Origin of the sequence: Paenibacillus sp. AN1007 (assembly GCF_040702995.1) — a bacterium.
Taxonomy (GTDB): domain Bacteria; phylum Bacillota; class Bacilli; order Paenibacillales; family Paenibacillaceae; genus Paenibacillus.
On record NZ_CP159992.1, the window covers coordinates 187,843 to 245,513 of the forward strand.

Genomic DNA, 57,671 nt, shown 5'->3' on the forward strand with positions numbered 1-57,671 from the left:
TTTGATTATTCCTTTTTCAAGTTATCACCGAAGGAAGCGAGTTTGACCGACCCTAACCAGCGCCTTTTTCTGGAGACGGTCTGGAGGGCTATTGAGGATGCGGGATATGGCGGTGGGCAGCTTGCGGGGTCGGATACCGGTGTTTTCTTGGGATATTCAACGAACACGGTGGATATGTATTCACGATTTATCTATGAAACAGATCTGGGTGCGCTGCCTGATGCTGTGGTGGGCAATACACCTTCCATCATCCCTGCCCGCATTTCCTATCTATTAAACCTGAAAGGACCGAGCATGCTTGTCGATACGGCCTGTTCGTCCTCTCTTACAGCGGTCCATATTGCCTCACGAGCTTTGCTGAGCGGCGAGTGCCGTATGGCTGCAGTCGGAGGAATTAAGATTTCGACGATGCCGATCACCAAAAAGAATGAAAATATGCTCCAGGGTCTGGAGTCGGGTGACGGTAAGACACGTGCATTTGATGATGAGTCTGACGGTGCAGGTCTTGGTGAGGGGATCGGGGTTGTGATGCTCAAGAGACTGGAAGATGCACTGGCGGATGGTGATCAAGTCTATGCCGTTCTCAAAGGAAGCGCCATGAATCAGGACGGCAGTTCAGCCGGTATTACGGCTCCGAATCCGGCAGCGCAGCAGGAAGTAATAACGAAAGCTTGGCAGCAGGCAGGTATTCAACCCGAGACTATCACATACATGGAAACGCATGGTACAGGAACAGCCTTGGGTGACCCGATTGAGATTAAAGGGATTCAGAATGCCTTTCGGCAATTTACGGACAAGCGTCAATTCTGCGCGATCGGATCGATCAAAACGAATCTGGGACATACTTCGGAAGCTGCCGGTATGATCAGTCTGATTAAGGCAGCACTGGCGGTGAGGGATGGCATTATTCCGCCCAATCTCCATTTTAACCGTCCGAACCGGAATATCGATTTTCATGCTTCACCCGTATATGTAAATACACGCTTGCGGCAGTGGAAGGTGGAAAGCGGCCCGCGCCGGTGCGGAGTCAGTGCCTTTGGCATCAGCGGTACCAACTGCCATGTCATTTTGGAAGAACCGCCAAAAACGGCACCTGTGATGCCCGAAGCAACTGGTCCTCATCTCCTGGTATTATCTGCCCGTTCGGAGGATGGATTGCGCCGATTGGTGGATGATTATATAAAGCTGTTTGAACGCAGCCATTCAAGTTCTCTTGCAGACATTTGCAGTACGGCAAGCACAGGCCGCGGCCACTATTCATTCCGGCTAGCCTTTACTGCTGCAGATGGCGAGAGCATGCTGAGCATGCTTGTCCAGGCATCAAGAACGCGTTTTGGGTCCGACACGGCACCTGGACTTGAATTTGGAGAGCATCGGATCGTTCCCAAGAGTAAGAAGGAACGATCCGCAGGTGATATGACGGAGTCAGAAAAAACGGGCCTAAGTCAATTATTACGTTCTGCTATTGAGAACTTTGTCCAAAACGGACGGGAATCCGTGTATTTGCTGAAACAGATCGCTCATCTCTATGTTCAGGGAGCAGATGCAAATTGGGCAGACCTGTATGCAGGTGAGCTGATCCGCAAAGTAAGCCTGCCATCGTATCCGCTGGAGCGGAAACGATGCTGGATCGACATTCCCGAGCGCAAGCGTTCGGCGGACATGTCCAGTCACGACAAGGCGGTTCCCCTGCACTATGCCGCACTTTGGAAAGAAATGAGCAGGCCGGTTTCCGGTACAAAAGCAAGCGGAACGGAGCCGGTCGTCATATTCATGGATGAAAAGGGCACGGCTTCGTCCGCTGCCGCCAGACTGGAGGCGGAGGGCAGACTCGTTATCAGGGTATACCGGGGTGACTCCTATACCAATCAGTCCAACGCAAAATTTACAATCCGGCCATGCGAAGAGGACTATGAGCGGCTTGTACGAGCGATAGAGCCGTATAAAATCTCACAGCTGCTTCATTTTTTTGCCATGGATATTTCAGAAACAGGCACAGTGGATGGACTGGAGGACTCCCTTGAGCGAAGTGTGTACAGTCTATTTTACCTGTCCAAAGAGATGTCCAAGGTTCACTTCAAACGTCCGGTTGATCTGGTGCTGATGACAACCTGCAGCCAGCGTGTTACGGGCAGTGAACCGTGTATCCATCCAGAATACGCTCCAATGGTGGGGCTTGGCAAAACCATCTGTCATGAAATGAATCAGTTCCGCTGCAGGGCGGTTGATATTGATTCCGAAACACCGATCGAGCAGTGGCTTCAGGAGATCCGTGAGCCGGACACCTTGTATCTGGCTGCATATCGAAACGGACGCCGATATGTTCAGGAATTGGGAGAAATGCCGATGTCGCTGCTGCCAGAGCAGCCGGTCCAGATGCGCGAAGGTGGTGTGTACCTGATCACAGGGGGAACCGGAGGCATCGGTCTGGAAACGGCTGATGCACTCTCCATGTCTTCAGCGAAAATCAAACTGGTGCTGATCAACCGATCTCAGTTCCCTGAACGTCATATGTGGAAAGAACTGATGTCTTCGGAACAGAACGAGAAGCTGTCCCTTCAGATTGGACGAATTCAGGAGATGGAGGCACGTGGTACAGAGGTTCATCTCTACAGTGCCGATATTGCAGATCCGATTCAGCTTGCTTCGGTGCTCAGCAGTGTCAGACAACAGCATGGCCCGGTTTCAGGTATTATTCACGGCGCAGGTGTAGCCGGTGAAGGGTTTCTCATGAACAAGGAACGGACAGCCTTTGAACGCGTGATGCGTCCTAAAGTGCTGGGAACATGGAGTCTGGATCAGCTGACACGTTCAGATCGACCAGACTTCTTTGTGATGTTCTCTACGGCGACCACGTTTTTTAGTGAACCCGGGCAGGGAGATTATACAGCTGCGAATGCCTATCTGGATTCGTTTGCTGCCCAGCGCAGACAAGAAGGACTTCCCACTCTCACGGTGAACTGGACCGCCTGGAAAGAAACAGGCATGGCTAAGGATTTCCATGTCAATGCAGACGGCGGCTTCAAGGCTATCAGCACAGCGAGAGGTATTCAGGGACTGCAGGAGGCAATGCGTAAGGATATTACACAGGTCCTGATCGGAGAATTGAACCGGGAGGCAATCTATCAGCATGTATCGGATGATATGCCGCTGATGCTGTTTTCGGATAATATTCGTGAAGCCATTGAGCAGGGGCGCAGAGCAGATTCAGATTACGGGAAGGAAGAGCAGGGGGAACTGCATCTGCAGGGAAGAACGGACGGCACGTACTCGGCGATGGAAATGAAACTGGGAAGCGTCTGGAGCCGCGCTCTCGGCGTCACTGAATTAGGCATATACGATGACTTTTATGAACTGGGAGGAGACTCGATCATTGGGCTCAAGATTGCGAACAGTCTCACCAAAGCTTTATCAGTGCTTGTCAATACAGCCGAAATTCTAATGTATCCAACCATTGCAGAATCGGCTGCTTATCTGGAAGAGACGTACGGTCCTGCAGTGGATACCGGTGCTGCAGGCGTGACAATCCCTGTCCTGACCCCGGTAGAGCAGCGAGCCTATTATCCGGTGTCTTCGGCTCAGAAGAGATTCCTTGTTTTGGACCGGCTGGAGGGCCCCAACACCAGCGCGAACATTCCGAGGGCATCCATTATGGAGGGGGACTTCGAGCACGGCATTTTTGAAGGGATCATTCGACAGTTAATCAAGCGCCACGAGGCATTCCGAACGTCGTTCGAAATCCAGGATGGTATCCCTTACCAGAAGATATGGGATCATGTGGACTTCAGCGTTGGATATTCCGAGTGTACCCGGGAAGAACTCACGGACAGACTTCTTGGTTTTGTGAAGCCATTTGAACTGGATCAGGCACCGCTTTTCCGATTTGAGGTGGTCAAGCTTGCGGAACGAACACATGCCGTATTCTTTGACATGCATCACATCATCACAGACGGCATGTCCATGGACATCATTATGCAGGAAATTATTGATTTGTATGAAGGGCGCGAGTTGAAACCTCTCTCTATACAGTACAAAGATTTCTCCGAGTGGCATAATACGCTTTTATCCTCCGGGGCTTTGCAGAAGCAGGAAGAATACTGGCTGAGCCTGTACAGGGATTCCATACCGCAGCTTCATCTGCCTACTGATTATGTTCGCCCTGCTGCCAATGAGTTTGAAGGGGATCAGGTGGTCGTGATGGGCAGTGAATCGTTAACTCTGGAACTGGAACGTATGGCTTCGAGGACAGGAACGACCCTGTTTATGCTGCTGCTCGCTGCATATAACGTGCTGCTGGCGAAATACGCGGCCCAGGATGACATCGTTGTTGGCTCTCCGATCGCCGGTCGATCACACGCCGATCTGGAAGATGTAGTGGGTGTTTTCATTAACATCATAACCATCCGTACGAAGCCGCAGGCGGATAAAACATTTCTTGAGCTGCTTGCCGAAGTACGGGAAGGTGCATTGAAATCATATGAAAACCAGCAGTTTCAGTTTGAGGATCTGGTACGAAAACTGAATCTGAACAGGGATATTCATCGGAACCCGTTATTTGACGCCATGTTCGCGCTGCAAAATGTGGGTACGGTCGATGTGACCGTAGGGAAGTTTACAACAACACCGTACGAGTTCGGGGCTTCTGAAAGCCGATATGACGTTTATCTTGAAGTGATTCAGAAGCATGACAAACTGAAGTTTAACCTGGAATACCGTACCAAGCTGTTCAAGCGGGAAACTGCCGAGAAGATGCTTCGTGATTACATGCAGCTGCTTCATCAGGTACTGCAGCATCCGGAACAGAAGCTGGGAGAGGTCGAACTGGAGAGCAGCAAACATGTGCAGATCACCCCGAATACAGACACAGATACCCTTGATTTTGATTTTAATTTCTAACTCCGAAGAGGCATTCTCTTCAGACATATAAGGAGGCAAGACATGAAAACCATTGGAGTTATCGGAGCGGGTGTAATGGGCCGCGGCGTAGCACAGAGTTTTGCGCAAGCAGGGCATAAGGTGATCTTGGTGGACATCAGCGAAGAAGTGCTGGATACAGCCGCAGAGGAAATCTACAACCAGATTCGTATGCTGATGCTGTTCAAAAAAGTGGAGGGGCTTGAAGCCCCCGAAATTATTCTGGAGCGAATTCATCGAACTACTTCTCTGGAGGAGCTTCGTGAAGCAGATATCATTGTGGAAAATGTAAATGAACAATGGGAAGTGAAAAAGGAGGTGTATGTCCAGATTGATCCGATTTGCCAGGAGGATTGCATTTACCTGGTAAACACATCCTGTATCTCCATTACGAAAATTGCAGCACTTACGAAACGGCCTGATCGGGTCATCGGCACTCATTTTATGAATCCGGTACCTCTTAAATCTGCTGTTGAAGTGATCAAGGGAATGGATACATCCGAGCAGACGATCGAAGTGGTGACAGAACTCCTCTCATCCATTGGCAAAGAGACTATTTTGGTCAACGATTATCCGGGCTTTGTTTCGAACCGTATTTCACATCTATTTATGAATGAGGCCGCTTTTGTGCTTCAGGATCAGGTAGCATCTGCCCGTGAAGTGGATGATATTTTTGTGAAATGTTATGGACATACGATGGGACCGCTGGAGACGGCTGACTTGATTGGTCTGGATACCGTTATGGATTCGCTTGATGTACTGTATGAAAGCTATCAGGACCCCAAGTTCCGCTGCTGTCCGCTGCTCAGAAAGATGGTGCATGCGGGCCGAACAGGCAGAAAGTCAGGAGAAGGCTTCTACAGTTACTAATACACTGATGAATTCACATTGTGAACTATTAATGGCATAACCCATTACGAATGGACTCCATTAAATCGTCGTTTTCTTTGCTTCAAAAATAAATGGAATGAGAGAAAGGGAGTTATCCGAATGAAAGAAGTTAAAAATGAAGTTCGCGAAATGGAAGAAGTTAAAAGTGAAGTTCTTAAGATGGAAGAAGTTAAAGGTAAAGTTCGCAAATTTTTAGGGCGTTTTTTCAAAAAGCATGAGCTTCAAGATCATGAAGATATTTTTGCCCTGGGTTTTGTAAATTCCCTGTTTGCCATGCAGCTCGTGATGTTTTTGGAAAAAGAATTCTCCATCCGTGTCGACAATCAGGATTTGGACCTGCAGAACTTCAAATCGATTAATGCCATTACGGAACTGATCGAGAGCAAAATGGTGAGTTCCTGATTCCGATATGCTGTCTAACGATATTTCACCAATAGGAGGTTAGCGCGTTGAAAATGGAATTGAACGAGCAGCAGCTTCGCTGTAAGCAGGAGGCTGCCTCATATACGAACCAGTATGTTATCCCCTACGCGGCTTTTCATGATCGGGAAGAAAGGCTTCATCCTGAAGTGATTGAATCGTTGAAATCTTCAGGTTATCTAGGCTCCATGATTCCGAAGGAATATGGCGGGCTGGGTCTTGATCCGATATCAGTTGGTGTGCTGAATGAGGAGATTGGACGAGGCTGTTCGTCTGTACGAAGCCTGCTCACCGTGCATGGTATGGTTGCCATTGCCATTTTGAAATTTGGATCTGAACAGATGCGTTCCCACTGGCTTCCGCGGCTGGCATCAGGTGAGGTTCTCGGCGCTTTTGGACTTAGTGAACCGGGTATCGGGAGTGATGCGAAAAGCATTGAAACGCAGGCCGAACCGGAGGAGGATAACTACCGCCTGAACGGCAGGAAGAAATGGATTACGATGGGGCTCATAGCGGATGTGTTCCTGATCTTTGCCCAAGTGAATGATAAACCTACGGCATTTCTGATTGAACGGAAGAGCCCGGGATTTGGCGTACAGCCTATACAGGGCATGCTGGGGGTTAAAGGTTCGATGCTGGCTGAGCTGCATCTGGAGGACTGCCGGGTCGCCAAAGACAGCATGTTAGGCCGGCCGGGAATGGGCGTATCCATGGTTGCGCTGCACTGTTTGGATTATGGACGTTATACCGTAGCATGGGGCTGTGTTGGGCTTGGTCAGGCATGTCTGGAGGCTTCCTTAAGCCATGCTGGCAGCCGCCAACAGTTCGGGGTGCTTTTACAGGATAATCAGCTGATTCAGAAGATGCTTACCGAGATGATCGTCGAAGTCAAGGCAGCACGGCTTCTGTGTTATCAGGCCGGATATTTAAAAGAGGTGATGGACCCCGATTCCATCATGGAGACATGGACAGCGAAATATCATGCAGCAGACATGGTCAACAAGGCGGCGCACCGGGCGGTGCAGATTCTTGGGGCCAAAGGCCGGAGCACCGAGTCTCCGGTTGAACGCTTCTACCGCGATGCCCGGGTGAACGAAATCATAGAAGGCACGACACAGATGCATGAGATGGTTATTGCTTCATATGCTGCAAGCACCCACCAATCCGTACAAGAGGAGGCTGTACATTCATGAAAAAAATCAAATGTGTCATTTGGGACCTGGACCATACGATCTGGAACGGAATTTTGCTGGAAGATGAAGAGGTTACGCTGAAGGACAATATTGCCGAAGTGATCCGCACACTTGATGCGCGTGGAATTCTGCAATCGATCGCCAGCCGTAACGAGCACGATCTCGCTATGGCTAAACTCGAGCAGTTTGGGCTGCGCGAATATTTCATCTATCCGCAGATTAACTGGAATGCCAAATCCCGGTCCGTCAAAACAATTGTCGAGGCTATCAATATCGGTATGGACACGATTGCCTTTATAGATGATCAGCCGTTTGAGCGGGAGGAGGTACTGTACTCCCATCCGGAGGTGCTGTGCATAGACGCACTTCATTACCTTGAGATCACCCAGATGGAGGAGATGAATCCACGTTTTATTACCGAGGATTCTGCACTGCGCCGTCAGATGTATATGAACGATATTGTTCGCAACGAGAAGGAAGAGTCCTTCGACGGTACGCAGGATGAGTTTCTTGCTTCCCTCGGGATGATCTTTACCATCTCGGAAGTGAAGGAGGGAGATCTGCAGCGTGCGGAGGAACTGACGGTACGAACTCACCAGTTGAACGCTACCGGATACACCTATTCATATGAGGAACTGGACGAGTTCCGTTATTCGCCGCGCCACAAACTGCTCATTGCCGGGCTTGAAGATAAATATGGTACGTACGGGAAGATTGGTCTGGCACTGCTCGAGCTGAACGAAGAGATTTGGACGCTCAAGCTGCTGCTGGTATCGTGCCGGGTCATGTCGAGAGGCGCGGGCACGCTGCTGCTCCACCATGTTATGCGCATGGCCAAGGATGCAGGGGTTCGACTGCAGGCCGAGTTTGTGTCTACAGACCGTAACCGGACCATGATGATTACGTATAAATTTGCCGGATTCCAGGAAATTGAGCAAAAGGATAATTTCTATCTGTTTGAGAGCGACCTGAGCGTGATTCAGGATCAGCCTTCATATGTATCCCTGGAAGTCACTGCATAAACCAATCCTATAAGCGAGGTGTTCCTTTTATGGAAAAAATAGCATTTCTATTCCCTGGCCAAGGCTCCCAATATGTAGGCATGATGAAAAACTTCTTTGATCAATTTGAGATTGCGAGACGAACTTATGAAGAGGCCAGCGATATCCTCGGCTTAGATCTGGCCAAGATGAGTTTCGAAGGCAGTTTGTTTGATCTGAATAAACCGTCAAACATGCAGCCCGCGCTGCTTACGGCAAGTGTGACTGCATATCGAGTATACATGGAGGAGATTGGCATTACCCCGCAATTTTGTGCAGGTCACAGTTTGGGTGAATATGCAGCACTGACCTGCTCTGGGGCGATGGCATTTGGTGACGCGGTTCGGATTACGAAGCGGCGGGGGGAATTGACCGAACGGGTCGCTGAAGAGAGCGACGGGGCCATGACGATTATTGACGGGGCAAACGAAGAGATGATTCGTAAAGCTTGTGAGCAGGTTTCATCCGATACAGCCTGGTCTGCAATCTCTTGTTACAATGCCATGAGTCAGTATGCAATTTCGGGTCATCAAGACTCGATCGAACAGGTGGAAACGATCTTGCTGGAGCAGGATGCACAGACAACCCCGCTGATGATGAGTGCGCCATTTCACAGCCGCTTGATGGAGTCTGCAGGTGAGCAGCTTGGCGCTGCACTCGCTGATTACCGTTTCCATCCTTTTAAATGGCCGGTTGTGTCCAATGTCACAGCGAGTCCATATACCGAGGCTTCTCGCATTCCCGGATTACTGCAAAGACAGCTGTCCCAGCCGGTGAAATGGACCCAGACGATGCAGTATCTGAAGAAACACGGGGTGACATTAACCATTGAACTTGGCCCCAAAAATGTACTGAGCGGGCTGGTAGAGTTGGACAAACTCGGCATGAAATCGTTTGCTTATGGGCAGAAAGAGGACAGAAAAGCGCTCAAGACACTGCTGGAGCAGGCAGTTGTATCCAGGCCAAGACCGACCGTAGTGACCAAGTGTATGGCTGCTGCTGTAGCTACACCGAACCGCAATTGGAATCAGGACGAGTATCAGAAAGGTGTCGTGGAACCTTACAAACGGATCCAGCAGCTTCAGGAAGAACTTGAGGCTGCCGAAACCGCGCCAACGACAGAACAAATGAAGCAGTCTCTGGAATGGCTGGGGACAATCTTTGAAACGAAACAGGTGGATCAGGAGGAGCGTGAGGACTGGTTCCACCAGATCCTTGATGAAACAGGACAATATTATCTGTGGACCGATCATAAAGTGACTACAGCTTAAACGAATTCAAACTAGGGTGTGTCTGAAAACGCTCACGCCCTAATCACCGGCCGGTATGATGATGTGCTCGGGCATGTGACATACCGGTCTATTATGTATTCGAGGTGAGATCATGGATATCCATCTGCTCAACATTATGATGTCGAGCGACAAGTTCAAGGAAGAACGAACCTATTGGCAGGACAAACTTGCAGGCGATATTCAGATCGCAAAAGCTTTGGAACGAATGGGCCCGCTGGCTGATCATGCCGATAGTTCAACAGCAAACGTATACTCGCAATCTATCCCTCACGAATTATCCGTCAGACTAATCCATATGAGCGGCGGTTCAAACCTGGCGTTATATATACTGCTTCTAACCGGATTTCAGCATCTGCTGTACCGCTATTCCGGAATCCCTGATCTGCTTATAGGTATGCCTCTAACCTTGGAACAGGCTGAAGAGCTTGATCAATCTCACCTGCTCGCGATCCGTGGTAAGGCCGATGGTAATGCTTCCTTCAGAGAACAGGTGCTGCATGTAAAATCCGAGGTCATGTCTGCACGGACCTACTGGCATTTTCCTTTTGACAAAATAGCCGAGAAGCTTGGACGCCTCCCAGAGGAAAGTAGGCTGCAGACTGCTGTATATATGAAAGGAATTCATGCAGAACCCGCAGCTGATTCCGAGCTGCGCACCGTTCTTGAAATAGAGCGAACCGATCAGCAGATTGAGATCCATCTTCACTACCAGGGAAGACCTGTGGAACCGAGCCAGTCTGAGCGTTTATGTTCCCATTACATACGGCTGCTCGAACAAGCAGTACAATCACCGGATGAGTCTATGTTTCCCCTCCAGCTGCTTTCAACAGAGGAAAAGCTTGAGATCATGGAGTGGAATCAAGGGGCATTTACTTTCGCGAGTGCAGAGCGTTCCATAATCTCCAGGTTTCAGGAGCAGGTCAACAGAACGCCTGAACAGATAGCGATAATAGATGGAGAACGGCAGATCACTTATCTTGCATTGGACCGGCAGTCCAACCAGTTGGCCCGTCTGCTGATGAGCACTGGGGTTACCTCAGGTACGATGGTACCCGTAATGATGGATAACTCCATCGAGCTGATCTTGACTATACTGGCTGTTTTCAAGTTAGGTGCAGTGTATATTGCGCTGCACCCGGAATATCCAGCTGCACGGATACGCCGCATTCTTGAAGAAACTGAAGCGGGTGTTCTCATTACAGGGCGGATGGAGGAGAGCGGGCTGCACACATGGGCAGATACCGCTCAGAGCTTATCTTCAACAGTGGACATTATCCATCTGCAGGATACATCCTGGACCGGACAAGATGAGAGTGCATTGGAATACGAGGGTGACCTTGGTGACCTGGCCTATGTTCTGTATACTTCCGGTTCGACGGGCCAGCCCAAAGGGGTTGTTGTAGAACATCGCAGCTTGAGTGCTTACGTAAATGCGTTCCAGGCCGAATTTCAATTGAGACCAGGGGACCGGATGCTGCAGCAGGCCGTCAGCACCTTCGATACGTATATGGAAGAGGTATTTCCTGCGCTGACTGCCGGTGCATCTTTGGTCGTTGTTGATCGGCAGCAGCTGCTGGATATACACGGGTTGGTCGATCTGCTGGACAGCTGTGAAATCACACATGTGTCGACCACCCCTCATATTTTGCGAGAACTGAACCGGATGCCTCGGCTGCGGACTGTGCGAACATTCATCAGCGGCGGAGATGTATTAAAGATGGCAGATATCGACCAGCTGCTCACGTATGGAGATGTATACAATACGTATGGACCAACCGAGACAACCGTATGTGCCCTTTACGAGAAACTTTCAGAATCATCTGTGGAACCAATCCCTGCAGGAAAGCCGATACAAGGTTATTTTGTCCATATCGCAGACCCACATGGCCGGATGCTGCCCGTCGGTGTACCCGGAGAAATTTGTATTTCAGGACCGGGGGTGGCACGGGGGTATTACAAGCTGCGTGAAATGACCAATCAGAAGTTTGGACGTTCTCCCTATGCTGAAGGAGAGCGAATGTTTCGCACAGGTGACATCGGAATGTGGAGTGCTGAAGGGCAGGTGCTGTTTCTGGGACGGCAGGATCATCAGGTGAAAATCAGAGGACATCGAATTGAACTAGTTGAAATTGAGCGCCATCTGGATCGCCATGCCTCTGTCAAGGAAAGTATTGTTATTCCGGTCGGAAGCAAAGGTGAAAAAACGCTGACAGCGTATCTGGTGTCGGAAAGTGAGCTGTATGTCTCGGAGATCCGGGGCTATCTGCGTTCATGCCTCCCGGAATATATGCTTCCGTCCAAGTATATTCGCATCACGCAAATCCCCCGAACGATTCACGGAAAGATTGATGTCCAGGAATTGATGAATCAGAAACAATCGTTGGAATCCGGTACGCTGTACTCCCCACCTGAGAGTGAACTGGAGCATCAGCTTGTACAGGTGTGGAGTGAACTGTTTCAGACAGAAAGTGTCGGCATAGACGATGACTTCTTTCAACTCGGAGGGCATTCCCTGTTGGTAATTCGCATGGAGATTGAATTAGAGAGGGTTGGACATCATGTGCAGCCTACCATGATATACGATCATCCTACCATCCGAGAGCTTGCTCGAGTACTGGAAGAGAGGAATGAGGCTGCACTGCAGCTTGGCGGGAATCACGATTCTTTGCAAGACTCCGGACCAGGTCAGTATTCCAAGACTCTTCTGACTAACGGGAATGGTTCAAAGACCGCAGGCACGTATGGGTACGTTCCATTTAACGACGTTTTTTTCAAAGTGTGCTTCTACAATTCATTGTTCCCAATCATTATGCAGCAGAAAAAAAGCATCTATCCATTTTTCATTCATCATGTGGATGAATATCTCTGGTCTGACCATCAGCAGTTTATCGTGAACGGATGGATCATGTGCAGGAACGACACGGACATTTTGGAGGAACTGGGTGTCGGATTCGAAACGAAAGTCATCAGTGAGGATATTATTCAGGATGTCGAACAATCTCTTCTGGACGCCAGACCGGTTATTATCTGGGTGGATGCTTATTATGCCTCCATTCGAACGGATGCCTATCTGAAAAAGCATATTCCGCATACCTGGCTGATTTATGCTGTAGATCCCCTGAACCAAACATTTACGATCATGGAACACAAGCATCACGACAACCTGTCCTATGAAGAGAAAACGATCAGTTATCAAGATCTGAAGGACAGTTATGCGGGATATATCCAACAATTCAACATGGAAGCTCATACATTTTATTCATTTCATAATCGGCACCAGCCTGCACTGCATCAGCTGCATGCTTCACCTGAACAACTGGACCACTATTGGCAGACGTATGCAGACCATCTGGAGAGAGAAGAGGCTCGGGTGAACAGCAGCCTGGAACGACTTGAGCAGAGTGCAGACGCGTTTGAGAATCTGGTCCATAATCCGGACAGTCTGTTCTCAGCTGCAGAGGAATGGGTAACGGCACTGCACAAACTGGTTAATGCCAAAAAAGCAGAGCTGTACCGCTGTGCCCAGCTGACTGGTTCAGGTTCTCCGCTGATGGTGATCCGCGAACAGATTACAGCCGAGTGGAGCAGTATTCGAGCAGTACTGGCCAAGTACGTATTAACTTCCACGTATAAACCGTCATCCTTTCATAAACTGCCTGAGATATACAGACGTATAGCTGTGCTTGAACGCGAATTTTACGACAAGGTGTCAAGCACACCTGCGATAGGGAGGTTCTGAATGAGCGGAATGATAACGGTGGAGCAGCGAATCCTCCAGGCTGTCGATAAAATTATGGCATGCGGTACCCCTATCCCGATGGATCAGACGTGGTTCGAACTGGGTGTGAATTCAATTGATTACATCAAAATTATGGTTGAGATCGAAAATGAATTGGACGTGGAAATAGATGATGAGCGTCTGGCTTATGGACCATCCGAGTTGATTGGAGACTTCAGGGATTATGTTGTAAGTCTGATTAAAGGAGAGTCTGGACATGAAACGGACTAAACGATGGACTCATCTTTGGTTCCGCCTCTCTGTACAGCTGCCCGTGGCTGCGCTTCTGGTTATCGGTCTGACCGCAGCGATTCTGGTGACACTTGCCATGCAGTTTCATACGACCTCTTATCTGCGCAGTGAGAAAGCAAGCGCATATGCAGATGTGAATGCCCTGCCTGATGAAGGTAAGACCGTTCGAATTGAGGCAGCATTTACAGAACTGCCTCATGCGGGTCTGCAGGAAGGAGATGTTCTCATCTGGTATACGGAGGAACAGGGAAAGCGGTATGCAGCCGAGATTGTGAGTGTGATCACAGATCTGGACACCAGCATCATCCAGGTTACTGCCGAAGGAGCCTGGAATGAAGAATTGCAGGAGCGTATACATGCTGCTAGCGCAGCAGAAATTCCGATTATTACGGAGGTACAATCCCAGAGCCGAACCGTATTTGAGAGCTGGATCTCCTAGAGGAGGAAGGTATGGGGAAGAATACTTTAAAGGAAGGTATGGGGAACATTTTAAAGGAAGGTACGCGGAATATTTCAAAAGAAAGTACGGGGAATATCTCATTAGGCAGGCGGGTGCGCCCATTTGTTAAACCCTACCGGATTAGTTTGATCACAATGCTGTTCTGCGAGTTGATTATGGTCCTTGTAGATCTGATTGGGCCGCTTATATTTGCAGTTATGATTGACGAAGTGTTCTATCATCGAAATCTTCATTTCTTTGGTTATGTGATTTTGACGTATATTGCATTGTACTTGGGTGTTCGGGCACTAAGCTGGATCATCAAATCCATCTGGATCTATTTAAATGTAAAGTTTCTGTTTGATATTCGGAGAAAACTGTTTGATCGTATCCTGCATTTTAAGGCATCCAACTATGAGAAAGCCAAAACAGGCGATCTGATTACACGTCTCACCAGCGATGCGGAATCGATCATGCAGTGGATCGAAGTCATGATTTTTGAAATGGCTGCACCGCTAACCAAATTGTTGATTTCGTATGTGTTTTTATTCTACCTCAATCCGTATATTGCGCTGGCTATGATGGTACTGGTGCCTGTTTCGGTATGGGTGTCCCAATATTTCAATCGTAAAATGACCAGGCAGCAAACCGTTTTACGCGGGAAGTACGGGCACTTTGTCAGTTGGATGCTGGAAATGCTCCAGGGCATGAGGGATATCCGTCTTTTAGGAAGTGGGAAAAGAGCTTCTCTGCTGTTCGCCGGGCAGAGTGCAGATGTCATTCGACTGGACAACCGGACAGAGGTCATGAAGTGGATGTCTACCCGTTCGAATGCATTTATATTTTTGCTGTCCGATCTGTGCATTTATGCTGTTGCAGGAGTGCTTATCGTGCAGGGGCAGCTGACTGCAGGCATCTTTGTTGCCATTATGTCCTATCTGAGCAAGAACAATCAGTCCATGATGATGATCTATGAGGCGGTTGTGAACCTTCCCAAACTAACAGTACAGTCGCACAAAGTATTTGATCTCCTGGAGGAAGAAGTAGAGCGGACAGATGGCCATCCCGAACTGGATCTGCAGCATGGAGAAATTTCCTTCGCGCAGGTGCGGTTCCGCTATGAAAATGGACCTCGTGTGCTGGATGGTCTTGATCTACATGTCGGTGCCCGGGAGTCGGTTGCCCTCGTAGGAAAAAGCGGCTCAGGAAAAACAACGCTTGTGAATATGCTGCTTGGTTTCTACACCCCCGAGGAAGGAGAAATCCGGATTGGCGGCAGGCCGATCGGACAATATACACTGACGTGTCTTCGCAAACGTGTAGGCATTGTGCAGCAGGAGTCCATTCTGTTTAATGAGAGCATTCGTTACAACCTGCTGCTGGGCAGTGCACATGCAGATGATGAGCAGCTGTGGGAGGCTTGTGACCAAGCCTATATCGGGGATTTTATTCGTTCGCTTCCGGAAGGGCTGGACACCCAGCTCGGAGCAGGGGGGATGGAGCTGTCAGGAGGACAAAAACAGCGCTTGTCCATAGCCCGCATCTTTTTGAAGCAGCCTTGTTTGATTATATTTGATGAGGCAACATCAGCACTGGATTATGAGGCCGAACAAGCTATTCAGCAGTCTTGGCAGCACTTGAGCAGAGACCGGGCTTCCATTATCATTGCTCACCGTCTGTCTTCTATATTGAATGCAGACCGGATCGCGGTACTGCATGAAGGACGTATTGTGGCCGAAGGTACACACGGATACTTGTTGGAGAACAGTGAGCACTACCGTGAACTGTTTGTAGAAGATTTCATTCGGAAGGAGGGGATGATGTCTTGATGAAGACACCTGCCTCTTCCCGCTACTCGCTTTTCAGGAAAATTCGACCCTTCATCCGTAATGCCAATCGTCAAATATGGATTCTTGGATCTTTGAAACTGGCTTTGACTGTCATTGCACTTATGATCCCTTATCTGTACAAGCTGCTGATTGACCATGTTATGATTGGGCGTGATCTGGGGGTACTGCCTTATATTTTAGGGGGTTATCTCGGCCTGTTTGCACTGGAGACAGCAGCCACCGGTCTTCAAACGATGTACAGAAACCGTCTGCTCGGGCGGACCAAACTTGATCTGCAGCTGGGCATGTGGAAACGCCTGCTTCGGATGAAGCCGGCCTCCTATGAGAGCTATCGCACGGGGGATTTGAAGAACAGATTAGACGGTGACGTTACACTGGTTAAAGATTTTATCTTCCTGCATCTGATTGATTATACGTTCAAATGGATCAGTGTAGGCGCCTATGCCGTTATTTTGCTGTCTTTAAATTGGAAGATGGCTCTTTTCGGTTTTATCATGCTCCCCGTGTCTTTTATCATTAGTACCCGGCTGGGCAAACGGGCGAAGATGCTGGTATCCGAATTTCGTCAGACTACCGGAGAGTACGAGACATGGATTTCGAACAGTTTCAGGCACTGGAAAGAAATTAAGGCCCTGAACATGCAGCGGAAAGAGTCTATCCGATTTGTAGGCTTTTGGAAGCGATTTAGCAGGATCAAGTTTCGTCACCTGGCCTATACGTACGCCAACGAACTGTATTATACGTTCCAGGATGATTTTATTAACAAGATGAATTTATATTTTATCGGGGGATTGTTAATTTTTCAGGGTGAGCTGACGATTGGCGGGCTGCTTGTCTTCCTCACCTATTACCAGCAGATGATTAACAATATTAACGAAATTAATACTTCGAATGTACAGCTTCATGACAGTACCCCGTCCATTGAACGTATCGTGGAACTGCTTGAACTTCCAATAACCTATGAGAGGAAAGTGGAGGTACTGCCGCCATTTCAGGGACATTTTGAATTTAAAAATGTCTCTTTTCGTTATCTGAATAACCCTGAAGTGGTCCTGAACGGGCTTGATCTGAACATTAAACCTGGAGAATATACAGCTATTGCAGGTCGAAGCGGATCAGGGAAAAGTACGCTGATTAAACTGATCTTGGGACAATATGAAGTACAGCAGGGTGCAGTTCTTGTAGACGGAGTACCTGTGGAGGATGTGGGATCAGGGTATCTTCATCGTCATATTGGTGTTGTTATGCAGGAGAACACACTATTCAATATGTCTATTCTCGATAATCTCAGGCTGGTTCGGCCCCGGGCCTCAGAAGAAGAGATTCGTGAAGTCTGCCGAATGGCCTTGATTGACGAATTCATTGAAAGTCTGCCGGATCAGTATCATACGGTGCTGGGAGAATCAAGTATTAATCTGTCCGGTGGACAGAAACAGCGACTCGCGCTGGCAAGGGTGCTCTTGACCAAACCGCAAATGCTCATTCTGGATGAAGCGACATCGGCACTCGATAATGATGCTGAAAGGAAGATTAATGAGGCTGTTCGTGAGATTGCATACTCCATCACCGTGCTGGTTATCGCTCATCGTTATTCCGCCATTCAGGATGCAGAGCGCGTCATCGTGCTGGATCAGGGTGAGATTGCAGCTGACGGAACTCATATGGAGTTGGCCGGACGGCACGAAATATATGACTTATTGTTTCGAGATCAGCGTCAGGGAATTGGCTCTATGACTACATGATTCAGGTTTTTATATTTTCAGGAGGTGCAGCACATGACCATTTACTGTCCACTGCGTTTGGATGAACATTACAACAACAATGGCTTCAGTTATCCCGGTACCGGGAATATCGGAAATTTCACGACATTTGGATCATCGTATCCGGCGGATGAACTGGCTGATCAAGGAAATATGCAGTGGAAGGATGTCCCTTTCGTTTTCCCTGACAGCACGCAGCGGTTTAACAACATCGAACTGGAGAGCCAGCGCATTCAAGTGCCGGATGGTGAGTACGCTGCATTGTATATTTTGGGTGCGGCAGACAATGGATCATATCATGAATTTATTTACTTTGAGCGGAACGAAGAACGGGTAGGGAAGGCTTCTCTTGCACTGACGAATTGGACCGAAACGACCGCCAAGTTCAAGGAAGAGATGATGCATCGTTTTCGCGGCATGTATACCCAAAAAGGGGCACTGCTTACCTCGGTACATCCGATCATCTGGTTTCAGCAAATCCAGCTAGAGGAAGCACTATGTTTTGACACAATGATCATGTCGGACAATCCATGTATGCATATCTTCGCATTGACACTGGGAAAGGAGCGATCTGAATGAATATTCAACCGAGGGAAAGCAGTACAGAAGGCGAAGATTGTTTTACGCTCTGTGTGAGCAGTATTCTGAATTATAAAGAGTTCAGTCCTTTTTTGGCCGTGTGGAAGCAGTGCGGCTTATTGTATTCCGAGGACCCTGAGCGGGGGACTCCGAAGCTGGCACCAAGCTACATGACCGTGGAGCAGGAGTTACGACACATCCATCGGATCGATCTTCAAATTCGAAGAGAACATGATCAGACTGACGTGGTTAAGCAGATCATGACACATCTCCATCAAAATGAACCTGTCATTGTGTGGGTGGATGTATTTTATCTGCAGTACAACTCACTGTACCAGGTGATGCATTCGGCACACTGTATTGTGCTCTCGGAATATGCGGACGGGAAATTCGGTTTTATTGATGATTTCTATCATCTGAAGGGAAGTATGGATGAGCAGGACTTGATTCAGGCACTTGATCTGGGAATGACACCACTCATCCGTGAGGGGACACGGTTCCGTTATGCGACACTGGATATTACAGATGCTGTCCGGAAAGTTCCGGAACGAGATTTCTATGCAATGCTTCATCACAATCAGACGATTCTGGGTGGAGAGTCCGAAGAACTGCGCAGTCAGAGTGGTTGGCAGGAGTTGGTTCGTCCGCTTGCGGGCATTGCAGCGATTGAGCGGTACGTGCAGTCTACACGCAGCTATATGGAACACGTGACGGAACTGACGGAAGAATTCCTCGATAATATGTATAGTGATTTGGCAGGGATCAGCAACAATCGATATCTGTATGGACACTTCCTCAGGGAAGGGATCCCATATGACCCCGAACTGTCCAAACTGATCGACAACTATGATTATGCTGCCCAGCGGTGGAATCTGGCAGCGAATATGACGCTGAAAAGCCTCTATCAAAACGTTGATCGGCGCCATCAGATGTTAAATCGGGCCCTGGGCAAAGTGCAGGAGATCATCGCTATTGAACATCAAGCGTGTGAAATGGGGAAATCTCTGGTCGCTAATTCGGGTTTCAGTATGATGTCCTGATACCCAAAAAACCGTGAAAGCAGAAGCCTGCTCTCACGGTTTTTTTATGCCGTCGTATCCACTATCCTTTGTTCAGGATTTGTTTTCGTGACTGCATTCTCAGATAAATTTGCGAAAAGATAACGGATGCGAGTCCGACCACAGTCATGCCCCCGAAAATATAGCCGTATGCCGAAGACAAAGGCAGGTTCTGCATGGCAGTCAAAGCAACGCCAGTCATAGCAACGCTGAATGCACCGCTGAAAAATTGACTGAGCTGGAACAGTCCCATACCTGCGCCCACCTGATCCATGGACAGATTGCCCGACAATTCGTTGGATACGCTGGTCGTCAAGGAAGAGAACCCGACGCTGAGCAGCATATATATAACCATGATGGCGTAGATGCTTTGGTCTGCCAGCAAAGCGAACAGTCCGGCAGCAGCCAGCAGCAGCCAAGGTGCGAATTTCAGGAGCAGCGTATTGCCGTGACGGTCAATCATGCGGCCGATCCGGTTGGACAGCAGCATAGATATGAGTGCACCCGGGAAAATGACGAGTCCTGACTGTGCAGGGGTCAGTCCATAGAGATGCGCCAAAACTTGCGGCAGCAGGAACAGTGTAGCGAAGTTGTTAATGTACGATACGATGCCCAGCGAGCTGAGAATCATATATTTTTTGTCTTTGAACAGTGCCGGCTGCACAAACGGATCGGCCGCGCGGCGAATGCGTAACCAGAACAGCAGCAGTGCGCTTACCCCGACGATCAGTGTTACGGCCTGCCGGGAGGTCAGGAATAACAGAATACCGGTTGTACCGATCGCAAGCAGGATGGCGCCAAGCAGGTCGAAAGAACCCTTTTGCGGCATCTCCCGAGGCAGCAGTCTGTAGAAAACTGGAATTAAAAACAGCGTTAACCCTGTAACGATAAACAGATCATGCCATCCTAAAAACTGTGTGATGCTGCCGCCAAGTACCGGACCAAGTCCAAGACCCAGCGAACTGGCAGACATGATGACAGCCATTGATTTGCCCCGGCGTTCATTCGGAATGTAGCGGGTAATCAGTACAATGGCAAGACCCGGAACCGAAGCTGCGCCTGCTGCTTGAACGAGACGGGCAATGAGCAGAAGAATAAAGTGGTCACTGAAAAATCCCAATACCGAGGCAGTTCCAAGCAGTGTAAGTCCAGTGGTAAACAAGGTGCGGATCGGCACAAAATCGGATAAACGGGAGAACGTAATTGAGGAAATCGCAAATACAATGGAATACCCTGTAACAATCCAGGAAGAAGCGACGGAAGTCAGCTTGAATGCAGCGGCAATTTGCGGCAGGGCCAGATTGAACATCATCGTATTCATTACGACAAGTACAACGGTAAAGCCCAGCAGTCCAACGATCAATCCTTCCTGTATTCCTGTCCGTTCCATCGGTGATGCAGCTGCGGTGTTATTCATAAAAACCTCCTATCATGATGTGCATTTCGCAACATTTCAGAAACGGTTTGTAACATTTGCAAAATGGTGTATAATGTCAGTCCCTGTGCTGTACAGCAAGGGATACATTCGAAATGATGTAAGTTCGATTGATGTCGAACATTAGAAATATATCATGAACTTATGTTAGAATACAATGCATAGTCTGAAAAAGGGAGACTGCCGTATGAAAATTTTACATCATCCCCAGGCAGCCGATATCGAGCTTTCCTCCGTGCTGTATGCGCTCAGTGATCCGACCCGGCTGGGGATTGTAGAGGAAGCGGCGAGAAGCGGGGAACAGCCGTGCAGTCATTTTCATGCCCGTGTTGTGAAATCAACGATGTCGCACCATATCCGCACGTTACGGGAAGCGGGTGTGATTCGGGTCAGAATACAGGGTACACAGCATTTTATCACACTGCGATCGGAGGATCTGGAAGCACGTTTTCCAGGGCTTCTGCAGTCTATACTTCAAGCCGCGGCACAGATTAGCGCAGATTCATCAGAGTGAATGTCTTTTCTTCTATAGGAAGAAGAGGCATTTTTTTATTGTTGGATAGATGAGTGCGAATGACTCCATATTGACTTGATAAAAGGTTGCTCCTGATGCGACATTCTATGTCGTCCCAATGCCTCTATAATGATGGTGAACAAAAACACACAAACCCTATTGAAAAGAGGTTCACAATCATTGGCTAAAACAAAAAGAGGTCGCGTTCTGTGGAGTCTTCCGTCCAGAGGACGGGGAACATGTCCAATATGCAGGAGTACCCGGATTAAATTGTTGTATACACAAACGAAAACCGACGGTACAAGTCTGAAAGTCTGCAAAGGCTGCTCCAAAGCCGTGCAGTCCAGAGTCGATATGGCAGAAGCCAACGCTTAGCGGAGAAGCAGATAATTCTTATAAGTGAAAGATCATCGTTTTCCATCTGTCCAGCCTGTTCTTCGGAACAGGCTGTGGCTTTTTGATATAATACAAAAAAATAGGCGTTGGAATGATTCAGGGGGTGAAATCGCTTGAGCAGCATGCATCGGATTCATTGGTTTGATGAACAGATTCGAAGCGGGCGTTTTCCGAACAGCGGCAGCCTTGCACGACAATTCGAAATTTCTCGGCGTCAGGCCCAGCGTGATATTGAATATATGGTGAATACGCTGCGTGCTCCCTTGATGTATGCAGCCAAGTACCGCGGGTATTGTTACGAGGATCAGACGTTCCGGCTGCCGCACTTATACATGACGGAGGAGGAGCAGCGTGTCCTGAAGTATCTGGCCCATCGTTATCGGCACTATGACTATGATCAATCGGATGCGGTGAAGCGGGTAGCGCATTTGCTGGAACGTTTTACGATGGAGGAGCATCTTCCTGATCAACAGCAGTTCCCGGTATTTGCGGCACAGCCGAGGCAGCTGCAGTGGTTTGAATTGTTGACTCATGCCGCAGCCGATGCCCGAAAGACACATATTTATTACAAGGATCACGAGGGAGAGCATCAGATCACCTTTTGTCCTGTGAAGATAACCTCTCAGTTTAATGCAGATTACGTCGTTGGTTATGAGACAGACCCGCTGCTGCAGACAGCAATACGGCTTGAGAGCATAGTTCAGCTGAAAGCGCTGGATGAACACTTTGAATGCAGTCAGGATGCATGGATCAGCAGTTGGGAAGATGCACTGCCTGTACGGAAACCGTTTACAGCACAGATTCGTTTTCATGAAGCGCAGCAATCAGAGCAGTGGCAGGGATATCGCATTCGGGAGCAGCAGGGACAGATTTGCTGGATCGAATTTTATGATGCGGACGTGTTCCTGCAGCATCTGTATGCTTCGGAATGGGAGGAGCTGATCTCTCCAGGATGGCTCAGACGCAAGCTTATGAAACGGACGGAAGAGATTGCGCAGCGGCTGAGCATACAGCATCAAGCAGAGAAAGAATAAGGATCGCATCTTAGAGGTTTTTAGAAGAAGACTGTTCATTGTTCTGGATTGCCATGCATGAAACGGGGGAGAACATTTTGGCTGAAAAAATGCTGGCACATATGATGATGAAAAGGGAATCGAAGTCGTACGTGGACAGCCTGTATGCGATATTAACGGGGACAGGACAATTTCAGGGAGAGAAATATATGCTTGCAGGCTATACCGGCATGGCTTTTAAACTATCGGTTCATAAGCGATTACTTCCGATGTCCGTAACGGCTTACGGACAGTGGGGAGTGGCGCATCAGGGCGGGATCAACAATCTCGGCCTGTTTACGATATATGATGGGGGACGAAGTCGGCATCCGACATTTGCTTATTATCAGCAGGATGCCGTGAACTGGGTTAAACGCAGTCTGGATGAAGGAAAAGGTGTCATCTACTGGATTCCCGAGTTTGGTGTCATTTATGGATATGATGATGCAGATCAGGTCTTTTATGTGCAGGATGGCTGGAGCAAAGAGCCGCAAATTTTACTGTATGACAACTTTGGATTGAATTTCACCGGTTTCTGGTACTGCCAGATCTTTGGTGATCAGGTGCAGCTTACAGAGCAGGAGATGGTGATCGAGTCTTTGCGACTGGCGATTGAGGACTGGGATATTCCATACCGTTTGTTACCTGATCAAAATATAGTCTCCGGCCGGCAAGCATATGATGTTTGGATTGAAGCACTTCACTCTGGAGATTACGATGGTTCAGGAGCAGCTTATCTTCTGGATTCGTACTGCCAATCGCGTACCGAGATTCGAATGTATTTACATGATGTTCGTGGCTTATGGACTGAACTGGAGCATGCATGGATGTGTTATAACCGGATTGCTGAACTGATCCAGCAGATGAGAGCACTTCTGGTACGGGAAGAACATGGGCTTGCGCTGAAGGAGGATGCCAATGAGCAGCTTGTGCAGTGGCTTGGACAGGCGAAGCTGCTCGAAGAACAGGCGGTGGATTCTTTTCGTACCATATCAGCGCAGTATGCGGATCGTAAACGATCTACGGTACCCCGTTGGGGCACACACTCCGCACGGTAGAATTGGGGATGCAGTGGTACGATGAACAAAAGGAAGGCAGAATGGATGCAGGAATGGGGCTCAAAGCATGAAAAAAATGAGGTTATTGACTGATTTGGCTGATTTAATTCAGCGACCTCAGGCCAATTCGGAGATCACGAATACGGATACGTGGCGATACGGGGCAGGCACCTATGCAGATGCGTTATACCCTATTTTGTTACACAAAAAGTGGACACATCTTCCGCTTTATATGATTGCAGGCATGACAGCAAGTCTTTTTCGTTTCGTGGTGGACCGTCGTCTGACGAAGGAATCCGTATCGGCGTATAACTGGATGGCAGAAAATTTTGTTGCTGCTGATTTTATCGGAGTGACTGCGAGTCAGGCTGCCGGGTTTTCCTTTGAACCGACGTTTCCCCTTTATCAGAAGCAAGCTCTCCATGATATCAAAAATTCGATCGATCGGGGAACTGGGGCGGTGCTGTGGCACGATCAATTTGTGGTGGTTGTCGGATACGATGATGACGAGGAAGTATTGTTTTTTTGCACAGGAGATGATCCTGACGTGCTTCGTTTGCCCTATTCCTTAGTCGGCCAGAATAACTCACCGTATTGGTATTATCAAGTGTTGGAAGCTCACCAATCCATCGATATGTGGGAAGTGTGCAAGGAGTCGTTAATCCAGGCTGTATTCAAATGGGAAACGCACGACTATATGCTGCCAGCGCAGGATTACGCTTGCGGTTCTGCCGCATACACCGCGGTTGCGGATGTGCTGCAGTCGGGAAACTATGAGACGCATCAGGCGGCAACGGTGCTTCGCTATTATGCTTATACAAGAGGGGACATCTCCTCATATGTCAGAGCACTTGAACATTTATCGCCGCAGATGGATCAAGTTATTAAAAAATACACAAAACTTGCGATTATCTATGCATCGATTGTTGAATTGTTGGATGATTCCGCGGCGTGGGATGCAAGAGAGCCGGAAAGTGTACAGCGAGTTAGTGCACTTATTCGGAGCGCAGGTGATATGGAACAAGCTGCTATTGATGCGATTAAACATGCTTTTCCCGAAACGATCAACAATCGCTTCTCGGATATTGGGCTGAGATAACACCGCGACACTTTAACATCAAATGAGCTGTACATCAAATGATTTGTAAAAAGACACCAGAGAGGCGATGAGCCAGTCTGGTGTCTTTTTGCGTATGATCCGAGTTTCGAACACAACGTGGATGAACGTTACTTTTACAAAATAATATATAAAATTTGAAATAAAGGTAATCTGAATCCTGATTCATTCCGAATATTATAATATATGGTCTTATTTGGATGGTGAATTCAAGGAATGAATGGGGGCAGAACGATGGTACGGAACCCGGAAACCCTTCAGGAATGTATCGAAAACGCAAGGCAGAGACTTTACCAGATGGCAAACCAATATACGAGTCTGCAGCATCCGGAAGTCATTCGTCAGTCGATGGTGCTGGATGAATTAATTAATGAATATAACGATGCCAAACGCTTCATTTCACGAACGAACCATCATAGCTAGGGTCAAGTGTACGAACGGCTGACTGAACCTCCGAAATTAGTCGTCCGCGTTCTTCGTAGAGCGGCATCTCTTCTTCATCAAACTGAAAATGAATTGTTCGGACATCGCCTTCAGACAGTGTCATATTATGAGATTCTAATTGAATGAGAAATGAGTCATCAAACCTTATTCCATCTCGGTCCCGGTAGCAGTACATATAGTCAATATCCTTTTCTTCAAGCACTAACACACCTTCTTCCGTCAACTTCATCATGGTATCCTCCTTCATAAAGTAGGGTATGCAGTATCTATTTACATTATATAGCGCCTGTTAAAATTTAGGGATAGCTGCATCATACATGACCTGAATATTTTATAACATGAATGATTTCTGTTTCGCTTAGTTGTAGGAGTTTAGTCTTCAAGTAATCGTACGAAAGTCTGACAAGGAAACAACCCATTTCACAAATACACCGAAACGAGGCGGCTGATATCTCATTTCGGTGTTTTTTTTGTGCTTCCTCCGAAGTTTCACGTCAGAGAAGAGACTCTTGATCAGAAGCAAGTAGGGGACAACCGTGCGTAAGACTTATTGTTGCGAGTGCAGTTGAACGTGTAAAATATAGGTGATTTGCGAATGTTAATGCGTATTTTTAACGTTGAATAGACAGGCTGTTGAGCTGATTTGAGATAGAGGCCATCGTGGTTTTAGAACAGAAGTACATACAACATGTTTTACGAAAGGCAGGAGATAGAATGACAGCAGCATTGGAACAAGCTTTGGAAGAGATAGTTCAAGCCATTCATGAATGGTTTGACGAGCAGGCGGCACGTACGGATTTAGAGCAGACGATCCAGCGAACGAAACTGCAGATGGGCATATTCGATGATATCTTTGTTTTGTACAAGCCGGGAAGAACGATTGTAGATAGCCTGGACATGGGATGGGATGAAGGCTCATTATCGACGCAGACGATCCGGTTTACAGAAGAACTGGTACGCACCGAGATCCAGCCAAGGCTGGTCGAGGTGGTTCAGGAGAAATTAGCCGAATGGGCTGATACACCGCTGATTGATTACCGGTTTACGTTTAGAGGCAAATTTCCTACGAGGGACGGGATGCTGAAGCTGACGCTGCTGGAATACATCAACGAAGAGAAAAGACAGCAGCTGCTGGAACGAATTCGTACGTATACGGAGCAAAAACTGGAGAAGGGCGTATACCCGACAAAGCCGCTTGAAACGAACTTTCTGGCAAAACATCTGCTTGATCCTGTGTTGTTTCCCTCTCTGGATACGGCATGGATCATCAGACAATATGAACGGATTCAAACGTTAAATCGGGAGCGGAAGGACGCTCTCGCCGAGCACCGTCATACGATCATTTATGCTTTGACATTATGGGCAGAACGGCAGTTTTTACCTCAGTATTTTGACGTTCAGATTTCAGATTATCGGGAAAATGAATACACGTTGAAGCCAGGCCAGAAGCTTGGCGGACTTGTTAAAGATATAAGTAAGGATAAGGAAATGGATCAGGATTTCGATCTGGCTCAGGCTCAGGATGAGGCTTCACACCCCATCGATCTGCTGCTCTATGCAGCGGTGATGATTCTGCGTTTCGAACCCAGTTACAGCAAGCCAAGGGGGCTCAAATTTCTGGAACTGGCCAAGCAGCTCGGTAGTAAGCAGGCAGATCGGATGTTGACCGAGGGAAGCGGTACATATAAGCCGGAAGATACTTATGTTAAAACGGAGCTGGTGGAATGCCAGGCCAATGATGTTTTTGCACGGATAACGATTCAGATACATCAGGAAGGACCGGGAGCATATCAACAGGCATTAACCTTTATTATTCGTTTGCTGGAGCAGGGATTCCCCAAAAGTTATCATATCAAATTGAAATCCAAAGTGAAGCAGTACCTCCCAATCAAAGGATTAGCCAAATCAGATACACACCGGTTTTTTGCCAATGCGCTGGTATATTCTGAGCTGTATCCTCTACTGGAGCAGTACGCACGAACGGCCATCCAGGAATTTGAGTTTTATGCCGATACCGAAGGGGAGAAAAACGGGATGCCTGGCAGTTATGCCGTCTTTGGGCTTGGACTTGCAGATGAACAGTATTTTCCTCTGGTTCACGATTATATGGAACAGGTCGATGATGAACATCAGATGATTCAGGACAAGTTTATTGCTGCTTTTGTCGATAAATATGGGGTATCAGCAGATTCAGCGCCGCTTCTCGTTCAGAGTTTGCGCCGTTCAACGGACGGACTGAAGCTCAAATTGCTGCCGGAGTTCGAGCAGGAAGAAAAGCTTGATTGGCTTCTTGAACAGGTTCAGCAGCTGGAAGCATATGAAGTAGAACGTGTGCTTTACCCGATTTTTGGCAAGGTGGAGAAACTGACAGCGCTGGCCCGTAAGGCGGAGGGGAAACGAAAAGAATTATTACTGGGGCTGTCAGAGGCCGCAGGCAAATAAACGATTCTGTTACCAATTCAAATAAATGAGCTTGGCGATCCATTAAAGAATGCAGCAGATATCATGAGATGTGATGAGAGGTGGAGCTTGAGATGGAAGCTTTAATGAGAGACGTCTGGCAGGGGTTGTCTGAGCAGGAAAAGCAGGAATGGATGCAGCGCATTGCGCTTCAGCTGCCTGAAGGGATGCAGTATGAGGGGTTGCAGACGTTTGAACGATATGGACAGCGGACTCAGACCGGAGTATTTACACACGATGAACAGCGATTCGTGTTTGTTCCAGGTGATCAGGTAACATTAGGTTGGGAAAAGTGGCATCACGGCATGGATGAGCAAACGACGGCTGATCTGCACGAAACTGCAAGCAGTTACGGGATTAAGGACGTACAATCGTTTCTGGCTGGCCAGATGTCACCTGTACGAGAAGTTAACATCGGACCAATGCTTGTGGAGTGTGAGACCATCTCCCTGGGGTGGATTGAGGTAACCGAGGAGGAAGCGTTTGCCCAGGAGCATGATGATTTTCCTAAAGCCTTAGCCGAATTCAAGGAATCGGGGCTGAATGAATATGAACTTCACCTGGAATTTAAACTGATTCAAGACAAAGGAGAGGTTCGAATTCTCTGGTTTAATGAAGGGATCGAACTGGAGGACATTGTAAGGGAAGAAACAGCGGCTGGTTTCAGTTTGTTGACGGAAGACGAGTGGGAGTATATCTATGGTGGAGGTTGCCGCACGTTATTCCCTTGGGGAGACAGCTTTGACTATACAATGAGATTAAGACATTTGGGGTATCTCCATAATGCTGATAAAGCCAATCCCCTGTCCGGGGATGAAGATACTGGAACAGAAGCATCCTCTTCAGTTGAACCAAATCATCGACCGTATGATCTGGAGCTGCCGAATTTCTTTGGTATTCAGTTTGCCGGAGATCCATATAAATACGAGCTTACGCTGGATGCAGATGGAGAAGCGATGCCAAAAGGCGGAGATGGCGGAACTCTGATTCATGGCGGAGCAGGCCCACTGCTGGGTTTTCTGCCGGCTGCCTCCGTGTTTTATCGGGATGTGAATGTGGATGAACTGGATTGGGAGGAACTGATGGATACCCTGTATTACAGAAGGGTGATCCGATTAACAGATATGAAGATGGACTAAAGCAAAAAATAGGGGGACAGCATATTTGCTGTGCCTTTTATATTTATAATTGGGTATATATAATCAGGCTTGGCTGCTTAACTTCAGGAATGGGGACACATTGAGCAGCACCCTCGTTCCTTTTACAATAAAAGAATGAGTGCTTTCTAAAGGCGTTCATTTTTGGAAAAGGGGAATACACGTGTCATTATATACATCCTTTCAGTGTAACGGTTCGGAGACGCTGTTTCTATTTGAAATCTTGAATATACCAGAGGCAGAACAGCTTCGGGCAGAGCTGCATGCTGCTGCAGGCCAGGGAGAGGCTGCACCTTCGTACACGCAGCTTCTCAAAGACCTGGTACAGGATCATGTAATAAACATCAACGATCAGGAAATTACGATAGAACCTCAGGTACATACGCTGCTTACGGCTTGCAAGCTGAGTAGTGCGGTAACCCGTCTGGAGTTATGCAGCACGGATCAGGGCAGATCCGTAACGTATGGTTTTTTATCAAGTGATCAGTTGGTCGAGTGGATCTGGAAGCCTGTGCATCATCAGTCCGTATTCACTTCATACCCTTCCTTACAGGATATGTTTCAAGTTCTCGGTAACCGACTGGATATTAATGATCCTCCGCCAGAAGCTGTTCCTGATCTGGGACAAGGGAGTATACGCACGTCCATCGGGGCTGACACGTTGCGCCGCTTGTTTGAATTGGAGATAAGCCCAGCGGGACATAGTGATGAACAAGCGGGGAAAAGCGGAAGAACCGAAGAAGCTAAAGAAACCGATAAAATGCAGGTCATATTGGAAGAAGATAAACATCTGGCTCAGGGCTGGGTGCAGCCCTTGTGCCGCAGTTTAGCTGCTCTAGAGCAGCAGGGCCGATATGAAGTGTATACCCGGGGTGCAGATGAGAGATCACAAGTCATTTATTTTATCGGCAGTACGAGTGGAAACTGGCTCTTTCTTGAAGGGGAGACAGAGGATCTGTTTACCGCATTCATCGTAACAGAGGAAGAGCTGGTACAGAGTCTCTTTCTGCTCACAACACGTTCCATATCCGTTCTTCCCTATGTGCGCTGAACGGGAGGGACGTTACGTCCGAAAAGTTAGGGGGATTGAACATGACAAAGATTGTTATGAAAGCAGCATATCTGAATGCACTTGCCCAGCAGATCGAACAAGTCACTGCACAGCTGCAGCAGGTTGATGGTATGCTGCAGCATGCGATCCAAGGAGCCGCATGGCAATCGGGTAACCGGCAGACGATCATTGGACTGTATCAGGCGCATCAGCAGCGTTTTCAAAGTGCAGGGCAAAGCATGCAGCAGCTGGCTGCTTATGTGAAAACAACCCGGCAGACGATGGAGCAGGAGGATAACTCTGGTGGCCAATTTGGAGTGACGGGCATTAATCTGCTTGCTCCGTTTGATGGACTGGGCAGCACGGTCGGTACATTAACTGCAGCTGTGGCGGTTGCCCGTTTGGGATATCGAGTGAAGAACGGTTACATGGTCAAAGCTCAGCTGGATCGAAATACACCTCGGGTTCTGGTTCGTGAGAGCCATGATGCAGTCAAAGGCAATAAGGCTCCGAACGGGCGGCCAAGAGACTATAAAATCCATTATGTACGTGACATTGAGGCCAAAATTGCCAACGGAACAGCCACCCCGCAGATGAAAGAAGTTGCCGCCATGATCAAACCAGGTTATGCCGTCAAATCAGCTTTGACGGACAAGCTGGGTTGGGCTAGTGTGGGCATAGACGTGTTCACCGATACGAAAGAGAATATTAGTCAGAATGCAGGTACGGACAAGATTGCGGGTGACATTATCGGGAATGTTGTCGTAGGCGGAGCCACCACTGTAGGAGCGACTCTTCTAACCGCAGCCGTTCTGCCAGCAGCAGCACCTGTACTGGCAGTAGGTGCCGTTGGTCTGGGAGTTTCGGTCGGTCTAACCTATCTTGCGGAAGGGATAAAGCTGGATATGGACCTGGACGGTGACGGAAAGGATGATTCGGTGAAGGATGTTGTCAAGCATGGCGCGAAGAAAGCCTGGTCTACCGTGGCGGGGTGGTTTAAGTAGATGGCGAATAAACAGCGTTCAAAACGTTCAGTGCATAAGGGAAATACGTCTGCTGGTCCTGTGATGTATGAAGGGACGCCGTATCCCAAGGAAACGTTCGAGAATTATCTGGTCATCTATGCACCGGATGGTATTCGGCTCAGCGCAGGCACACTCGTTCTGTTTTTTCTCAATGTATTTCTTCTGATACCTATATTCAGTGTACCGTTTCAAGCTTTGTATGCCTATCTGCTGCTTCCGCCGCTGGCTGTTATGAACCTATGGGCCATTGCTCTGATTGCAGTCCCGCGCAGGCTGCAGCTCAATTATGTATTGTTTCGAGGCGTATTCGGACTTGTATGCTCAGCTTCGTTTATGGTAGTTATACAGAAATTCGCCTATGAAGCACTGGGTCTGACTACGCCATGGTATGCGATTGGATCTTTTGCAGTATACTTCTTTGCCTTATCTCAGTATGTAAGGTTTCGTTTACAAAAATTAAAGCAGCCGCCTCAGCGTAAAAAGGGGGACAAAAGTACGGGTATGCCTATTGCTGCCTTAACCGCAGTTACAGGAGGAGCATACCTGCTGGCCAACATTTCACTGGCCTTCGTTACACAGCAGACGGTGGCTGTTGTTCTAATATGTGTATATATCCTGCTGGCTTTTGTTGTCTTTCATTTTGTTATGGATCTGCATCGATATTACTGGCTTCGCCGAGTTATGAATAGATCGGAGTCGGTTTAATTCAGCGAAAAAGCAGGCCTAAGCAAAAGGTCACCAGATATGAGGAGGATGAATAGTTTGGAAAATAATACACCTGCACTGCTGCCCAACGGGTCTGTGATTCGTTTGAAAGAGGGCACCAAAAAACTCGTCATCTATGGACGGAAGCAAATGTTAATGACCGAGCCTCCGCGGCAGTTCGACTATATTGGCTGCCCATATCCGGAAGGTTACATTAATCCGGATTACACTTATGTATTTAACCATGGGGACATTGAGGAAGTTATTTTCAAGGGGTATAGCGATGAAGAGGAAGAGGCTTTTGCAGCAGAGCTTGAGCAGGCGTGACGATTCATTACGTCAATTCTGATGTTGGCCTCGGCTGCTGGTATTCTTGATACAAACGGATCAGTGTTAACGTGACTGATCCGTTTCACGGAAACGTGTCGCAGTCTGCTGCAGCTGCGTGCCTGTCTCCATTAAACCTCGCAAATAACTGCTCACAGTGGTCATACTGTTATTCATGCGCTCCAGAAAATCACGCTGCCGATTGCCTTCCCATTGACCTTCGGATTGATCAATCATCGTTTTGAGTTGGTTAACGATGTCTTGTCCATTCTGCGAAGCTTTGTTGAATTGAACGGCAAGCTGCTGCAGCTCCTCTGGCGACAGATCAATGCGCTGATTCATAGTACACTCATTCCTTTCTATTTACATTTGCAAAATCGGGATAACTTCATTTATTATAACCCTTTCCGCATCAAAATGAAGCTGGACAAAAGCCGCGTTTTGCGAGCAGCATAAACGGCCTATAACCAAGACAAAACACACACTAGACGGCTTCCAGGTCTGAAGAGCGGAAGAGCCGATATCGTATGTGTTTTGTTATTTTATTTATGATCTTATGGGTTTATGATCTGATGATGCCTTATGAGCGTTATGAGGAAGAGGACTGCAATTACTTCATTTTTTGCACGCCTGCAGCCATCTGTTCCAGCTGCGTATGCGTCAATTGGTTGTTGGGCGAGCTGATTGTGACATAACGATCCTCCAGCTTGAAGGTGAGCATGTCGGTTTTGTCCGGTGTGTACCATTTGGCGGATACACCGTTAGGCAGTTTTACTGTTTTGCCATCATAGCTGAACGAGTAGTCTCTAGGAGACACCGTTACATTCATGCGGTTAAAGACAAAGTTCACGCCATCTCCGCCTGCACCCACACTTTTGAATGTATCTCCCGCAACCATATGTTGTGGTGCATAAGCGGTGGTAAAGCCATCGAATTGAGCAAATGATTTATGGATCTGTTCCAGTTGTTGTTTGGAGTAACTTACATTTTCAAAAGCAGTAATACCTTGATCATTGCCGCTCTTTACTTTTTGTACAGAGACAGCGACTTGTTGCAACTGTGCTTGGGACAGCTTATGATCTGGCGAGCTAAGGGTGACATAACGATCATCCAGTTGGAATGTCAGCATGCCGATATCGCTTGGTGTATACCATTTGGCACTGACGCCGTTGGATAGTATCACTTCTTTGCCTGGGTATCCGTCTGAGTAGTCTCTCGGCGAAACATCAACCTTCATATGGTTGAAAATAAAGCTTACACCATCGCCGCCAGCGGCTGCGCTTTTGAACGTGTCACCTGCAACCATCTGCTGCGGAGCATATGCTGCCTCGAAGCCATCGAATTGCGCAAATGCCTTTTGGATAGCTGCTTTCTGTGCTGCGGTATAGGTTACATTGGTTAATGCAGTTGGATTGCTGTTCGTTTCACCAATAATGACTTGTTTGTTCGCACCATCGTAGGTTACAGGCACATGCAGTGCATCAGCCAATGCGCGAACCGGTAGATAAGTCGAGTTATTATACGTGATCGGTGCAAGTTTTTTACCATTCCCGTCAGTCGGTGTGTATGCTGCACCGTCTACATTAAAGCTAATCCCGTGATTGAGGTAAGCCGAGATTTTCTCCAATTGTGTTCCGGCATATACACCGGCTGCTCCGGTTAAGGTCATACCCAGCACCATCATGGTGGCCACGGATTTCTTCATATTTTTTTTCATCATATATATCTCCTTTTAATGGGGGTTATTTTGGTCTTGCTGTTCCTTATGGCTTTATATTACCCTTCGAACATATCCAGAATAATTCTGAATTATCTCCAACTTGTAAACATGTGTAACAATCTTTGCATGATGACGGGTAGTTGTTAACTGACGATCCAGAAGCAGCAGCTTGTACAGGATCGTGTGATTATGGAGGGAGGAAAACGGATGAATGTAAACAGGATTGAGCGGTTTTATAATATTGGACGAATACAGCGCTGTGCTGCCATAGAGCAGGGGAAAAGTTCAGATGCAAAATGCGTTACGTCTTCAGCTGGCAGATTTGTTTTGCGCAAACTGAGAAATCAACAGCAGGCTGTAAATGAAGACAGGCTTCATCGCGTATTATCACTGCATCATATCTCTCCGGCGCTGGTGAATACGCGTAATGGAGGGTCCTATGTTCGTGATCATGATGGGATCTATAACCTGCAGCATTATATTGAAGGAACGAGACCATTTAACCAAGCTTCCATACAGTTTGTGTATTTTGGCCAAATGCTTGCTCAATTTCACAGCCTGATTGGCAGGCTTGAAATCGCTGACCAGCCGGATCGCTTTGCTTTACCTTTGTTGTGGGCACAAGTCTGTGATAAAGTCAGAGGTTCTTCGTCAGCTGTTATTGGTTCACTGGAAGAACATGTACAGCGGTGTATGACGTATGCAGTCAGAGATGAGGGCGTAGTTCACGGTGATCTGGGGGTCTGGAATATGTTATTTACGGAGCAGAGGACGGTTTTGATCGATTTTGGAGAAGCGAGAAGAGGTGATCCACACTTTGATGCGGCTGCCGTGCTAACTTCAATGATTCCTGAAGCGGCAGCTGAGCATGAGTTTTTCTCCGCGTTGGAAGATGTGATGAGAGGGTATGCTGAGGCTGGTGGACTGCTCACAAAAGAACGACTGTATGAGCAAATCCATCTGTGGATGCTGCGCGGCTGGTTGGCATCGATCAGAGAGAGGGGAGTTACCTCCCCAGTGGTGAGGTATATTGAGCAGGGCATGCAAAGAATTATAACTTTGAACAGGATGATACTTTAGTGTTCATACAGCCCCAATCAATTGTACAAATACAGTACAAATCCGCCTATGCCCAGTACGACGGCACCCACGTATACATATGTAAGTTTACTCAAATTTTGCCGTGTACGGCGATCATATTCGGGGTTACTGATGCGATTGGCTTTCGAATTTCCGATGATAAGTGTAGCAATTCCGCCAAACAAGGCGATCCCGATAACCAATGCATAAGGCAGCCAAGTCATGAGTTGACCTCCTTTTCCAGTCGATGGAAAGTGTTTGCTTCTATTGTATCTCAGGTTCACTCGCAATGTAAGCTATTATTGAGAAATATAGGAAATTTATGTGATCTGAATTTAAAGGATTTACATACACTATGTAGATGGAAAAATGAATGATATCTATACGATATATTACAGTTTGAGTTGTGTGTTTTAGACTCGGATCACTAGAACTTTATTTTTTTTTTTAGTTAAAAAAACCTAGATGTATAAAGGAATTGCGGCTTTCTTTATCGAAAGCTGTAATTTTTTTTTGCCTGCGATGTGATCCAGAATGGAGAACCGTGCGTTACACCCTATGAAGACAACGACAAAGAACAAAGATACACAAACATACTTAAGGAGTGACTTACCAATGAAGATGAAAATGAAAACTTTTATTGCACCTGTACTTAGCTTGTCGCTGTTAATGCCAGGAATCGCGGGAGCTGCTGCTGCACCCCAGACTTCCACTTCCATGACGATGATGAAAGCATCCGTAAACACCCCTGCGGCTGACCTTAGAGCAAACCTGGATCATCTGCTGTCCGAGCACTTTGCGTTGGCGGTAACGGCTATGGCGAAAGCTTATGATGGAGCAAAAGATGCCGATGCAGCCTACAAAGCACTCGACCAAAATGCATTGGATATGCAGCCGGCGATTGCTTCGCTCTACGGTGAGGCAGGTGCCAAAGAATTCGAACGCATCTTCCGTGCACATAACAAATATACCGACGATCTGGTGAAAGCCACTAAGATGGGCAATCAGGCCGGCATCAAGCAAGCACAGGATAACATCAACGGCTTCGTGGACGAATTCTCCACATTCCTGAGCACAGCGACAGAAGGTAAATTGCCGAAAAACGCGGCTAAACAAGCATTGAAAGTGCATGAAGACCTCGTGCAAAAAGTATTCGATGAGTACGTAGCCGGAGATTACACCGATGCATACAAGGCATATCGTGAAGGGTTCAAGGAAATGTTCGACGTAAGTAAAGCACTTTCCACCGCGATCACTACACAAATGCCTGAGAAATTTAACAACACCAAAGCAGATACCAAAGCAGCTGATTTGAGATCTGCACTCAATCACTTGGCTTCGGAGCACTTTGCGCTTTCCGCTCTGCAAATGCAGGAGCAGTATGATGGGCGCACAGCGGCATCGGGTGCCCTTGTTACAGCAGAAGCTGGAAATACGGCAGACTTCAAAGCCGCGATTGCTTCTATCTATGGTAATGAAGGAGCGAATGCATTCGAGAAAATCTGGGTGACGGACCATGTCAATGCTCAAAGTGATTATGTCAAAGCGGTAAAAGATAATGATGCGACTGCGCGTGCAGCCGTGCAAAAACGGATCGACGGATTTACAACGGAGTTCGCTACATTCCTGGATTCCGCAACAGCGGGCAACCTGCCGAAATCGGCAGCACAACAAGCCCTGACGACGCATGAAAATCAAGTGCAAAAAGTGCTGGATCAATATGCAGCAGGCAGCTATGATGCTTCTTACACGACGAACCGTGAAGGCTTCAAAGTGATGTTCGGGGTAGGTCAAGCGCTGGGTAATGCCATTGTGACCCAATTCAACGACAAGTTCCAAGAGACAGCACCTACCATGCCTGCACCAACACCAGCTCCGGACATGACAACAGTATGGATGAAGCTGAACAGCAAAATGCTGAAAATTAACGACAAAACAACGAACATGGATACCACACCTGTACTTTGGAAAAATACAACATACATCCCGCTGCGTTTCCTGAGTGAAGGCATTGGCGCGACAGTGAAGTGGGACAAAAAGGCTCAGCAAGTTACAGTTATGGCCGGTAATGATACACTCGTATTCTGGGTGAATAACACGGTCATGGAAGTGAACGGCACGAAGAAAAACGTTGGTTCCACCGTGTTTGTAAACAAAGACGGACGTACACAAGTACCGCTGCGTTTCATTGCTGAATTGCTGCAATGGAATGTGAAATGGGCTCAGAAAGATGGTTCCATTACGCTGACTAAAGCAATGTAAGGCAAACGTAACGCAAATATCGATGCTGTGCGCCAATACACTTTATCAGTTGATATCATCAATCTCATATTCATACCGAAAAAGCTGTCCATGTGGCAGCTTTTTTGTATTCGCCTGAAAGAGCAAATATTTGGTATAATTAATCGCGTAATCAATTACATAAGCATTCTAATAACTCGAGAAATACAAAGTGTTATTTAATTATTCAAAATGAACATTGAAAGAGGAGGACAGAGGTATGAGTTCAGCATCCCATTCAGAGAAGCCCGCACGAGGTGTGGATACCCGTTTATTTATTGCCTGGGCTGTGTCTGTCATTGCAACCGGGGGAAGTCTTTATTTTAGTGAAATCAAAGATTTTCTTCCATGTGATCTGTGCTGGTTCCAGCGCATCTTTATGTATCCGTTAACGATTCTGCTCGGGATCGCGTACTTCAAGGATGACGTAGGGATTACCAAATACGTGCTTCCACTGAGCTTTATCGGAGGTGGTATCTCCTTGTATCACGTTACTATTCAACGGATCTTCTCGGCTACGGGCAATGCGGTGGCATGCGGTAAGGTACCATGTTACACCGACTATCTGAACTGGTTTGGTTTTATCACGATTCCGCTGCTGGCGCTGATCGCATTTATCATCATTATTGTCATGCTGTGGGGAATTGGCAAAACATCTAAATCTTCTATTTAAGCATTTTTCTTAAACCTTCTATATTAAGTGTTTTTTTAAATCTACGTATGAAGTGTTCTTCTTAAATCTTCGTATGAAGTGTTCTTTTTAAATCTTCGTACTCGGAAAGGAACAATGGTGATGAAGGGACAAGCTCGCTGGTATATGCCTTTGATCATACTGATTCTTTTTATGACCGGCTGCTCCTACACGGAGGGGTCCGCTTCAGGTGAGATGCCAGAGATGATTCGAGTAAAAATGATGATTCCGGATAAGGTGAAGGTGAGCGAAGAGGCTGCTTTACAGATTCAATTGACTCAGGGAGAGCAGCCTGTGAATGATGCGGATCATGTACAGTTCCAAATCTGGAATGAACAGAACGAACCTGAGGCCCCTTCCATTGAGAAGGGGATGATGAATGCCGATGAGCTCGAGGCGCGTGGGGCAGTAAAGGCCAGTTCTGTAGGCGATGGGATATATGAAGTGAAACATACATTTCTGGAGCCGGGGGTATACGTTGTTCAGGCCCATGTGACTTCAGGTGCAATGCACACCATGCCGAGGGCCAAAGTTGTCGTGGAATAATGCAGCCATGAGAGCAGTGGGATGATCCTAAACGTGAAATAGGTATATAATGATGGTGGATAAAAGAATGTAGATTGGAAAAGAGGCTACTATGGCAACTATTCACGATGTTGCACTCAAGGCAGGTGTTTCAGTAACTACCGTCTCGCGTGTATTGAACAACAGGGGTTATATCAGTCAGAAGACACGTGACAAAGTCTACCAAACGATGGACGAGCTGAATTATAGACCCAATGAGATTGCCCGTTCCCTGCTGCGCAAGCAGTCCAACCTTATTGGTTTGATCATTCCAGATGTATCCCATCCGTTTTTCGGAGAACTGGCCAGTTATGTAGAGTATTATGCATACCAGAATGGTTTCAAAATCATGCTGTGCAACTCTCATATGGACCCTTCCAAAGAACGTGAATATGTAGAGATGCTTAAAGGAAATCGGGTTGATGGAATTATCATGGGGAGCCACACACTTGAAGTGGATGAATACGTTAATCTCCATTCTCCCATTGTAACTTTTGATCGACAGATTGGAGAGGACATTCCGTATATATCCTCCGATAATTATCAGGGCGGTGTCATGGCGGCGGAGTTACTGCTCTCCAAGGGGAGAAGGCATATAGCTCATATCTGTGGTAATTTGGGGTTGAATATGCTTTCTAATCGTCGTACGACAGGCTTTCTGGATACGCTGGAGGCACATGGGGTCAAGCCAATCATGATTTATGAAACCGATCTCAATGTGTTTGATCAGCATCAGTATACGGAATTAATGGATAAACTGCTCACAGAGCAGCCGCTGTTGGACGGATTATTTGTAACGAGTGATCTTATGGCTGTTCATGCGCTTAAAAAAACGATTTCTAGCGGACGCAGGGTACCCGAGGACATCGCTATTATTGGATACGACGACAGCCGTTCAGCTTGCTACACTGTGCCCGGAATTACGACGATCAGACAGCCGGTAGAAGATATGGCTGAGCTGGCCGTTGAGCTGATTCGGCGCCAGATCGCAGAGGAACAGGTAAATATGGAGAATATTTTTCCTGTAACATTGGTGGAGCGGGAGACAACCTGAATCGGGTTGTCTCCTTTTTCTCGTGGAAGCGAGAGGTAGGAACTCTCGTGGCTTATTTGAAATCAGAAGAAAAATCAGTCAAAAAAAATTATTTTGATCGATATGTCAAACGATTGACATGTCAAACCTTTGACATTATAATCTGACTTGTAAGCGTTTCCTCTTTACACTAATGAATGGGGGCCATAACAAGATGAAAAAAGAACAACGGTGGACGGGGATTTGGGTTTTGTCATTAATTATGATGCTGGTTCTATCAGCCTGCGGTGGGAAAGCAGGCACGGATTCGAATGCTTCCCCGGGGTCAAATGATGGTGGAAGCGAGAATATTAAAATAACGATGCTCAACTCCAAATCAGAGATTAACAATCAATTGGAGCAGGCAGCCAAAGACTTTCAAGCGGAAAATCCAAATATTACACTTGAAATTGTGCCTGTAGGCAGTGGACAGTCTCCGTTTGAAAAGGCCTCTGCCCTCTATGCATCAGGTAATCCGACAACGATGATGATGCTGGATACCGGGGATGTTGAGAAGTTCAAGGATCGTGTTCTTGACCTTACCTCGGAGCCTTGGATGAAAGACGCAGTAGAGAACAGTACAACAGCTACAACGTTTGATGGCAAAAATTACGCTTTCCCTTTCTCCATTGAAGGATATGGATTCATCTATAACCAGAAAGTGCTGGATCAAGCGGTAGGCGGCACATTTGATCCCAAATCGGTAGAGACAACAGCGCAGCTGGAGGACTTGTTCAAAAAAATAGCAGCTGCCGGCAAAGCACCTTTGATTATTTCACCCATGGATTGGTCGCTTGGAGCGCATTACCTGCCGCTTGCTTATGGCGGACAATCCGCGGACCGTTCCCAAGTGGATCAATTCATGAACGATCTGAAAGCAGGCAAAGTAGATCTGGCGTCCAACGCTGTGTTTAATGGTTTGATGGATACCTTTGATGTGATGAAAACGTACAATATCGATAAGGCTTCACCACTTTCCGGTACATATGAGCGTGGGCCAGAAGTGCTCGGCAAGGGCGAAGTGGGGATCTGGTTCATGGGGAACTGGGCTTGGCCGCAAATTTCCGGATTTGATACAGCAGATGGGAAATACGGCTTCCTGCCGGTTCCTGTGAGCAATAACGCAGCCGACTTCGGCAATTCACAGATCTCTGCCGCCGTCTCCAAACGTATTTTGCTGGACAAAGAAAAAAGTACACCAGCACAACAAGATGCTGCGAAGAAGTTTTTGGACTGGATCGTTTACAAAGAGAAAGGTCAGGATTTCCTGGTGAAACAAGCCAGCATCATTCCAGCATTCAGTAACATTAAGCTGGAGCCAGCGGACCCGCTTGGCAAATCCATTAGTGAATACATCAAAGCAGGCAAAATTGAAGAATCCATGAGCACCCTTCCAGCCGATCATTGGTCCAAATTGGGAGCTTCCATGCAGAAATATTTGGCTAATGTTGTTGATCGCGCAGGACTTGCCAGCGAGATTCAAGCTTACTGGACTAACGTGAAATAAATGAATTAGTACAGCTTTACACACAGCATCAAGGGAAGTTTTTCTCCACAGGACTGAAGCCTGATATGGGTCAGACAGAAAGCAGTATAAGTTACTTCTGACTGACCCATCATATCGGCGAACTGTCAGGTTCATGACTTGGAGAGCGATAGAGTGGAGGATGACAATGCTTACTGAAAAAGGATTATGGACACGTCTGCGCACTCGCCTGATATTTACGGGCCCTACATTATTTGCTTTTGCTGCAGTCATGATTATTCCGTTTTTGTACGGTATCTATTTAACATTTACGAACTGGGATGGCATTGCAGTAGACCAAAGCTTTGTTGGTTGGGATAATTACATCGGTGTGTTTAAAGATACAGTGTTCTGGCAGTCATTTGGTATGACGCTGGAGTATGTATTTATTACGGTTGTGTTAACCAACGTCGTTGCTTTTCTGCTTGCATATGCCGTAACCAGGGGGATCAAGGCACAAGGCTGGTTTCGGGCCGGTTTCTTCCTGCCCAATCTTGTAGGGGGTATTGTACTTGGTTTCATCTGGCAGTTTATTTTTAATCAGGTACTTGTATTTGCAGGTCAAAAACTGAACATGCCGTTCTTCTCCGCCTCATGGCTGGCTGATCCGGACAAAGCTTTCTGGGCACTTGTTATCGTGACTGTTTGGCAGTATGCAGGTTATATGATGGTCATTTATATAGCCGGTTTGATGAACGTACCAAGAGATGTACTGGAAGCGGCAAGCATTGATGGAGCAAGCAATCGCAAAATGCTCATGCGCATCGTACTGCCGCTGATGGTTCCTTCCTTTATTGTGTGTGTCTTCCTATCGCTCGCAGCGCGGATTTATGGTGTACGATCTGAATGTTTCCCTGACAAGTGGCGGTCCTTTCAAAAGTACAGAGATGGTATCCATGCATGTATATGAACAAGCTTTTCTCGCACGTGACTATGGGCTGGGTCAGGCTGAAGCCCTTGTTCTGTTTATCCTTGTGGCGACCATTACATTGCTTCAGGTGTATTTTAGCAAAAAGCTGGAGGTCGAGGCATGATGGCTGGACAATCACGTATTCTGAACGGACTGAAACTCGCAGCCTTAATTGTTGGCATGATCCTGTTCGTATTTCCCTTTGTACTGCTGATCTTGAATTCATTTAAAGCCAATCAGGCCATTACTTCTGACCCGCTCGGCCTGCCTGTTTCTTTTCAACTGGAAAATTACGCAAATGCGTTTGATAAAATGGGTTATTTATCGGCATTCAGCAACTCCTTGCTGATTACGGTGGCTGGCGTACTGCTTATTGCACTCTTCTCTGCGATGACTGCACATTATTTTGTTCGACACCACAGCAAGCTGAATCAGTATCTCTTTTTCCTGATGGTAGCTGCGATGATTATTCCGTTTCAGGCGATTATGATTCCTCTCGTGAAAATTTACGGCTCACTTGGTCTGCTGGATAACAAGTGGTCACTGATTTATATGTATATTGGCTTTGGCAGCCCTCTTGCCGTATTTATTTACCATGGATTTGTCAAAAGTATCCCGTTGGAACTGGAAGAAGCTGCTCTGATGGACGGCTGCGGCAGAGTGCAGACTTTTTTCCGAATCGTACTTCCGGTACTGCTGCCTACTACCGTTACGATCAGTGTGCTGAACGTTTTATGGATATGGAACGACTTTTTGCTTCCATCGCTCGTGCTTACGTCGTCCGAGCAGCGGACGCTGCCGTTGTCCACCTTTTATTTTTACGGAACGTACACGGTGGATTATGGTCCGCTGATGGCTGGATTGGTATTGACACTGCTGCCTGTGCTGATTGTTTATTTGTTTGCACAGAAGTATATCATTCAGGGAGTTATGCAGGGCGCCATTAAATAAGTTCAGCAAGGCGAGATAGAGATACAGAGACTGGAGTGAAGACATATGAAGCATGAAGCGCAGATCGAAAATCGTTATACCCTTGAAAGGGCAAAGGCGTATATAGAGGAACATCGTCACAACGTTAGTCCCGTCTATCGTCTAGGGTATCACCTGATGCCGGAAGTCGGCTGGATGAATGATCCCAATGGATTTATTTATTTTAATGGCATGTATCATATGTTCTATCAATATTATCCTTACAAACCGGTGTGGGGACCGATGCATTGGGGCCACGCCGTAAGTCATGATTTGGTGACATGGTCGTATCTGCCTGTGGCACTAGCACCGGATCACCCGTATGATCGCGATGGTTGCTTCTCAGGTAGTGCTATTGTTCAGGATGGCAAACTTGTACTCATGTATACGGGGCATGTAGTCACCGGACCAGATAAAGATAAGGATTATCGCCAGACGCAGAATATTGCTGTATCAGAGAACGGCGTTGATTTTGTCAAAAGCGAGCTGAACCCGGTTATTGGACTGCATCAGATTCCAGAACATGCAAGTCCTAAGGATTTTCGTGATCCAAAAGTGTTTGAACGTAACGGCATGTACTATTGTGTGCTTGGGTCCAACGATGATGCCGGAAACGGAAGGATTCTGCTGTATCGTTCAGCAGACTTGCTGAACTGGACTTATGTTAACGTGCTGGCTCAGAGCGACGGAACGCTCGGGGACAACTGGGAATGTCCAGATGTATTTTCGCTGGATGACCGGGATGTGCTGATCATGTCCCCGCAGCGTATGCCAGCCCAAGGTGAACAGTATCGGAATCTACACTCCACCGTATACATGATGGGAACACTGGATACGGACAAGGGAGTGCTTCAATATGACGAGTATGTTCCGCTTGATTGCGGCTTCGATTTCTACGCACCCCAGACGATGGAGGATGCACAAGGACGAAGAATAATGATGGCCTGGATGGAGACATGGGAGAGTGAAATACCCACACAAGCATCCCACGCCTGGGCAGGGGCCATGACGCTGCCGCGCCAATTGATTCGTGAGGGAGAACGTTTGATATTCCAGCCGCTTCCCGAACTTTCCAAGTACAGAATTTCAGGTGTAGAACAAAAGGCTCGTTCAGTAGAAGATGGCACACATGATCTTGGCATCAGCGGCGATTGTTATGAATTGCATGCTGTGTTTGACGCAGCGGAGGCTCAGTGCTTTGGATTAAAACTGCGCACAAGCGAACACGAGGAAACCGTTATTGCTTATGATGTACAGGAGCGTCGTTTAAGCATGAATCGCGATCGAGCCGGACAAGGACTTGGCGGAGAGCGTGCAGCGACAGTAGAGCTTCGTGAAGGCAAACTGGAGCTTCGTATTTTTGTAGACATTAGTTCGATTGAGGTTTTTATTCAGCAGGGAGAACAGGTTATGTCAGCACGGATATATCCTGACCCCAACTCTAAAGGGATTGAAGTTTTTTCACAAGGAAGATGCACACTGACCGAGCTTCGCAAATGGGATCTACAAGTATAACTCCGAATGCAGGAATACCCCTTGACCTTGAAGTATACTTCAAGGTTTATTCTTGTTGTATCAACCGCATTTGGAGGGAAAATCATGAAATTATTTGAATGGATATTCGTACTGGTAACGATAGCAGGGGCGCTGGGTTTACCGTTTTATTCAAAACGCAGAAAGCTTGCGATAGTTGGACTTACTGCGTTGATCATTGCATTTCTGCTGCATGCAGTTATTGATTCATTGCGCGTGATGCTGCTGCCATCCTATATTGTTGCTCTCGTACTTTGCATTCTGTTCATCGTTCAACTTGTGAAATGGAGCCTTCGCGGTGAAGGCGATGTACCAGCACCGTATAACAAGAAATCGAGAGTGCGTACCTGGCTGCGCGGTTTGTTCATCCTCCTTCTTGCGGCTTTCTCTGGTATCGGATCAGGGCTGCTGACCTGGTATTTCCCGACATTTACGATACCCGAGCCAACAGGACAATTTGCTATCGGTACATTTTCACAGCGAATTGTGGATGAATCCCGTGAGGAGACTCTTTCTCCTGAAGCAGGGGACAAGCGGGAACTGATGATTAATGTGTGGTATCCAGTAGATCCAGAAGTTGCAGAAGGCATTAAACCGGAGTCATACCCTGCTGAATTGGGGGAAGCGATCAGTCTGGTGTTTGGCATCCCGCCTCAGGTGTTCAGCTACCTAGACACGATACCGACACATGTGGTCAAGGGTGCAGCGATGTCTAATGCAAGCAGTTCTTATCCCGTTGTCCTGTTCTCTCCCGGTGTCCGTTCGGCTCGTTTTCAGAGTATGACGGCGGTGGAGGAACTGGTCAGCCACGGTTATATTGTTGTAGGGATGGATCATCCGTATACGTCAGCTCAAGTAACCTTCCCGGATGGTCATAAGGTTTCTTATGATGCCGGGCCTGAATTTACAGCATCGGAAGAACTGTATCAATATAATGTGCAGGGAGTGGGTATACGTGCGGCCGATGCACGTTTTGTACTCGACACACTTGAACAGTGGAATGTGAACGATCCCAATCAGGTGCTGGAAGGCAGACTTGATTTGAATCATACGGGTATTATGGGACACTCGTATGGCGGAGCGACAACAGCAGAAGCACTGGCACAGGATGAACGTTTTCAAGCTGGGCTCAGTTTGGAAGGCGGATTTTGGGGCAGTGTATCCAAGTCTTCGCTGAAACAACCTTTTATGTACATCATGTCTGGCAAAACAGCCAAAAGTTTGGGACCGAATCCTACGGAGCACGAAAAATTATTCTATCCCGAGTTTGAACCCGATCTCCAACATGTAATGAAGAACAGTCTGAATGATACCTATTATCTAACCGTGGATGGATTTTTTCATCAGAGTTTTACCGATATTGCGTTAATTTCACCGCGGTTATTTGCCAAGGACATGCCTGCAGAGCATAATATCGATATTACGAGAAGTTATGCGCTTGCCTTTTTTGACCGTTACCTGAAAGGAGAAGCGCAGCCTTTGCTGCAGGGCAGTTCGGCAAAATTTCCCGAAGTAACGTATGATAACGAGTATACAAAGGTTCGCAGCAAACAGGCGGAATAAGTCTTCCGGAAAGGCGGAGATCGGTGTGCATACGATGACAAGAGGGCAGCTGGCTAAAAAAACGGGAGTAAGTATGGCGACACTTCGATACTACGAGGACAGCGGCATTCTGCCTGCTCCACATCGATCTCCTAGTGGATATCGGTTGTACACCGAGGATTATCTGGTCAAAGTCAAATTTATTAAAGACGCACAGATGCTCGGTTACTCGCTCAAAGAGATACAGGAGACTCTGCAGCTGCTGAGTAATGAGGATATGGAGAAAGAGACGTTGAAAACCCTTGTCCGCGAACGGATTGCCGACATTCAGCAGCACATCGATCATCTGGAACAGATGCAGAAAAATTTGGCCGGATTGCTCCTTACACCAGAGGACGATATCGACAGCTATATTCAGTCATTTAGAGTAGAGAAGAGAGAGCCGTAATTCACGGCTCTTTTTCTATTTAGGAGCACAGCAGACTTGAATGCAGACAAGTCGTATGTAACGAGCAGGAAATGGTGGTGAATAAGGTAAATGCATGTTGATCTTTCTGGAGCCTGTAGGCAAAAACATCTGGAGTATGTGATGTGAAAAAACACCTCCAGAGCGAATTCTGGATGTCGACCATCAGGGTGCTGCTGTGGAGGTATTTGTTGTATTTTTCACTTATATCATGCCGGTTTCACGCAGAAAGTGATGCACAATCTCTGTCTGATCCTTGATGCGGGTTGTACGCTTAACGATCAAAATAGAGTGTCAATTTTAAGGTTATGGTAATAAATTACTATGTCTAAGAGGGAGAGGGTGGTAATATGTTCTTATTTATTAAAATTTTAGATGGTATTTAGGACCTAGTGAGTAAGTGTTTAGAGTTGGAAATACATATAATTTCAGAGTTTAGAAGTGAACTTAAGAAGGGATATATCAATCTCAGTTTATGTGGACTTCTAAATGAAGTTCTTTAAGCAAGACCTATATTGCGATTAAGGGTAAAGGAGATCGAATGAATGAGGAGAATGAAATGTCGTAAAATTCTAGCTGTTTTTTTATCAACAAGCATGCTCTTGTCCAGTGCAGCGCTTGTCGGGGGAGACAGGGTTAACGCAGCGGGGACAGATCCTGTCAGTACAACGGTGTCTATGCAGGCCTCCGTAGATCAATCATCCGAGACCATGAATACAGCAGAGGCACCCCTTGCGAAACCGGGCAACTTAGTTGTAGAAACAACGGATGAAAAAATTCATGTTACTTGGGATGCAGTAGAAGGTGCAGAGAAGTATGCGTTAACAGTAGACGGGAACAAAGAATATGAAGGTGTAGAACGTATTTTCGAAAGGTTCGCACCTCCAGGTACATCATATGAAATGGCAGTGTGGGCCATTGATCAAGCAGGTACACCGGGTGAAAAATCAACAATAGTCGCGGAAACCAAAGAGAGACTAAAACCTGCAGCACCAACGAACTTTAATGTCACTACAGATGAAACTTCACTTACTGCAAGTTGGAATGCAGCAGAGAGAGCTTCCGGCTATGTCGTTACGGTAGATAATGAAAAAGTTTATGAAGGAAATGATCTTTCCTGCACCCTCGAAGGGTTAACACCCAATAAGCAGTATAGGGTAGAAATATGGTCAGTTAATGAATACGGAGTCAGCTGGAAATCAACGGATACTGTCAAAACTAAAGATCCAGACAATCTACCGGCTCCCAAAAACTTGAGAGTGGATTCAACCTGGAATTCAATTACAATTACATGGGATGCTGTCGAAGGTGCTGATAAGTATTACGTTAGAAAGAACAACGACTATGTATATGATGGACCAGACACGACTTATACGATAACCAATTTAAATCCAGATGTTCCGTATACCCTCTATGTTTATGGATATAACACGACATCGAATAAACTTGGCGAACTGGGTAGAATCACTGGAGTAACCAAAAGATTGCCAGCACCGGATCATTTTAAAGCTGTACCCAAAACCAACTCCATTAAGTTATCCTGGGATGAGGTAGATCATGCTGTTGAGTACGAGCTGAAGCGGGGAAAATTAATCATTTATACAGGTCCATTAAAGACGTTTATTGATACGGATCTGGATGAAGGTAAAGCGTACAATTATACTGTCACTGCAAAGAATGATTACTCATCCGGTTATCCTGCTGCTGCGAGTACATCTACATTAGTTACACCACGGCTTCCATATCCTGAAAACGTTCGAGTGACCGAGCTGACATATAACAAAGTTCGCCTGGATTGGGATGCAGTAGATGGAGCGGAAGAATACGAAATCTCTAGGAATGGAATGACTATTGGGGTTCCTATGGAAACTTGGTGGATAGGAAATTTGGAAGGCTTATCAGGAGACATCTCGTATAAAATAGCCGCCATCAGGAAGGGAGTAAGCGGTGAAGCCGCAGTAAAAAAAGTAACTATTCCGAGCAGACCCGTACCAGGTGAAGCACCGAGTGGTAATCTGAAGTTAGAAGTGAATCGAATCTATCACGATCAAGTAAGCCTCAGCTGGAATCAAGCTGCAGGTGCTTCATATTACGATGTATTCCGGGATGAAACCCATAAAGTATGGTCGGGTAAACTGAATATAAATACAATAACAGACAGCAATATGAAACCGGAAGAAAGTCATACGTATAAAGTAGTTGCAGGTAATGAATCAGGCATTTTAGAGTCAAACGTAATTCATGTAAAAACAGCAGCAAAGCCAAAGCCGATCGCTATCATGCCAGCACAGCCGCTGGAAGGAACGATTACATTTGATTTCAAAGTTACGGATGGCGCTGTGATGTATGTGGAGCGTAATCCGCAAACGGTCTATACCCCTCTAGAAGATGGGACCTATCGTCAAACCTATTATAATGCTGCTGCTGACGTAAGACGTGACGAAGGTATTGTTACCCCAATCAACGGCAGGCTGCATTTCAGTGAACCAGGCGTGTCCCCTAACAGAAACTACAACTATGATATCGTTGCTGTTGTACATAACACGGATGGAACAGAAACCGTAGTAGCCAGAGAAGGAATCAGTATCAGTACTCCTGCTGATGGCAGCGGTGCGACAGTGCCAGGAACTGTAGTTGATCCAGGTAATGGGGGAGGAAGTACACCAACACCGGGTTCAGGGTCTGGGAATGGAAACGGAAACGGAAACGGCACAACGCCGTCAGCACCTGGAACGGAAACAAGTGGAGCAGCTGGAGGCTCGCTTTCTGGAAATAATCCTTCCGGCGGCGCCACTACTGGTAATGCAAAGAATGATCATGGAGCTGCAGATCGTTCTGGAACGAAAAAAGAGGACACTAAAGTCACTCCTCGAGAGGAAACAAAATCGGAAACCTATACAGATATCGATACAAGCTATGCCAAAGAAGCCATTCTTTTTCTGACTTCCAAAGGAATCGCTAAAGGGTACTCAGATGGAACATTTGGCCTCAAGAAAAAGGTAACCCGGGCCGAATTTGCTGTCTTTTTAAATCGTGCTCTCGGGTACACCTCCTCATCTCCGTATGCCGGAACATTTAAAGATATCGATCCGAAAGCATGGTATGTGTCAGAACTGCATGCTGCAATCGAGAATGATATTACGAAAGGTTTTGCAGACCATACCTATCGTCCGAATGAAGTTATTTCAAGAGAACAGGCGGCGGTAATGCTGTCTAACGTGTTGTTGAAAAACGGATCATTGTTGTTGTCTGCAGTTTCATACGAAGATCATACCGACGTCGCAAGCTGGGCAAAAGAAAGTGTGAAACTGGTTACCCAAGAGTCCGTTATGAACGGATACCCTGGGAACAAGTTTATGCCCAAACGCTCCTTGAGCCGAGAAGAAGCTGCACAGTTGATTTATAATCTCGTCCAACTCGTAGACTAGGGTGTGTCTGAAAACGCTGAAGGGAGCAGATTTTGCCGAATTTTTGTTCCATGCCAGGAAGTTTACCGCAGGCGTGCCGGGGCACGTCAAGGGAAAGTGACGCAGCAGGGTGCGAAAAGGGGGAAAAAGATGCACTTCAGCGGGTTTCAAGACACGCCCTAAATAAAAGCACAGCGTTTATCGCAAAAATAAAACGCCTCCAAAGCGAATCCTGAATGTCGACCATCAGGGTGCTGCTGTGGAGGTGTTTTCTTGTTTTTTCACTTATGTCATGCCGGTTTCACGCAGAAAGTGATGCACAATCTCTGTCTGATACTTGATGCGCGCCGTGCGTTTCAGGCTCCAGCACGTTTCAACGGTGACAGACTTCGCTTGGAGCAGCCTTGAAGCAGCGGTACGAGCGGAGCCCGGCAGCTCATGCCGCTTCAGATTAAAATGATGCTTGCGAACCGAAATAGATCGGTTCATGCGTTCTATTATCCTGCGGCAGACCGGAACACTAGAGCTGCCCGGGTTGGTGATCAGCGTTTGTCCGAGGACGCGTGGACTGAGCTGGGACAGGCCGTTGGCTTCATGCAGATCAAGCCACCAGTCAGGCTGATGCTGGCGTGCAAGCTGGAATACAGCGGCTGCCAATGGATGTTTGGCTTTGCCGGATTTGCGGCGGGGAAAGGTACGATTCAGGTCGGGTTTACCTCTGATTTTCTTCATATATGCCTGCTGATTCACTCTCGGCACAATGATCAACGTTCCGCGATGGATCACGCGCCGCCCTGCGGCACAATCATCGGCAAGTTTCTGCGCAGCGGCCATGCTCGCTGTTTCATTGCCATGAACTCCAGATGTAATCATCATGACGGGCCCGGGATTCGTTCCGCGTATAATGTAATAAGGCACAGCATAAGGGCTTGAGGCAGCAAGAACATGTCTGGTCACAAGCATGACCCTCACCTCCGCTATTACAGTACGTCATGTCCCTCTTTCCTGTAACGGCGTTCGAACAGCCCTGTATCCCGATTCAATATAAAATAGGCCGACATTGGATTAATCAGTATACGTTGTGAATCACATCCTCAAAGTCCGGTTCTTTCATCTCGATATCGTCAATCTCTCCCCACTGCTCCAGTTCCTTCAGAATGTCCATCGTACGCCACTCCTTCCGATTCACCAATGCAGTCAGCACCCGGTCGTCCATGCTTGTAACCTGAATGGCAGAAGGCAGCGTGTTCGGCAGCTGAACCTGTTTTCGGAAGGCGACACGAATCATGGTAGGAAGGCCGATCGTATCCCGTAGGGAGGAGATTGTACCGTCATACGTCAGCTGCCCATGATTAATGACCATGACACGGCTGCACAGCTGTTCGATATCATCCATATCGTGGGTGGTGAGCAGAATGGTTTTGCCAAACTCTTCATTTAATGTGCGCAGAAACTGGCGAATATTCCGCTTCGCATTCACATCCAGCCCAATCGTGGGTTCGTCAAGAAAAAGCAGTTCGGGATCATGCAGCATGGACGCTGCCAGATCGGCCCGCATGCGCTGCCCGAGGGAAAGCTTGCGAACCGGAGTCGCCCAGAATGATTCAAGATCCAGCAGTTCGGCGAACTGGGACAGCCGTTTCTTTTTGACCTCCGGACTCACGCCGTACATCTCTGCCAAAATATCATACGAATCCTTCACCGGTAAGTCCCACCAGAGCTGACTTCGCTGTCCAAATACGACCCCGAGTTGGCGAACCGTCCTGCGCCGTTCCTCATGCGGATTCATCCCGCCAAGCAGCACCTCACCCCCCGTGGGGTGAAGAATGCCTGTCAGCATTTTGATCGTGGTGGATTTGCCAGCTCCATTGGGGCCAATGTAACCTACAAATTCCCCCTGCCGGATATCAAAGCTGATATCACGCACCGCTTCTTTGGTCACATACTGACGTGAAAACAAGGTGCGTACCCCCGAGAAGCGGCCTTCCCGCACAACAGGGGTTTTGAATTGTTTATGCAGGTTGCGTGCCGTAATCATATTCATGTGTATTTCGCCTCCTCCGTTAATGTATAAATAAATCGTTCAATGTATAGAGCTTCTCTAACTACCCGTACTTTGGTATTTGGTCATGCCGAACGCCCAGAATCGCAAACTGGCAGCTAAACATGTCACTGCTACCGTAGCAATGACGGCCAGCACCCATACACCGCCTTCACCGCGCAGCAGGTAGAGAGAGGGAATGTAGTTCACGAATCCAACGGGAATCGCAGTCAGCAGGAGGCTGGACATCCATTTGGGATAGAGAGTGAGTGGATATTGAGCCGCGGTGCGGGCGGCATCCTCTGTAATGACCTGCAGCTCCTCGATACGCGTCGTCCAGAAACCAAGAGTCGCTGTAGCGAGTCCGATGGAAAAAAGAATAATGGCTCCCGTTACAATAATAAACAGAGAGAGTGGGATGACCGTCCAGCCGATCTGCCCGCTGTGCATCATGCCCGCCAGCGACCAGCACAGAATGAATCCGCCCTGAAGCACTTCACCGATCATAATGCGGAAATTTTGCGGCATCAGTGCAAGCAGGACTGGCATCGGTCGTGTCAGCAGTTGATCCAGCTCACCACCTACCAAATATTTCTCCAGATGATGCACCTCATTACCGAATGTACGGTACAGCGTTTTGGATAACGTCATAATGGCGAAGAGGTAACCGATTTCATGCAGCGACCAGCCCTGGATTGCGCCAAACTTGTGCAGCACCAGTGCGACCATCAGAAACTCGGAGATTTGAATAAGTGCGGCGAGAATAGACCCCAGCACGAAATTAAACTTGTACTGCATCCGGCTGCGGATGCTGGTTCGAATGAGTATTTTATATAAGTGGAACCAGGAAATTGGCTTCATCCGCCCTGCACCTCCACTTTACGACGTAACACTTTGGTAATGGCAAGACAGAGCAGTGTCATGAACACACACCAAAGCAGGGTTCCCCACAGCAGGGAGCCATCTTCAAAACCAAGATAAATTCGGGTGGGAACATAGAGTAAAAATGGATAAGGAGACAGCCAGGCCAGTTGTTCCAGCCATGTTGGAAGCCATTCAAGCGGGATGAAGAAACCGGCCATCAGGTTCATCAGAGCATGATTAGCCCAGTGAAGCCAGGACGATTCCGTAGTCCACATAGAGGTTGCGCCGATGATGTAGTTCATACAGATGGATAAGTATGCTGCGCCAGCAAGTGCAAGTGCGGACCAGCCTATTGCAGCGGCCTCCGAAGGCCATTTTAGGGAAAAAACGAGAGAGTAGAGCAGGTAGATCGGCAGGCTTTTGTACACGAATTGGTAGGCGATCTGCCCCCATTCACGTGCCATCAGGTGGGTGAACAGATGAACGGGACGCATGAGGTCCAGCGCAATCTGCCCTGTCCTGACACTAAGCGGAATGCCCAGTCCGTTCGTCAGGAAACCCGAGATCCAGAGTGACGATTGCGTGAAGGCGATGTAACCGATCATTCCCTGTACCCCGTATTCTCCGAGCTGATGATCGGCCCCGATGCCGATCCAGAGACAAGCATACATGTAACCAAACATGGCGCTTGCCAGGTTGTGTACCATGTGTGCCCCGCGATATTGCAGGTTTCGGGCGTAGGCTTTGGAAGCGAGCGTAAGATAAAGCATATGACACCTCCGATAAGTGGATTGAACGGCGGACCCGTTCACTTCAGTCAAGGCGAAAAAGAGAGAAGGACAACAGCATACCAATATATTCCTTCACAGGCAAGACATTTTTTTAGAGAATACTGGAATCTTAGGGGTTGTTCATGAATGCGCCACAAGACAGGCAGGGAAGAATTCCTTTATAATGAAGAGGTAAAACCGCAAGCGGTTACAATTGTGTTTATTCAAATTTAAAATAACCGCCGGGCATGTGCCTGACGATGGGTAGATGATTACCAGCACGAACAATCCGGCAAGAGAGAAGGATGTCATGAAGAAAATTGCATGGGTCACCGACAGCACCAGTACACTGGATTCCGCTTTTGCGGAGCAAAATCATATCTATATCGTGCCGCTGCGCATCGTATTTGGCGAGGAATGTTACCGGGAAACCGAGGAGATCTCGTCCGACATATTCTACGAGAAGCTGGATGCTTCTTCGCGCGCAAGCAGTTCACAGCCGCCGATTGGCGAATTCATTGAACTGTATGAGTCCATTAAGGATCAGTACGATGAGATTATTACGATACACTGCTCCACGGAACTTAGCGGAACGCTCCACACCTCAATGCAGGCTGCGGAGATTGCAGGCGTGACGGTTACCGCAATTGATTCGAGGGCAGGAGCCTATCCTCTTCGCGAGATGATTATGCAGGGCCTGGAGTGGCAGAAGCAGGGATATTCAGCTGCCGAGATTAAATCCAATATTGAGCAGATGATTGAACAGATGTCTTTTTATCTGATTCCTGCCAGCCTTCAGAACCTTCACCGCAGCGGGCGTGTGACAGGAACACAACTGATCATCAGCCAACTGCTCAAAATCCATCTGCTGCTTCGATTTGAAGAGGGCAAAGTCGTCGTTAACGAGAAAATTCGCACCTTCAAACGTACCAAGGAGCGCATGCTTGAGATGCTGAAGAAAGACGTGGAGAAAGTCAAACATGTATGCATTATGCATGCAAACAATCAAGAGGAAGCCCATACGATCAGACAGCAGATTTCGGAACTGCTCCCACGTTTAAAAACAGAAATTATGCCGTTCATTCCGGTAGTCAGCATTCATGCTGGAGCGGGCACAATCGGATTGTGCTGGATTCGCAGTGAGCATGCATAGGCACCCAACGAATCTGGATTGATATTCATAAGCGAGTAAGCAAAATAATTAATCATAAACAAACCTGATCGAGCACACTTGAAGCCCAAGTGCCTGTTTGGTCAGGTTTTTTTGATAGGTCATTGCCAATTTCAGCAAACTGTGAGGTAATGAAGAAAACGGTCTTATAGAACAGCTTCATAGAAAATCTTTTATATCGGAGGGAAGTTGATGTCAAGTCACCGTTTGCTGCTTGTTGAAGACGACCGCTCGATTAGTGAGATGGTTGGACCTTATTTGGAAAAAGAGGGCTTCGACCTTACATATGCTTATGACGGTTTGGAGGCAGAGCAGCTGTTCAAAGAGACGAAGCCTTGTTTTGATCTGATTATTCTTGATCTGATGCTGCCCCATCGCAGCGGGATGGATGTGCTGCAGACGATTCGCGCCAGCAGTTTGGTGCCCGTACTTATTCTTTCGGCGAAAGACGGAGAGGTGGACAAAGCGCTGGGTCTCGGTTTTGGCGCTGACGATTACTTGAGTAAACCGTTCTCGCTGATCGAGCTTACGGCTCGCATCAAAGCAGCGATCCGAAGAGCCAATTATACAGCCCAGCCCGCCGAAGAAACTGCACCTCATCAGCGGATAACGATCGGCGGACTTGTCGTGGATATAGAGACGTACGAAGTAGAACGCGAAGGGGAGCCAATTAAGCTGACGTCCAAAGAGTTCGGTATTTTAAAATTGCTTGTAACTCATCCCGGCAAGGTGTTCACAAAGGCACAGATCTATGCATCCGTCTGGAATGATCATTACTACGGAGACGAAAATATTATTAACGTACATATGCGCCGCTTGCGGGAAAAGCTGGAGGTTGATCCTTCCGCTCCACGTTACATCAAGACATTATGGGGGATCGGATATAAGCTGGAGGCGGAACAGGTATGATCATTATGCTTTGGCTCCTTTCTTTGTCTACAGTGCTGCTTGTATGTATAGCTGCCTTGCTTGGGCTGAGGCTGCGTAAACGCAGTACGCACCTGAGCTACATCCATAACAAAGTATCAGGGATTCTGGAGCAGGGTACGTTTGAACGTTTGCTGGTGTTTGATAGCGACGCGCAGATAAGCAGGTTGTTAAATGACATGAACCGACTGCTTGAGCATGCCCATCTGGCTAAGGCTGATTATGCTAACCAAGAGAAAGAGATGCGTAATATGCTCTCCAACATTTCACATGATCTGAAGACCCCGCTTACGGTTGTACTCGGCTATAGTGAAACGCTGCAGCACAGCTCATCCCTGACGGATGAAGAACGGAGAGTCATGACGGAGAAAATACAAGATAAGGCACAGGAAGTGCTGCGGTTAATTCATTCCTTTTTTGACCTCGCCAAGCTTGAATCCGGAGACCGTGAGCTGGAAGTAAGTCGTGTGAACATCAGCGAACTGTGCCGGGTGAAAATGTTATCGTTTTATGAATTGCTTACGAAGCTGGGACTGCATGTCGAACTGGACATCCCTGAACAGGACGTATTTGTAAGGGGGAACGAAGAAGCGTTGGATCGGGTGATGGATAACCTAATTACGAATGCCATGAAATATGGAGCCGACGGGAAAGTGCTGGGAATATCGATACTAAACCGTAAAGAGGGGCCGGTTACAATTCAAGTATGGGATCGGGGGAAAGGCATTCCCGAAAAAGAGCACAGCCGTGTCTTTGAGCGAATGTATACGCTGGAGGATTCCCGTAATCGGATGTATCAGGGCAGCGGCTTGGGCTTGACAATCACGAAGCGGCTGGTAGAACGAATGGGCGGACGTATTGACCTGCACAGCGTGCCGCATCAGCGTACCGTATTTTCCTTTACGTTAGAGGGGATGTAGGACGTTAAATGTCGAGCAGAAAAACTTGGAAAAGCGGAGCGTTCACTGAAAAGTTTTCTGAAAGAAATCAGCATCGGAAGCATATGCTTATCACCTGATTTCTCCCTTTCTAGAGGGAATCAAAAAAAATCTGGAGATACAATGTGGGGCGATTATTCTGCCATCGAAGTGTCTTTGTAAATTAGTGGGGTATCAACTTAAGGTTTTTGTAAGATTTGATTAATAAAAAAGCAGACTTTTTTCTTTACAATACAGATATAAGAACCCGAGCAGGGGACGTAAAGGAGAATGGCCAGATGAGTTATATTGCACGGACCATCAATCTAACGAAGGTGTACGAAGGGACAGAGGTTGTATCCGGCGTTCATATGAATATTAAACAAGGCGAGATTTATGGATTTCTGGGCCCCAACGGAGCAGGGAAAACAACATTAATGAAGATGTTAACCAATCTCGTTAAACCTACAGCGGGTGAGATCGAACTTTTTGGCGAAAAGCTGAACCCGAATTCATATGAACTGTTGAAACGCATGGGCAGCATAATCGAGTATCCCTTTTTCTATGACAAACTGTCTGCTAGGGAGAATCTGGACCTTCATTGTGAGTATATGGGTTTCCCGAACAAACAAATGATTGGCAAACATATGGAGATGGTCGGTTTGAAGGATGCGGGCAGTAAACCTGTGAAGGACTTCTCTCTCGGTATGAAGCAGCGGCTTGGGCTGGCTCGTGCACTTATAACGACTCCCGAGTTGTTAATTCTGGATGAACCGATCAACGGGCTGGACCCGGTCGGTATCAAAGAGATGCGTGAACTCTTCAAAAGGTTAAGCACAGAATATCGTATTACCATGCTCATCTCCAGTCACATACTCGGTGAAGTGGAGCAGGTTGCGGACACGATTGGCGTCATCCGTCATGGAAGGCTCGTAGAGGAAGTATCCATGGAAAGCATTCGCGGCAATCACACCGATTACATTGAAGTACAGGCTGCGGATCCCCGCAAAGCTGC

Annotated in this window: 49 protein-coding genes and 1 pseudogene (2 of these 50 only partly in view); 41 read left to right on the top strand and 9 right to left on the bottom strand. The window is 47.4% G+C overall.

Annotated features, from left to right (window positions below; all coding sequences use genetic code 11):
* From ABXS70_RS00755 to ABXS70_RS00815, 13 genes are all read left to right on the top strand, one after another.
* A protein-coding gene (locus ABXS70_RS00755) for an SDR family NAD(P)-dependent oxidoreductase (RefSeq protein ID WP_366293244.1) crosses the window boundary here: on the top strand, window positions 1–4,896 show its 3' portion. The gene continues 4,206 nt to the left of window position 1, outside the view; 4,896 of the gene's 9,102 nt are visible here — the last part of the coding sequence; the start codon falls outside the window, past its left edge; the stop codon is at window positions 4,894–4,896.
* Between the two features lie 42 nt (window positions 4,897–4,938).
* A complete protein-coding gene (locus ABXS70_RS00760) occupies window positions 4,939–5,784 on the top strand; it encodes a 3-hydroxyacyl-CoA dehydrogenase NAD-binding domain-containing protein (protein WP_342552910.1) in 846 nt (281 codons plus the stop codon).
* A gap of 120 nt (window positions 5,785–5,904) precedes the next feature.
* Entirely contained in the window at window positions 5,905–6,207 is a 303-nt protein-coding gene (locus tag ABXS70_RS00765) for a phosphopantetheine-binding protein (RefSeq protein WP_342552909.1), read from the top strand.
* Between the two features lie 53 nt (window positions 6,208–6,260).
* Window positions 6,261–7,418 (top strand): acyl-CoA dehydrogenase family protein, encoded by a 1,158-nt coding sequence (locus ABXS70_RS00770; RefSeq protein ID WP_366296496.1) that lies wholly within the window; start codon window positions 6,261–6,263, stop codon window positions 7,416–7,418.
* Entirely contained in the window at window positions 7,415–8,440 is a 1,026-nt protein-coding gene (locus tag ABXS70_RS00775) for an HAD-IIIC family phosphatase (protein ID WP_342552908.1), read from the top strand. Before ABXS70_RS00770 ends, ABXS70_RS00775 begins: the two co-directional genes overlap by 4 nt.
* Before the next feature lie 29 nt (window positions 8,441–8,469).
* Complete coding sequence (gene fabD, locus ABXS70_RS00780) at window positions 8,470–9,729, top strand: ACP S-malonyltransferase (protein WP_366293249.1); 1,260 nt, start codon at window positions 8,470–8,472, stop codon at window positions 9,727–9,729.
* A 112-nt stretch (window positions 9,730–9,841) separates the two neighbouring features.
* Window positions 9,842–13,489: an amino acid adenylation domain-containing protein gene (locus ABXS70_RS00785; RefSeq protein WP_366293252.1), complete on the top strand. Its 3,648-nt coding sequence runs from the start codon at window positions 9,842–9,844 to the stop codon at window positions 13,487–13,489.
* Entirely contained in the window at window positions 13,490–13,759 is a 270-nt protein-coding gene (locus ABXS70_RS00790) for an acyl carrier protein (protein WP_342552905.1), read from the top strand. It abuts the gene before it with no gap.
* Window positions 13,746–14,219: a hypothetical protein gene (locus ABXS70_RS00795; protein WP_342552904.1), complete on the top strand. Its 474-nt coding sequence runs from the start codon at window positions 13,746–13,748 to the stop codon at window positions 14,217–14,219. The genes ABXS70_RS00790 and ABXS70_RS00795 overlap by 14 nt, the downstream gene beginning before the upstream one ends.
* A gap of 11 nt (window positions 14,220–14,230) precedes the next feature.
* Window positions 14,231–16,048, top strand: a complete 1,818-nt coding sequence (locus ABXS70_RS00800) for an ABC transporter ATP-binding protein (protein WP_366293256.1) — start codon at window positions 14,231–14,233, stop codon at window positions 16,046–16,048.
* Window positions 16,048–17,811 (top strand): ABC transporter ATP-binding protein, encoded by a 1,764-nt coding sequence (locus ABXS70_RS00805; RefSeq protein ID WP_366296498.1) that lies wholly within the window; start codon window positions 16,048–16,050, stop codon window positions 17,809–17,811. The genes ABXS70_RS00800 and ABXS70_RS00805 overlap by 1 nt, the downstream gene beginning before the upstream one ends.
* A 33-nt stretch (window positions 17,812–17,844) precedes the next feature.
* The gene (locus ABXS70_RS00810) at window positions 17,845–18,408 is read left to right on the top strand and encodes a hypothetical protein (protein ID WP_366293259.1); all 564 of its coding nucleotides are present in this window, start codon (window positions 17,845–17,847) and stop codon (window positions 18,406–18,408) included.
* Window positions 18,405–19,448, top strand: a complete 1,044-nt coding sequence (locus ABXS70_RS00815; RefSeq protein WP_366293262.1) for a BtrH N-terminal domain-containing protein — start codon at window positions 18,405–18,407, stop codon at window positions 19,446–19,448. The genes ABXS70_RS00810 and ABXS70_RS00815 overlap by 4 nt, the downstream gene beginning before the upstream one ends.
* Window positions 19,449–19,509: 61 nt before the next feature.
* On the opposite strand, the gene ABXS70_RS00820 is transcribed toward ABXS70_RS00815, so the two are convergent.
* Window positions 19,510–20,883, bottom strand: coding sequence for an MFS transporter (locus ABXS70_RS00820; protein ID WP_366293265.1), 1,374 nt, complete (start codon window positions 20,881–20,883; stop codon window positions 19,510–19,512).
* Window positions 20,884–21,088: 205 nt separating this feature from the next.
* On the opposite strand from ABXS70_RS00820, the gene ABXS70_RS00825 reads away from it, so the two are divergent.
* From ABXS70_RS00825 to ABXS70_RS00850, 6 genes are all read left to right on the top strand, one after another.
* A complete protein-coding gene (locus tag ABXS70_RS00825) occupies window positions 21,089–21,415 on the top strand; it encodes a helix-turn-helix transcriptional regulator (protein WP_342552899.1) in 327 nt (108 codons plus the stop codon).
* Between the two features lie 180 nt (window positions 21,416–21,595).
* Window positions 21,596–21,790 carry a hypothetical protein gene (locus tag ABXS70_RS00830; RefSeq protein WP_366293268.1) on the top strand — a complete coding sequence of 65 codons (195 nt, stop codon included), beginning with the start codon at window positions 21,596–21,598 and terminating at the stop codon, window positions 21,788–21,790.
* A 143-nt stretch (window positions 21,791–21,933) separates the two neighbouring features.
* Window positions 21,934–22,845: a WYL domain-containing protein gene (locus tag ABXS70_RS00835; RefSeq protein WP_366296500.1), complete on the top strand. Its 912-nt coding sequence runs from the start codon at window positions 21,934–21,936 to the stop codon at window positions 22,843–22,845.
* Between the two features lie 77 nt (window positions 22,846–22,922).
* A complete protein-coding gene (locus ABXS70_RS00840) occupies window positions 22,923–23,921 on the top strand; it encodes a hypothetical protein (RefSeq protein ID WP_366293271.1) in 999 nt (332 codons plus the stop codon).
* A 67-nt stretch (window positions 23,922–23,988) separates the two neighbouring features.
* A complete protein-coding gene (locus ABXS70_RS00845; RefSeq protein WP_366293274.1) occupies window positions 23,989–25,020 on the top strand; it encodes a hypothetical protein in 1,032 nt (343 codons plus the stop codon).
* A gap of 252 nt (window positions 25,021–25,272) precedes the next feature.
* The gene (locus tag ABXS70_RS00850) at window positions 25,273–25,461 is read left to right on the top strand and encodes an aspartyl-phosphate phosphatase Spo0E family protein (protein ID WP_342552895.1); all 189 of its coding nucleotides are present in this window, start codon (window positions 25,273–25,275) and stop codon (window positions 25,459–25,461) included.
* On the opposite strand, the gene ABXS70_RS00855 is transcribed toward ABXS70_RS00850, so the two are convergent.
* Window positions 25,433–25,714 (bottom strand): hypothetical protein, encoded by a 282-nt coding sequence (locus ABXS70_RS00855; RefSeq protein WP_342552894.1) that lies wholly within the window; start codon window positions 25,712–25,714, stop codon window positions 25,433–25,435. The two genes, ABXS70_RS00850 and ABXS70_RS00855, sit on opposite strands and share 29 nt — an antisense overlap.
* 482 nt (window positions 25,715–26,196) lie before the next feature.
* On the opposite strand from ABXS70_RS00855, the gene ABXS70_RS00860 reads away from it, so the two are divergent.
* From ABXS70_RS00860 to ABXS70_RS00885, 6 genes are all read left to right on the top strand, one after another.
* Window positions 26,197–27,924 (top strand): DUF6138 family protein, encoded by a 1,728-nt coding sequence (locus tag ABXS70_RS00860; protein ID WP_342552893.1) that lies wholly within the window; start codon window positions 26,197–26,199, stop codon window positions 27,922–27,924.
* Between the two features lie 92 nt (window positions 27,925–28,016).
* Window positions 28,017–29,081 carry a hypothetical protein gene (locus ABXS70_RS00865; protein WP_366293278.1) on the top strand — a complete coding sequence of 355 codons (1,065 nt, stop codon included), beginning with the start codon at window positions 28,017–28,019 and terminating at the stop codon, window positions 29,079–29,081.
* A gap of 181 nt (window positions 29,082–29,262) precedes the next feature.
* A complete protein-coding gene (locus ABXS70_RS00870; RefSeq protein ID WP_342552891.1) occupies window positions 29,263–30,150 on the top strand; it encodes a hypothetical protein in 888 nt (295 codons plus the stop codon).
* A gap of 41 nt (window positions 30,151–30,191) precedes the next feature.
* Window positions 30,192–31,154 (top strand): hypothetical protein, encoded by a 963-nt coding sequence (locus tag ABXS70_RS00875; protein WP_366293281.1) that lies wholly within the window; start codon window positions 30,192–30,194, stop codon window positions 31,152–31,154.
* Complete coding sequence (locus ABXS70_RS00880; protein ID WP_366293284.1) at window positions 31,155–31,880, top strand: hypothetical protein; 726 nt, start codon at window positions 31,155–31,157, stop codon at window positions 31,878–31,880.
* A 57-nt stretch (window positions 31,881–31,937) separates the two neighbouring features.
* Complete coding sequence (locus ABXS70_RS00885) at window positions 31,938–32,207, top strand: DUF4176 domain-containing protein (RefSeq protein WP_342552888.1); 270 nt, start codon at window positions 31,938–31,940, stop codon at window positions 32,205–32,207.
* A 66-nt stretch (window positions 32,208–32,273) separates the two neighbouring features.
* Here the strand turns inward: ABXS70_RS00885 and ABXS70_RS00890 are convergent, their stop codons facing one another.
* Both ABXS70_RS00890 and ABXS70_RS00895 read right to left on the bottom strand, forming a co-directional pair.
* On the bottom strand, window positions 32,274–32,549 hold the full coding sequence (locus ABXS70_RS00890; RefSeq protein ID WP_216517529.1) for a WXG100 family type VII secretion target: 276 nt from the start codon (window positions 32,547–32,549) through the stop codon (window positions 32,274–32,276).
* Between the two features lie 268 nt (window positions 32,550–32,817).
* Complete coding sequence (locus tag ABXS70_RS00895) at window positions 32,818–33,927, bottom strand: hypothetical protein (protein WP_366293289.1); 1,110 nt, start codon at window positions 33,925–33,927, stop codon at window positions 32,818–32,820.
* Window positions 33,928–34,134: 207 nt separating this feature from the next.
* Here ABXS70_RS00895 and ABXS70_RS00900 point away from each other — a divergent pair, with 207 nt between their 5' ends.
* Window positions 34,135–35,007 carry a phosphotransferase gene (locus ABXS70_RS00900; protein ID WP_366293292.1) on the top strand — a complete coding sequence of 291 codons (873 nt, stop codon included), beginning with the start codon at window positions 34,135–34,137 and terminating at the stop codon, window positions 35,005–35,007.
* Between the two features lie 17 nt (window positions 35,008–35,024).
* Here ABXS70_RS00900 and ABXS70_RS00905 read toward each other — a convergent pair whose 3' ends face one another.
* Entirely contained in the window at window positions 35,025–35,231 is a 207-nt protein-coding gene (locus ABXS70_RS00905; RefSeq protein ID WP_311278476.1) for a hypothetical protein, read from the bottom strand.
* Window positions 35,232–35,622: 391 nt separating this feature from the next.
* Between ABXS70_RS00905 and ABXS70_RS00910 the strand changes: the two genes are divergently transcribed.
* The 11 genes and pseudogenes from ABXS70_RS00910 to ABXS70_RS00960 all read left to right on the top strand — a co-directional run bounded on the left by ABXS70_RS00910 (window position 35,623) and on the right by ABXS70_RS00960 (window position 49,987).
* Complete coding sequence (locus ABXS70_RS00910) at window positions 35,623–37,269, top strand: copper amine oxidase N-terminal domain-containing protein (RefSeq protein ID WP_366293295.1); 1,647 nt, start codon at window positions 35,623–35,625, stop codon at window positions 37,267–37,269.
* A 238-nt stretch (window positions 37,270–37,507) separates the two neighbouring features.
* Window positions 37,508–37,960 (top strand): disulfide oxidoreductase, encoded by a 453-nt coding sequence (locus ABXS70_RS00915; protein ID WP_342552883.1) that lies wholly within the window; start codon window positions 37,508–37,510, stop codon window positions 37,958–37,960.
* Window positions 37,961–38,080: 120 nt separating this feature from the next.
* Complete coding sequence (locus tag ABXS70_RS00920) at window positions 38,081–38,524, top strand: FixH family protein (protein ID WP_366293298.1); 444 nt, start codon at window positions 38,081–38,083, stop codon at window positions 38,522–38,524.
* A gap of 91 nt (window positions 38,525–38,615) precedes the next feature.
* Window positions 38,616–39,596 (top strand): LacI family DNA-binding transcriptional regulator, encoded by a 981-nt coding sequence (locus ABXS70_RS00925; protein WP_342552881.1) that lies wholly within the window; start codon window positions 38,616–38,618, stop codon window positions 39,594–39,596.
* Between the two features lie 193 nt (window positions 39,597–39,789).
* Window positions 39,790–41,121, top strand: a complete 1,332-nt coding sequence (locus ABXS70_RS00930; protein WP_366293301.1) for an ABC transporter substrate-binding protein — start codon at window positions 39,790–39,792, stop codon at window positions 41,119–41,121.
* Between the two features lie 166 nt (window positions 41,122–41,287).
* Window positions 41,288–42,173, top strand: a pseudogene (locus ABXS70_RS00935) (sugar ABC transporter permease).
* Window positions 42,173–43,000, top strand: a complete 828-nt coding sequence (locus ABXS70_RS00940; RefSeq protein WP_342556449.1) for a carbohydrate ABC transporter permease — start codon at window positions 42,173–42,175, stop codon at window positions 42,998–43,000. The pseudogene ABXS70_RS00935 and the gene ABXS70_RS00940 overlap by 1 nt, the downstream one beginning before the upstream one ends.
* Before the next feature lie 45 nt (window positions 43,001–43,045).
* A complete protein-coding gene (locus ABXS70_RS00945; protein ID WP_366293304.1) occupies window positions 43,046–44,533 on the top strand; it encodes a glycoside hydrolase family 32 protein in 1,488 nt (495 codons plus the stop codon).
* Between the two features lie 84 nt (window positions 44,534–44,617).
* The gene (locus ABXS70_RS00950) at window positions 44,618–46,114 is read left to right on the top strand and encodes a lipase (protein WP_366293307.1); all 1,497 of its coding nucleotides are present in this window, start codon (window positions 44,618–44,620) and stop codon (window positions 46,112–46,114) included.
* 34 nt (window positions 46,115–46,148) lie between these two features.
* The gene (locus ABXS70_RS00955) at window positions 46,149–46,541 is read left to right on the top strand and encodes a MerR family transcriptional regulator (RefSeq protein WP_342556448.1); all 393 of its coding nucleotides are present in this window, start codon (window positions 46,149–46,151) and stop codon (window positions 46,539–46,541) included.
* A 563-nt stretch (window positions 46,542–47,104) separates the two neighbouring features.
* Complete coding sequence (locus ABXS70_RS00960) at window positions 47,105–49,987, top strand: S-layer homology domain-containing protein (RefSeq protein WP_366293310.1); 2,883 nt, start codon at window positions 47,105–47,107, stop codon at window positions 49,985–49,987.
* A gap of 264 nt (window positions 49,988–50,251) precedes the next feature.
* Here ABXS70_RS00960 and ABXS70_RS00965 read toward each other — a convergent pair whose 3' ends face one another.
* The 4 genes from ABXS70_RS00965 to ABXS70_RS00980 all read right to left on the bottom strand — a co-directional run bounded on the left by ABXS70_RS00965 (window position 50,252) and on the right by ABXS70_RS00980 (window position 53,641).
* Complete coding sequence (locus tag ABXS70_RS00965; RefSeq protein ID WP_342552875.1) at window positions 50,252–50,929, bottom strand: succinylglutamate desuccinylase/aspartoacylase family protein; 678 nt, start codon at window positions 50,927–50,929, stop codon at window positions 50,252–50,254.
* A 106-nt stretch (window positions 50,930–51,035) separates the two neighbouring features.
* Entirely contained in the window at window positions 51,036–52,004 is a 969-nt protein-coding gene (locus ABXS70_RS00970; RefSeq protein ID WP_366296502.1) for an ATP-binding cassette domain-containing protein, read from the bottom strand.
* A gap of 63 nt (window positions 52,005–52,067) precedes the next feature.
* Window positions 52,068–52,868, bottom strand: coding sequence for an ABC-2 family transporter protein (locus tag ABXS70_RS00975; RefSeq protein WP_342552874.1), 801 nt, complete (start codon window positions 52,866–52,868; stop codon window positions 52,068–52,070).
* Complete coding sequence (locus ABXS70_RS00980) at window positions 52,865–53,641, bottom strand: ABC-2 family transporter protein (RefSeq protein WP_342552873.1); 777 nt, start codon at window positions 53,639–53,641, stop codon at window positions 52,865–52,867. The genes ABXS70_RS00975 and ABXS70_RS00980 overlap by 4 nt, the downstream gene beginning before the upstream one ends.
* A gap of 268 nt (window positions 53,642–53,909) precedes the next feature.
* Between ABXS70_RS00980 and ABXS70_RS00985 the strand changes: the two genes are divergently transcribed.
* The 4 genes from ABXS70_RS00985 to ABXS70_RS01000 all read left to right on the top strand — a co-directional run.
* Window positions 53,910–54,794, top strand: coding sequence for a DegV family protein (locus ABXS70_RS00985; RefSeq protein WP_342552872.1), 885 nt, complete (start codon window positions 53,910–53,912; stop codon window positions 54,792–54,794).
* A 210-nt stretch (window positions 54,795–55,004) separates the two neighbouring features.
* Window positions 55,005–55,721, top strand: coding sequence for a response regulator transcription factor (locus tag ABXS70_RS00990; protein WP_342552871.1), 717 nt, complete (start codon window positions 55,005–55,007; stop codon window positions 55,719–55,721).
* A 5-nt stretch (window positions 55,722–55,726) separates the two neighbouring features.
* Window positions 55,727–56,659 (top strand): sensor histidine kinase, encoded by a 933-nt coding sequence (locus ABXS70_RS00995; protein WP_342556446.1) that lies wholly within the window; start codon window positions 55,727–55,729, stop codon window positions 56,657–56,659.
* Window positions 56,660–56,955: 296 nt separating this feature from the next.
* Window positions 56,956–57,671: the 5' portion of an ABC transporter ATP-binding protein gene (locus ABXS70_RS01000; protein ID WP_342552870.1), read on the top strand. The gene runs 208 nt beyond the window's last position; 716 of the gene's 924 nt are visible here — the first part of the coding sequence; its start codon is at window positions 56,956–56,958; its stop codon lies off the right edge, out of view.

Coding starts and splice junctions, on each gene's coding strand:
- ABXS70_RS00760 (WP_342552910.1), top strand. CDS start 4,939: ATGAAAACCATTGGAGTTATCGGAGCGGGTGTAATGGGCCGCGGCGTA.
- ABXS70_RS00765 (WP_342552909.1), top strand. CDS start 5,905: ATGAAAGAAGTTAAAAATGAAGTTCGCGAAATGGAAGAAGTTAAAAGT.
- ABXS70_RS00770 (WP_366296496.1), top strand. CDS start 6,261: ATGGAATTGAACGAGCAGCAGCTTCGCTGTAAGCAGGAGGCTGCCTCA.
- ABXS70_RS00775 (WP_342552908.1), top strand. CDS start 7,415: ATGAAAAAAATCAAATGTGTCATTTGGGACCTGGACCATACGATCTGG.
- fabD (WP_366293249.1), top strand. CDS start 8,470: ATGGAAAAAATAGCATTTCTATTCCCTGGCCAAGGCTCCCAATATGTA.
- ABXS70_RS00785 (WP_366293252.1), top strand. CDS start 9,842: ATGGATATCCATCTGCTCAACATTATGATGTCGAGCGACAAGTTCAAG.
- ABXS70_RS00790 (WP_342552905.1), top strand. CDS start 13,490: ATGAGCGGAATGATAACGGTGGAGCAGCGAATCCTCCAGGCTGTCGAT.
- ABXS70_RS00795 (WP_342552904.1), top strand. CDS start 13,746: ATGAAACGGACTAAACGATGGACTCATCTTTGGTTCCGCCTCTCTGTA.
- ABXS70_RS00800 (WP_366293256.1), top strand. CDS start 14,231: ATGGGGAAGAATACTTTAAAGGAAGGTATGGGGAACATTTTAAAGGAA.
- ABXS70_RS00805 (WP_366296498.1), top strand. CDS start 16,048: ATGAAGACACCTGCCTCTTCCCGCTACTCGCTTTTCAGGAAAATTCGA.
- ABXS70_RS00810 (WP_366293259.1), top strand. CDS start 17,845: ATGACCATTTACTGTCCACTGCGTTTGGATGAACATTACAACAACAAT.
- ABXS70_RS00815 (WP_366293262.1), top strand. CDS start 18,405: ATGAATATTCAACCGAGGGAAAGCAGTACAGAAGGCGAAGATTGTTTT.
- ABXS70_RS00820 (WP_366293265.1), bottom strand. CDS start 20,883: ATGAATAACACCGCAGCTGCATCACCGATGGAACGGACAGGAATACAG.
- ABXS70_RS00825 (WP_342552899.1), top strand. CDS start 21,089: ATGAAAATTTTACATCATCCCCAGGCAGCCGATATCGAGCTTTCCTCC.
- ABXS70_RS00835 (WP_366296500.1), top strand. CDS start 21,934: ATGCATCGGATTCATTGGTTTGATGAACAGATTCGAAGCGGGCGTTTT.
- ABXS70_RS00845 (WP_366293274.1), top strand. CDS start 23,989: ATGAAAAAAATGAGGTTATTGACTGATTTGGCTGATTTAATTCAGCGA.
- ABXS70_RS00850 (WP_342552895.1), top strand. CDS start 25,273: ATGGTACGGAACCCGGAAACCCTTCAGGAATGTATCGAAAACGCAAGG.
- ABXS70_RS00855 (WP_342552894.1), bottom strand. CDS start 25,714: ATGATGAAGTTGACGGAAGAAGGTGTGTTAGTGCTTGAAGAAAAGGAT.
- ABXS70_RS00860 (WP_342552893.1), top strand. CDS start 26,197: ATGACAGCAGCATTGGAACAAGCTTTGGAAGAGATAGTTCAAGCCATT.
- ABXS70_RS00865 (WP_366293278.1), top strand. CDS start 28,017: ATGGAAGCTTTAATGAGAGACGTCTGGCAGGGGTTGTCTGAGCAGGAA.
- ABXS70_RS00875 (WP_366293281.1), top strand. CDS start 30,192: ATGACAAAGATTGTTATGAAAGCAGCATATCTGAATGCACTTGCCCAG.
- ABXS70_RS00880 (WP_366293284.1), top strand. CDS start 31,155: ATGGCGAATAAACAGCGTTCAAAACGTTCAGTGCATAAGGGAAATACG.
- ABXS70_RS00890 (WP_216517529.1), bottom strand. CDS start 32,549: ATGAATCAGCGCATTGATCTGTCGCCAGAGGAGCTGCAGCAGCTTGCC.
- ABXS70_RS00895 (WP_366293289.1), bottom strand. CDS start 33,927: ATGATGAAAAAAAATATGAAGAAATCCGTGGCCACCATGATGGTGCTG.
- ABXS70_RS00900 (WP_366293292.1), top strand. CDS start 34,135: ATGAATGTAAACAGGATTGAGCGGTTTTATAATATTGGACGAATACAG.
- ABXS70_RS00905 (WP_311278476.1), bottom strand. CDS start 35,231: ATGACTTGGCTGCCTTATGCATTGGTTATCGGGATCGCCTTGTTTGGC.
- ABXS70_RS00910 (WP_366293295.1), top strand. CDS start 35,623: ATGAAGATGAAAATGAAAACTTTTATTGCACCTGTACTTAGCTTGTCG.
- ABXS70_RS00915 (WP_342552883.1), top strand. CDS start 37,508: ATGAGTTCAGCATCCCATTCAGAGAAGCCCGCACGAGGTGTGGATACC.
- ABXS70_RS00920 (WP_366293298.1), top strand. CDS start 38,081: ATGAAGGGACAAGCTCGCTGGTATATGCCTTTGATCATACTGATTCTT.
- ABXS70_RS00925 (WP_342552881.1), top strand. CDS start 38,616: ATGGCAACTATTCACGATGTTGCACTCAAGGCAGGTGTTTCAGTAACT.
- ABXS70_RS00930 (WP_366293301.1), top strand. CDS start 39,790: ATGAAAAAAGAACAACGGTGGACGGGGATTTGGGTTTTGTCATTAATT.
- ABXS70_RS00940 (WP_342556449.1), top strand. CDS start 42,173: ATGGCTGGACAATCACGTATTCTGAACGGACTGAAACTCGCAGCCTTA.
- ABXS70_RS00945 (WP_366293304.1), top strand. CDS start 43,046: ATGAAGCATGAAGCGCAGATCGAAAATCGTTATACCCTTGAAAGGGCA.
- ABXS70_RS00950 (WP_366293307.1), top strand. CDS start 44,618: ATGAAATTATTTGAATGGATATTCGTACTGGTAACGATAGCAGGGGCG.
- ABXS70_RS00955 (WP_342556448.1), top strand. CDS start 46,149: ATGACAAGAGGGCAGCTGGCTAAAAAAACGGGAGTAAGTATGGCGACA.
- ABXS70_RS00960 (WP_366293310.1), top strand. CDS start 47,105: ATGAGGAGAATGAAATGTCGTAAAATTCTAGCTGTTTTTTTATCAACA.
- ABXS70_RS00965 (WP_342552875.1), bottom strand. CDS start 50,929: ATGCTTGTGACCAGACATGTTCTTGCTGCCTCAAGCCCTTATGCTGTG.
- ABXS70_RS00970 (WP_366296502.1), bottom strand. CDS start 52,004: ATGATTACGGCACGCAACCTGCATAAACAATTCAAAACCCCTGTTGTG.
- ABXS70_RS00975 (WP_342552874.1), bottom strand. CDS start 52,868: ATGAAGCCAATTTCCTGGTTCCACTTATATAAAATACTCATTCGAACC.
- ABXS70_RS00980 (WP_342552873.1), bottom strand. CDS start 53,641: ATGCTTTATCTTACGCTCGCTTCCAAAGCCTACGCCCGAAACCTGCAA.
- ABXS70_RS00985 (WP_342552872.1), top strand. CDS start 53,910: ATGATTACCAGCACGAACAATCCGGCAAGAGAGAAGGATGTCATGAAG.
- ABXS70_RS00990 (WP_342552871.1), top strand. CDS start 55,005: ATGTCAAGTCACCGTTTGCTGCTTGTTGAAGACGACCGCTCGATTAGT.
- ABXS70_RS00995 (WP_342556446.1), top strand. CDS start 55,727: ATGCTTTGGCTCCTTTCTTTGTCTACAGTGCTGCTTGTATGTATAGCT.